Annotated in this window: 60 protein-coding genes (1 of these 60 running past the window's edge); 44 read left to right on the top strand and 16 right to left on the bottom strand. The window is 61.6% G+C overall.

Going from position 1 to position 54,395, the window contains the following annotated elements; all coding sequences use genetic code 11:
* Positions 1-177: 177 nt before the first annotated feature.
* The 4 genes from ACQZ40_RS12630 to ACQZ40_RS12615 all read left to right on the top strand — a co-directional run bounded on the left by ACQZ40_RS12630 (position 178) and on the right by ACQZ40_RS12615 (position 3,714).
* Positions 178-579: a DUF930 domain-containing protein gene (locus ACQZ40_RS12630; RefSeq protein WP_059753914.1), complete on the top strand. Its 402-nt coding sequence runs from the start codon at positions 178-180 to the stop codon at positions 577-579.
* Between the two features lie 105 nt (positions 580-684).
* Entirely contained in the window at positions 685-1,593 is a 909-nt protein-coding gene (locus ACQZ40_RS12625; protein WP_448748059.1) for a dihydrodipicolinate synthase family protein, read from the top strand.
* 51 nt (positions 1,594-1,644) lie between these two features.
* On the top strand, positions 1,645-2,370 hold the full coding sequence (locus ACQZ40_RS12620; protein ID WP_448748058.1) for a polysaccharide deacetylase family protein: 726 nt from the start codon (positions 1,645-1,647) through the stop codon (positions 2,368-2,370).
* Positions 2,371-2,622: 252 nt separating this feature from the next.
* Positions 2,623-3,714, top strand: a complete 1,092-nt coding sequence (locus tag ACQZ40_RS12615) for a bifunctional transcriptional activator/DNA repair enzyme AdaA (RefSeq protein ID WP_448748057.1) — start codon at positions 2,623-2,625, stop codon at positions 3,712-3,714.
* 246 nt (positions 3,715-3,960) lie between these two features.
* Here the strand turns inward: ACQZ40_RS12615 and ACQZ40_RS12610 are convergent, their stop codons facing one another.
* Positions 3,961-5,136, bottom strand: a complete 1,176-nt coding sequence (locus tag ACQZ40_RS12610) for an AI-2E family transporter (RefSeq protein ID WP_142846564.1) — start codon at positions 5,134-5,136, stop codon at positions 3,961-3,963.
* Between the two features lie 86 nt (positions 5,137-5,222).
* Positions 5,223-6,083, bottom strand: a complete 861-nt coding sequence (locus tag ACQZ40_RS12605) for a VOC family protein (protein ID WP_142846565.1) — start codon at positions 6,081-6,083, stop codon at positions 5,223-5,225.
* Between ACQZ40_RS12605 and ACQZ40_RS12600 the strand changes: the two genes are divergently transcribed.
* The 5 genes from ACQZ40_RS12600 (at position 6,066) to ACQZ40_RS12580 (ending at position 8,808) form a co-directional block, all read left to right on the top strand.
* Positions 6,066-6,314, top strand: coding sequence for a hypothetical protein (locus tag ACQZ40_RS12600; protein ID WP_003522283.1), 249 nt, complete (start codon positions 6,066-6,068; stop codon positions 6,312-6,314). The genes ACQZ40_RS12605 and ACQZ40_RS12600 overlap by 18 nt on opposite strands.
* A 47-nt stretch (positions 6,315-6,361) precedes the next feature.
* Complete coding sequence (locus ACQZ40_RS12595) at positions 6,362-6,772, top strand: universal stress protein (RefSeq protein WP_142846566.1); 411 nt, start codon at positions 6,362-6,364, stop codon at positions 6,770-6,772.
* Between the two features lie 120 nt (positions 6,773-6,892).
* The gene (locus ACQZ40_RS12590) at positions 6,893-7,213 is read left to right on the top strand and encodes a TraR/DksA family transcriptional regulator (RefSeq protein WP_035260908.1); all 321 of its coding nucleotides are present in this window, start codon (positions 6,893-6,895) and stop codon (positions 7,211-7,213) included.
* 311 nt (positions 7,214-7,524) lie between these two features.
* Positions 7,525-8,193 (top strand): PAQR family membrane homeostasis protein TrhA, encoded by a 669-nt coding sequence (trhA, locus tag ACQZ40_RS12585; protein WP_448748056.1) that lies wholly within the window; start codon positions 7,525-7,527, stop codon positions 8,191-8,193.
* Between the two features lie 117 nt (positions 8,194-8,310).
* Complete coding sequence (locus ACQZ40_RS12580) at positions 8,311-8,808, top strand: GNAT family N-acetyltransferase (RefSeq protein WP_065654224.1); 498 nt, start codon at positions 8,311-8,313, stop codon at positions 8,806-8,808.
* A 211-nt stretch (positions 8,809-9,019) separates the two neighbouring features.
* Here ACQZ40_RS12580 and msrB read toward each other — a convergent pair whose 3' ends face one another.
* The gene (msrB, locus tag ACQZ40_RS12575; RefSeq protein ID WP_003522288.1) at positions 9,020-9,427 is read right to left on the bottom strand and encodes a peptide-methionine (R)-S-oxide reductase MsrB; all 408 of its coding nucleotides are present in this window, start codon (positions 9,425-9,427) and stop codon (positions 9,020-9,022) included.
* 253 nt (positions 9,428-9,680) lie between these two features.
* Between msrB and ACQZ40_RS12570 the strand changes: the two genes are divergently transcribed.
* The 10 genes from ACQZ40_RS12570 (at position 9,681) to ACQZ40_RS12525 (ending at position 18,138) form a co-directional block, all read left to right on the top strand.
* Positions 9,681-12,065 (top strand): putative monovalent cation/H+ antiporter subunit A, encoded by a 2,385-nt coding sequence (locus tag ACQZ40_RS12570; protein WP_448748055.1) that lies wholly within the window; start codon positions 9,681-9,683, stop codon positions 12,063-12,065.
* Positions 12,062-12,481, top strand: coding sequence for a Na+/H+ antiporter subunit B (locus tag ACQZ40_RS12565; RefSeq protein ID WP_127758187.1), 420 nt, complete (start codon positions 12,062-12,064; stop codon positions 12,479-12,481). The genes ACQZ40_RS12570 and ACQZ40_RS12565 overlap by 4 nt, the downstream gene beginning before the upstream one ends.
* On the top strand, positions 12,481-12,858 hold the full coding sequence (locus ACQZ40_RS12560; protein WP_142846495.1) for a Na+/H+ antiporter subunit C: 378 nt from the start codon (positions 12,481-12,483) through the stop codon (positions 12,856-12,858). The genes ACQZ40_RS12565 and ACQZ40_RS12560 overlap by 1 nt, the downstream gene beginning before the upstream one ends.
* 18 nt (positions 12,859-12,876) lie before the next feature.
* Positions 12,877-14,454, top strand: coding sequence for a Na+/H+ antiporter subunit D (locus tag ACQZ40_RS12555; protein ID WP_448748054.1), 1,578 nt, complete (start codon positions 12,877-12,879; stop codon positions 14,452-14,454).
* On the top strand, positions 14,451-14,930 hold the full coding sequence (locus ACQZ40_RS12550; protein WP_003522293.1) for a Na+/H+ antiporter subunit E: 480 nt from the start codon (positions 14,451-14,453) through the stop codon (positions 14,928-14,930). The genes ACQZ40_RS12555 and ACQZ40_RS12550 overlap by 4 nt, the downstream gene beginning before the upstream one ends.
* Positions 14,927-15,310 carry a cation:proton antiporter gene (locus tag ACQZ40_RS12545; protein WP_448748053.1) on the top strand — a complete coding sequence of 128 codons (384 nt, stop codon included), beginning with the start codon at positions 14,927-14,929 and terminating at the stop codon, positions 15,308-15,310. Before ACQZ40_RS12550 ends, ACQZ40_RS12545 begins: the two co-directional genes overlap by 4 nt.
* On the top strand, positions 15,310-15,642 hold the full coding sequence (mnhG, locus tag ACQZ40_RS12540) for a monovalent cation/H(+) antiporter subunit G (RefSeq protein ID WP_003522295.1): 333 nt from the start codon (positions 15,310-15,312) through the stop codon (positions 15,640-15,642). Before ACQZ40_RS12545 ends, mnhG begins: the two co-directional genes overlap by 1 nt.
* Positions 15,643-16,075: 433 nt before the next feature.
* Positions 16,076-16,504, top strand: coding sequence for a MucR family transcriptional regulator Ros (gene ros / locus ACQZ40_RS12535; protein WP_003509257.1), 429 nt, complete (start codon positions 16,076-16,078; stop codon positions 16,502-16,504).
* A 391-nt stretch (positions 16,505-16,895) separates the two neighbouring features.
* Positions 16,896-17,318: a helix-turn-helix domain-containing protein gene (locus ACQZ40_RS12530; RefSeq protein ID WP_078051571.1), complete on the top strand. Its 423-nt coding sequence runs from the start codon at positions 16,896-16,898 to the stop codon at positions 17,316-17,318.
* The gene (locus ACQZ40_RS12525; RefSeq protein ID WP_448748052.1) at positions 17,311-18,138 is read left to right on the top strand and encodes a DUF6456 domain-containing protein; all 828 of its coding nucleotides are present in this window, start codon (positions 17,311-17,313) and stop codon (positions 18,136-18,138) included. Before ACQZ40_RS12530 ends, ACQZ40_RS12525 begins: the two co-directional genes overlap by 8 nt.
* Before the next feature lie 3 nt (positions 18,139-18,141).
* On the opposite strand, the gene ACQZ40_RS12520 is transcribed toward ACQZ40_RS12525, so the two are convergent.
* A complete protein-coding gene (locus tag ACQZ40_RS12520) occupies positions 18,142-18,558 on the bottom strand; it encodes a SufE family protein (protein WP_080817400.1) in 417 nt (138 codons plus the stop codon).
* A 182-nt stretch (positions 18,559-18,740) separates the two neighbouring features.
* The gene (locus tag ACQZ40_RS12515) at positions 18,741-19,166 is read right to left on the bottom strand and encodes a DUF5330 domain-containing protein (RefSeq protein WP_003522299.1); all 426 of its coding nucleotides are present in this window, start codon (positions 19,164-19,166) and stop codon (positions 18,741-18,743) included.
* A gap of 488 nt (positions 19,167-19,654) precedes the next feature.
* Here ACQZ40_RS12515 and ACQZ40_RS12510 point away from each other — a divergent pair, with 488 nt between their 5' ends.
* The 3 genes from ACQZ40_RS12510 (at position 19,655) to ACQZ40_RS12500 (ending at position 22,693) form a co-directional block, all read left to right on the top strand.
* Positions 19,655-21,187, top strand: a complete 1,533-nt coding sequence (locus ACQZ40_RS12510; RefSeq protein WP_448748051.1) for a sensor histidine kinase — start codon at positions 19,655-19,657, stop codon at positions 21,185-21,187.
* Positions 21,159-22,058: a peptidoglycan-binding domain-containing protein gene (locus ACQZ40_RS12505; protein WP_338810156.1), complete on the top strand. Its 900-nt coding sequence runs from the start codon at positions 21,159-21,161 to the stop codon at positions 22,056-22,058. The genes ACQZ40_RS12510 and ACQZ40_RS12505 overlap by 29 nt, the downstream gene beginning before the upstream one ends.
* 281 nt (positions 22,059-22,339) lie before the next feature.
* The gene (locus tag ACQZ40_RS12500; RefSeq protein ID WP_448748050.1) at positions 22,340-22,693 is read left to right on the top strand and encodes a DUF1491 family protein; all 354 of its coding nucleotides are present in this window, start codon (positions 22,340-22,342) and stop codon (positions 22,691-22,693) included.
* Between the two features lie 56 nt (positions 22,694-22,749).
* Here ACQZ40_RS12500 and ACQZ40_RS12495 read toward each other — a convergent pair whose 3' ends face one another.
* The gene (locus tag ACQZ40_RS12495) at positions 22,750-23,685 is read right to left on the bottom strand and encodes a DUF2336 domain-containing protein (RefSeq protein ID WP_448748070.1); all 936 of its coding nucleotides are present in this window, start codon (positions 23,683-23,685) and stop codon (positions 22,750-22,752) included.
* Positions 23,686-24,246: 561 nt separating this feature from the next.
* On the opposite strand from ACQZ40_RS12495, the gene ACQZ40_RS12490 reads away from it, so the two are divergent.
* A complete protein-coding gene (locus ACQZ40_RS12490) occupies positions 24,247-24,435 on the top strand; it encodes a hypothetical protein (protein WP_035261156.1) in 189 nt (62 codons plus the stop codon).
* A 19-nt stretch (positions 24,436-24,454) separates the two neighbouring features.
* On the opposite strand, the gene ACQZ40_RS12485 is transcribed toward ACQZ40_RS12490, so the two are convergent.
* Together ACQZ40_RS12485 and ACQZ40_RS12480 are read right to left on the bottom strand one after the other, a co-directional pair.
* Positions 24,455-25,003 carry a DUF1254 domain-containing protein gene (locus ACQZ40_RS12485; protein ID WP_035261158.1) on the bottom strand — a complete coding sequence of 183 codons (549 nt, stop codon included), beginning with the start codon at positions 25,001-25,003 and terminating at the stop codon, positions 24,455-24,457.
* The gene (locus ACQZ40_RS12480; RefSeq protein WP_003522305.1) at positions 24,996-25,583 is read right to left on the bottom strand and encodes a DUF1214 domain-containing protein; all 588 of its coding nucleotides are present in this window, start codon (positions 25,581-25,583) and stop codon (positions 24,996-24,998) included. Before ACQZ40_RS12480 ends, ACQZ40_RS12485 begins: the two co-directional genes overlap by 8 nt.
* A 111-nt stretch (positions 25,584-25,694) precedes the next feature.
* On the opposite strand from ACQZ40_RS12480, the gene ACQZ40_RS12475 reads away from it, so the two are divergent.
* Positions 25,695-27,083, top strand: coding sequence for a M20 family metallopeptidase (locus tag ACQZ40_RS12475; RefSeq protein ID WP_448748049.1), 1,389 nt, complete (start codon positions 25,695-25,697; stop codon positions 27,081-27,083).
* Here the strand turns inward: ACQZ40_RS12475 and ACQZ40_RS12470 are convergent.
* Positions 27,080-27,688 (bottom strand): LysE/ArgO family amino acid transporter, encoded by a 609-nt coding sequence (locus ACQZ40_RS12470; RefSeq protein WP_059753851.1) that lies wholly within the window; start codon positions 27,686-27,688, stop codon positions 27,080-27,082. The genes ACQZ40_RS12475 and ACQZ40_RS12470 overlap by 4 nt on opposite strands.
* A 371-nt stretch (positions 27,689-28,059) precedes the next feature.
* Here ACQZ40_RS12470 and ACQZ40_RS12465 point away from each other — a divergent pair, with 371 nt between their 5' ends.
* A complete protein-coding gene (locus ACQZ40_RS12465; protein ID WP_448748048.1) occupies positions 28,060-28,959 on the top strand; it encodes a LysR family transcriptional regulator ArgP in 900 nt (299 codons plus the stop codon).
* A gap of 241 nt (positions 28,960-29,200) precedes the next feature.
* On the opposite strand, the gene ACQZ40_RS12460 is transcribed toward ACQZ40_RS12465, so the two are convergent.
* Positions 29,201-31,393 carry a transglycosylase domain-containing protein gene (locus ACQZ40_RS12460; protein WP_433823837.1) on the bottom strand — a complete coding sequence of 731 codons (2,193 nt, stop codon included), beginning with the start codon at positions 31,391-31,393 and terminating at the stop codon, positions 29,201-29,203.
* A 267-nt stretch (positions 31,394-31,660) separates the two neighbouring features.
* On the opposite strand from ACQZ40_RS12460, the gene ACQZ40_RS12455 reads away from it, so the two are divergent.
* From ACQZ40_RS12455 to ACQZ40_RS12425, 7 genes are all read left to right on the top strand, one after another.
* Entirely contained in the window at positions 31,661-32,140 is a 480-nt protein-coding gene (locus tag ACQZ40_RS12455; RefSeq protein WP_065654208.1) for a YcgN family cysteine cluster protein, read from the top strand.
* 170 nt (positions 32,141-32,310) lie between these two features.
* Positions 32,311-33,135 (top strand): class D beta-lactamase, encoded by an 825-nt coding sequence (blaOXA, locus tag ACQZ40_RS12450; RefSeq protein ID WP_065654207.1) that lies wholly within the window; start codon positions 32,311-32,313, stop codon positions 33,133-33,135.
* Positions 33,136-33,482: 347 nt separating this feature from the next.
* Positions 33,483-36,065: a heavy metal translocating P-type ATPase gene (locus ACQZ40_RS12445; protein ID WP_448748047.1), complete on the top strand. Its 2,583-nt coding sequence runs from the start codon at positions 33,483-33,485 to the stop codon at positions 36,063-36,065.
* Entirely contained in the window at positions 36,062-36,484 is a 423-nt protein-coding gene (gene cueR, locus ACQZ40_RS12440) for a Cu(I)-responsive transcriptional regulator (RefSeq protein ID WP_080856110.1), read from the top strand. The genes ACQZ40_RS12445 and cueR overlap by 4 nt, the downstream gene beginning before the upstream one ends.
* 53 nt (positions 36,485-36,537) lie before the next feature.
* Positions 36,538-36,738, top strand: a complete 201-nt coding sequence (locus tag ACQZ40_RS12435) for a heavy-metal-associated domain-containing protein (protein ID WP_065654204.1) — start codon at positions 36,538-36,540, stop codon at positions 36,736-36,738.
* A 76-nt stretch (positions 36,739-36,814) separates the two neighbouring features.
* Positions 36,815-37,084 carry a ribbon-helix-helix domain-containing protein gene (locus tag ACQZ40_RS12430; protein WP_065654203.1) on the top strand — a complete coding sequence of 90 codons (270 nt, stop codon included), beginning with the start codon at positions 36,815-36,817 and terminating at the stop codon, positions 37,082-37,084.
* On the top strand, positions 37,074-37,439 hold the full coding sequence (locus ACQZ40_RS12425; protein ID WP_065654202.1) for a KluB: 366 nt from the start codon (positions 37,074-37,076) through the stop codon (positions 37,437-37,439). Before ACQZ40_RS12430 ends, ACQZ40_RS12425 begins: the two co-directional genes overlap by 11 nt.
* Here ACQZ40_RS12425 and ACQZ40_RS12420 read toward each other — a convergent pair.
* Positions 37,436-37,684: a hypothetical protein gene (locus tag ACQZ40_RS12420; protein ID WP_065654201.1), complete on the bottom strand. Its 249-nt coding sequence runs from the start codon at positions 37,682-37,684 to the stop codon at positions 37,436-37,438. The two genes, ACQZ40_RS12425 and ACQZ40_RS12420, sit on opposite strands and share 4 nt — an antisense overlap.
* Positions 37,685-37,875: 191 nt before the next feature.
* Here ACQZ40_RS12420 and ACQZ40_RS12415 point away from each other — a divergent pair, with 191 nt between their 5' ends.
* Complete coding sequence (locus ACQZ40_RS12415; protein WP_208616042.1) at positions 37,876-39,285, top strand: MFS transporter; 1,410 nt, start codon at positions 37,876-37,878, stop codon at positions 39,283-39,285.
* Here the strand turns inward: ACQZ40_RS12415 and ACQZ40_RS12410 are convergent.
* Both ACQZ40_RS12410 and ACQZ40_RS12405 read right to left on the bottom strand, forming a co-directional pair.
* Complete coding sequence (locus ACQZ40_RS12410) at positions 39,276-39,449, bottom strand: hypothetical protein (RefSeq protein WP_078051557.1); 174 nt, start codon at positions 39,447-39,449, stop codon at positions 39,276-39,278. The two genes, ACQZ40_RS12415 and ACQZ40_RS12410, sit on opposite strands and share 10 nt — an antisense overlap.
* Before the next feature lie 68 nt (positions 39,450-39,517).
* The gene (locus tag ACQZ40_RS12405) at positions 39,518-41,233 is read right to left on the bottom strand and encodes a glycoside hydrolase family 32 protein (RefSeq protein ID WP_220318840.1); all 1,716 of its coding nucleotides are present in this window, start codon (positions 41,231-41,233) and stop codon (positions 39,518-39,520) included.
* Between the two features lie 168 nt (positions 41,234-41,401).
* Between ACQZ40_RS12405 and ACQZ40_RS12400 the strand changes: the two genes are divergently transcribed.
* Entirely contained in the window at positions 41,402-42,862 is a 1,461-nt protein-coding gene (locus tag ACQZ40_RS12400; RefSeq protein WP_448748069.1) for a protein adenylyltransferase SelO, read from the top strand.
* Positions 42,863-43,055: 193 nt separating this feature from the next.
* Here ACQZ40_RS12400 and ACQZ40_RS12395 read toward each other — a convergent pair whose 3' ends face one another.
* Complete coding sequence (locus ACQZ40_RS12395; RefSeq protein WP_104679346.1) at positions 43,056-44,156, bottom strand: saccharopine dehydrogenase family protein; 1,101 nt, start codon at positions 44,154-44,156, stop codon at positions 43,056-43,058.
* 143 nt (positions 44,157-44,299) lie between these two features.
* Between ACQZ40_RS12395 and ACQZ40_RS12390 the strand changes: the two genes are divergently transcribed.
* Positions 44,300-44,731 carry an Lrp/AsnC family transcriptional regulator gene (locus ACQZ40_RS12390; protein WP_003522324.1) on the top strand — a complete coding sequence of 144 codons (432 nt, stop codon included), beginning with the start codon at positions 44,300-44,302 and terminating at the stop codon, positions 44,729-44,731.
* Between the two features lie 196 nt (positions 44,732-44,927).
* Here ACQZ40_RS12390 and ACQZ40_RS12385 read toward each other — a convergent pair whose 3' ends face one another.
* Positions 44,928-45,296 carry a winged helix-turn-helix transcriptional regulator gene (locus ACQZ40_RS12385; RefSeq protein ID WP_142846671.1) on the bottom strand — a complete coding sequence of 123 codons (369 nt, stop codon included), beginning with the start codon at positions 45,294-45,296 and terminating at the stop codon, positions 44,928-44,930.
* A gap of 142 nt (positions 45,297-45,438) precedes the next feature.
* On the opposite strand from ACQZ40_RS12385, the gene ACQZ40_RS12380 reads away from it, so the two are divergent.
* A complete protein-coding gene (locus ACQZ40_RS12380) occupies positions 45,439-46,278 on the top strand; it encodes an SDR family oxidoreductase (RefSeq protein ID WP_448748046.1) in 840 nt (279 codons plus the stop codon).
* Positions 46,279-46,301: 23 nt separating this feature from the next.
* On the opposite strand, the gene ACQZ40_RS12375 is transcribed toward ACQZ40_RS12380, so the two are convergent.
* Positions 46,302-47,942, bottom strand: coding sequence for an alpha/beta hydrolase (locus tag ACQZ40_RS12375; RefSeq protein WP_448748068.1), 1,641 nt, complete (start codon positions 47,940-47,942; stop codon positions 46,302-46,304).
* A 484-nt stretch (positions 47,943-48,426) separates the two neighbouring features.
* Between ACQZ40_RS12375 and ACQZ40_RS12370 the strand changes: the two genes are divergently transcribed.
* From ACQZ40_RS12370 to ACQZ40_RS12335, 8 genes are all read left to right on the top strand, one after another.
* Positions 48,427-48,954, top strand: a complete 528-nt coding sequence (locus ACQZ40_RS12370) for a hypothetical protein (protein ID WP_448748045.1) — start codon at positions 48,427-48,429, stop codon at positions 48,952-48,954.
* Positions 48,951-50,210 (top strand): DNA-packaging protein, encoded by a 1,260-nt coding sequence (locus ACQZ40_RS12365; RefSeq protein ID WP_448748044.1) that lies wholly within the window; start codon positions 48,951-48,953, stop codon positions 50,208-50,210. Before ACQZ40_RS12370 ends, ACQZ40_RS12365 begins: the two co-directional genes overlap by 4 nt.
* A gap of 448 nt (positions 50,211-50,658) precedes the next feature.
* Positions 50,659-51,297 (top strand): hypothetical protein, encoded by a 639-nt coding sequence (locus tag ACQZ40_RS12360; protein ID WP_448748043.1) that lies wholly within the window; start codon positions 50,659-50,661, stop codon positions 51,295-51,297.
* A gap of 58 nt (positions 51,298-51,355) precedes the next feature.
* Positions 51,356-51,664: a Dabb family protein gene (locus ACQZ40_RS12355; protein ID WP_003522330.1), complete on the top strand. Its 309-nt coding sequence runs from the start codon at positions 51,356-51,358 to the stop codon at positions 51,662-51,664.
* 268 nt (positions 51,665-51,932) lie between these two features.
* Positions 51,933-53,099 carry a phage portal protein gene (locus ACQZ40_RS12350; RefSeq protein ID WP_078054266.1) on the top strand — a complete coding sequence of 389 codons (1,167 nt, stop codon included), beginning with the start codon at positions 51,933-51,935 and terminating at the stop codon, positions 53,097-53,099.
* Between the two features lie 195 nt (positions 53,100-53,294).
* Positions 53,295-53,615, top strand: coding sequence for a DUF6107 family protein (locus tag ACQZ40_RS12345; RefSeq protein ID WP_003521211.1), 321 nt, complete (start codon positions 53,295-53,297; stop codon positions 53,613-53,615).
* A gap of 28 nt (positions 53,616-53,643) precedes the next feature.
* Positions 53,644-54,216, top strand: a complete 573-nt coding sequence (locus ACQZ40_RS12340) for an HK97 family phage prohead protease (protein ID WP_448748042.1) — start codon at positions 53,644-53,646, stop codon at positions 54,214-54,216.
* Positions 54,217-54,246: 30 nt separating this feature from the next.
* A protein-coding gene (locus tag ACQZ40_RS12335) for a phage major capsid protein (protein ID WP_078054265.1) crosses the window boundary here: on the top strand, positions 54,247-54,395 show its 5' portion. Its footprint extends 1,120 nt past the window's final position; 149 of the gene's 1,269 nt are visible here — the first part of the coding sequence; it begins with the start codon at positions 54,247-54,249; its stop codon lies off the right edge, out of view.

Below are 54,395 nucleotides of genomic sequence, written 5' to 3'. Positions count from 1 at the left end.
GATATTCCTCTTCCAGCCGATCAAGTTTCAAATCTCCACAGGCGGAATGCGGCTTGGGCACAATTTCGTCAGCTTTCGATCACATTTTGGCAATATCCGGCAAATCAGCGATGATGGATGCAGGCCGCCCGGCCTGCCGCCCACCACAAGAACAAACGAAAAAACTGACAGGATCCCATGCGAAAGCTTCTTCCCGCTGCCCTTTCTGCCTTTTTCCTTGGCTTGCAGACCTTCACCCCCGCCTTCGCGATCGATGCCAGCGTCATGCGGCAGTTGAACGCGCTTGCCCCCGAAGAGCGGCTGGAACAGCGCTGCGATATCGAGGCGATGGAAAGGATAGCGACCGAGCAGAAGGGCATGCGGCCGGACAAGGTCATCGCCTATACCTTCGGTGATCCGGAAGTCGGCAAGAACTCCATCAAGGCGCCGGGCGCAGTCTTCAGGAGCGCGGGCGAATGGTACAAGCTCAAATACAAGTGCCAGCTCAAGAGCGACAGCCTCAGCATCCAGTCCTTCGACTACCGTGTGGGCGATAAAATTCCCGAAGAGCAGTGGAAGAAGTTGTATCTTTATGACTGAGAGCGGAATTTTTCGATTTCAGACCGGCGTTTAGCCTCCGCTTTTCTTGCCGCTCCGCCACCGGCTCTGTAACCCTGCTTGCCGATCAAAGCGAGGGAGATGGGCATGGCGACACGATTCAAGGGACTTTCGGCTTTTCCGATCACGCCGGCCGACGAGGCCGGGCAGGTCGACACGCAGGCCTTTTCCGCCCTCATCGAGCGGCTTGATGCGGCCGAGGTGGATTCCATCGGCATTCTCGGCAGCACCGGCATCTATATGTATTTGTCGCGGGCGGAGCGGCGTCGGGCCATCGAGGCCGCCGCCGCCATCCTCAAGGGCAAGCGCACACTCATGGCCGGCGTCGGCGCATTGCGCACCGATGACGCCGTGGCGCTCGCCAGGGATGCGGAAGCGGCCGGCGCGGATGCGCTGCTGCTCGCACCCGTCTCCTATACGCCGCTGACGCAGGAAGAGGCCTATCACCATTTCGCCGCCGTGGCGGGTGCGACGGCGCTGCCGCTCGCCATCTACAATAATCCCACCACGACCCGCTTTGCCTTCAGCGACGAGCTTCTGGTGCGGCTTGCCTATATCCCCAATATCCGCGCCATCAAGATGCCGCTGCCGGCCGATTCCGATTATGCCGGTGAACTTGCGCGGCTGAGGCCCAAGCTGGGGCAAGATTTCGCCGTCGGTTACAGCGGCGACTGGGGCTGCGCTGACGCCACGCTTGCCGGCGGCGACACATGGTATAGCGTCGTCGCCGGCCTGCTGCCGGTTCCGGCCCTGCGGTTGATGCGGGCGGCTCAGGCGGGCAATGCGGAAGAGGTCAAACGGATCGATGCGGCCTTCCAGCCGCTCTGGGCGCTGTTCAAGGAATTCGGCAGCATCCGCGTGGTTTATGCCGCTGCCAACATCCTGTCGCTAACGGTAAGCGAACCGCCCCGGCCGATCCTGCCGCTCACCAGCGCCGAACGCCAGCGGGTGGAAGAGGCGCTGGAGGCCCTGTCGGCACTGGAAACCGCGCCTTAATTCGGGCGCTTTGCAGGCGGATTGCCACCTCTTCACACTCCGGAACATAAAATGCTGCGTCGTCTCTTCATCGCCACCCTATTTTTCTGCGCTTCTTCCGCCGCCTTTGCGGGGACCGGCCTTGTCGAGCCGACGCTGAAAATGTCGCCGCAGCATGACGGCAAGGTGCGGGTGGCGATGACACTGGACGCCTGCATGGGCAAGACCGACCACCGCATTCTCGATACGCTGGTGAAGGAGCGCATTCCGGCGACGATCTTCGTCACCGCCCGCTGGCTGAAACATAATAGCGAGGCGCTGGCCACGCTCATGGCGCATCCGGATCTGTTCGAGATCGAAAACCATGGCGAAAACCATGTGCCGGCAGTTGATAAGCCGGTTTCCATCTACGGCATCGCCGCCGCCGGCTCTGAAGCGGCGGTCGAGCAGGAGGTGGAGGGCGGCCGTCAGGCCATCGTCGCCGCCACCGGCCTCCAGCCGCAATGGTTCCGTGGCGCGACGGCCAAATATACGAATTCCTCCATGGCCACCATCAACCACCTCGGCATGCGGGTAGCCGGTTATTCCGTCAATGGCGATGGCGGCTCGCTGCTGGGTGCGGCCATGACGGCAAAACACATCGCCGCGGCAAAAAATGGCGATGTCATCATCTCCCACATCAACCAGCCCACCCATGAAGCGGGCGAGGGCGTGGTGAAGGGCCTTCTGGCGCTGAAGGCGCGCGGCGTGATTTTCACAAGGCTGGACGATCCGTCCTTCGCACCGCCGGGGAATTGATCCGCAAGGTTGCCGCCCGTTTCTTCTCCCCGTCGGGGAGAAGATGCCCGAAGGGCAGATGAGGGGGCAAGCTCCCCGCATCTCTCCACCGTCGCCCCCTCATCCGGCGCTGCACGCCACCTTCTCCCCGGCGGGGAGAAGAAATATGCCGCACCGGCTTGCAAATGGCGCGGACACGAGCCGACAACATCCCATACATCAACGCCCGTTTTTCGGCGGCGCGGGTAAAAATTTTGCGCTAGCATCCTCCCCATGATGCTGTTCAAACGCCCCGACACCGAAACGCTCTATTCCGCCCTTGTGAACAAGGACCCCGCCTATGAGGGCGTGGCCTATGTGTGTGTGACGTCGACGAAGATTTTCTGCCGCTTCACCTGCACGGCGCGCAAGCCGAAGATCGAAAACTGCCGGTTCCGCGAGACCATCGCCGAATGTCTGGAAGCCGGTTTCCGCCCCTGCAAGCGCTGCAAGCCGATGCTCGCCTATGGCACGGCCGATGAGACCGTGACATCGCTGCTGACGGCGCTGGAAAACGAACCGGCGCGGCGCTGGCGCGAGGAGGATGTGGTGGCGATGGGCCATGATCCTTCCACCGTGCGCCGCACCTTCAAGCGCCGTTTTGGCATGAGCTTCTTGGAAATCGCCAGATTGCGGCGGGTAGGCGGTGCGGCGGAAAGCCTCGCTTCCGGCGAAGCGGTGATCGGCGCGCAGATCGATGCCGGTTACGAATCCGGCAGCGGTTTCCGCTCCGCCATCAACCAGTTTTTCGGCTCATCGCCCGCCGCCATGAAAGGCAAGGGGTTTTTGAAGGGTGACTGGATCGATACGCCGATTGGCCCGATGCTTGCCGTGGCCGACGATCATGCCCTGCATCTCCTCGAATTCGCCGACCGGCCGGCGCTTCCAGCCGAACTGAAGCGGCTGAAGACGCGCACCGGCGCGGATATGGTGCTTGGCCGGACGGCTGTGACCGGCCAGATCGAAGCGGAACTCAAGGCCTATTTCGCCGGGCATTCGGCCGCTTTCGAAACGCGGCTCGCCGGCCACGGCACACCCTTCGAGCGCGACGTCTGGCGCAACCTGCGGGAAATACGGGCGGGTGAGATCGTCAGCTATTCCTCCCTCGCAACCGCCATGGACAGGTCATCCGCCGTGCGTGCGGTGGCCCGCGCCAATGGCGCGAACCAGATTGCGATTGTCGTTCCGTGCCACCGTGTACTGGGCGCGGATGGCAGCCTGACCGGCTATGGCGGCGGTCTGTGGCGCAAAAAATGGCTGCTCGAGCATGAGCGCCGCATGGCGAGCGCGCAGATTGAGGCGCAGGGAATGCCGCTCGCTTCCTGAGCGGTCTGACTGCTGGTTTTCATGAGATTGTCGATTGACGGCCGGCGGGTGTGGCTTACCCCCCTCTGCCCTGCCGGGCATCTCCCCCTCAAGGGGGGAGATCGGCAGGACGCGCTAACGCCGTTTCATTCTCAACGTTGAGATGGGCGAAACCTCGCCGCAGATCGATCTCCCCCCTTGAGGGGGAGATGCCCGGCAGGGCAGAGGGGGGTAAACCCCACGCGCCGGCCGCCGGAAAACCGCCGGTCAATCCGGCAGTTTGGGCACCACCCGGCGTGAGGGGAAGAGTTCCCGCGTCACCGTCATGACGATCAGCGACAGCGGCAGCGCCAGCATGGCCCCGGCCGCGCCCCACATCCACGTCCAGAAGATGATCATCACGAAGACGAGGAAGGGGTTTATCTCCATGTTGCGGCCCACCACCGCCGGAAAGGCGAGGTTTTCCATCAACAGGTGAATGGTAAAGAAGATCGCCGCCGGCAGCAGCGCCAGAATGATGTTGTCATGGGTGATGATGCCCGCCACCGTCAGCGAAATCGTCATGGCGGTGATGCCGAGAAACGGCACGAAGCTGGAGAGAAAGGCGAAGAGCCCCCACAGAAGCGGCATGGCCAGTCCGCCGAAATAGGCGATGACCACCATCGTCACGCCCAGCCCGGCATAGATCAGCGCCGCCGTGGCGAAATAGGTGCCGAGCACCTCTTCCACCGAACCGATGATACGGATGGTGCGAAGCCGCTGGTGGCGGGCCGGAAAGGCCATGATGATCGCCTTGCGCAGCCGCAGCCGGCTATAGAGGAACATCAGCAGCGCGGCGAGAAAGATCAGGCCCTGAATGACGGCGGGCGTGATGTTGGCGCCGAGCAGCGAGATGATTTCACCGCTGCGCGAAATCAAAGATTCCATCGACATCGAGCCCAGACTGAAGCTCGCCGCCGAAATATTCAGCCATCTGAGGCTTTGCAGATAGGGCAGGAAACGGTCGATGCTGCGCTCCACCAGCGCCGGCCCTTCCGAAGCGAGAAGCGAGAGCGGCTCGGTCAGCGAATTGACCACGAAGAACATCACCGCCGCCACGAGGCTCGATAGAATGAGCGCGACGCCGAAGCCGGGAATGCCGTAGGAACCGAGCTTTTCGGCGGCGATGCCGAGAATCATGCCCACCACGATGGCCATCACCACCGGAATAAGGATGAGCGACAATTCGTGGATGACCGCCATCAGCATGATAAGGAAGATGCCGATCACCGACCAGGCGACGACCACATCCAGCGCTTCGCGGCCAAGCGGCTGCTGGCTGCGCACATCGTCACGCCGTGAGCCGGAAGCTGGCACCTCCAGCGGGTCCGCTCTTGTTGCCGCAGCGTTTGCCGCGGTGTTGACCAAGCTGCCGGTCTTGTCCGGCCTGGCATTTTCATTCATCGAACGGTCCCCCAATAAGGTGACAAACGTTCGAAAAATGTGGCGGTTCCGGGGCGGCGAAAATTTCCGCGGCCCCTTTTTTGCGTTTAGGCGGAAAGCTTTAGGCCGATGCCCCACGGATCTTTGAGGACAATGCCGTCACTTTGCCGCTCTGTGGCGATTTCCAGCCGGTCGAGTGCGGCAATCGCCGTCTCAAGCGCGGCCGGCTCGTTGAATGTCAGCGAATAGCCGGAAAGGCCGGTCATGTTGTCCTTGCGGGCCATGGCTCCACGGCTGTTCCAGATATTGGCGGCCACATGGTGGTGATAGGCCCCGGAGCCGAAGAAGCTCGCGCCGGGATAACGCGCCATGATCTTCAGCCCCAGCACATCCTGATAAAATTCATCCGCCTGCGGAATATTGCCCACCTGCAGATGGATGTGGCCGATGGCTGTTCCTTCCGCCGCCCCGGTAAAGGCCGTCTTCGGCGCGCTGTCGTAAAGCGCCTGAAGGTTGAGGCCGAGGGTGGCCATCTCCACCGTGCCGTCCTGCTGGTAGGTCCATTCATCCGGCGAACGGTCGCGATAGACTTCGATGCCGTTGCCTTCCGGGTCGGCAAGATAGATCGCCTCGCTGACCAGATGGTCGGACGCGCCCTGAAACTGGACATTGTTATGGGCGGCATGCGCCAGCCAATGGGCCAGATCGTTCCGGCTCGGCATCAGGAAGGCGGTGTGGAACAGGCCTGCGGCGTTGCGCGGCGCGCGTTCCGCCGTGCTGGAGGTTGAAAGCGTGAGCAGCGGCTGGCCGCCGACACCCAGCACTTCACCGCTCGGGTTCTTTTCAAGAACGGAAAGGCCGATGATCTTCTGGTAGAAATCCGAAACGCGCGGCAGATCGTGAACGACGAGATGCGCCTGGCCGACATAGGCCGGCCGCGTCAGGGCGAATTGTTTGATTTCACTCATCATGATCTCCATATTGAATCCGAAGCGCCCTGGGGCGGATCGGTCGCCGAAACCATCGGCCGACGCCGCTTTGCGGCGTTTGTCGAAGGCGAATATGGGCTGGTTTCGTCGTTCAGCAAAGATCGTCGTCTGGCGATTGACCGTCCACTATTCGTTGACAATGCCCCGTTCCGGCCCGGCTCCGGCTTTGACTTCGATCAAGGTGAAGGCCCTGCCGAAGGGGAAATATAAGCCTAGCCCGACACGCTAAACGGCGGATCAAGCCAAAGGAGACAGCCATGTACAAGAAGATCATCGTACCGGTAGACCTCAGCGCCACCGACAAGGGGGAAAAGATTCTCGAAAAGGCCAAGGCGCTTCTGGACCCGGACGGCGAGATCGTTCTCATCAATGTTGTCGAGGAACTGCCGGGCTATATGGCGATCGACCTGCCTGTCGACCTGATCGAAAACGCCATCAAGGACGCCAGGACCAAGCTTTCGGACATTAAGACCAGAGCCGGTTTCAAGGGCAGCCAGGAAATCAGAAGCGGCGCGCCCGCGCGTGAAATCATCGCCGCCGCCGAGGAGCACAAGGCCGACCTCATCATCATCGCGTCGCACACGCCGGATTTCAGCAATTATTTCATCGGCGCCACCGCCGACCGCGTGGTGCGCCACGCCAAATGCTCGGTGCTGGTGGACCGATAAAAGCCTGACGTTTTAGCGTTGTGGGCGGGTTTTCCGCCCCCAAGCATTCCAAGGAAAACTGGAATCCGGTTTTCCGTCTGGAAATGCGACGATACAAGAAGATCGGCTGGAGGAAAAAACATGAATGTCGAAAGTTACGAGAAAATCCTGCGTGACCGCCAGCGCGAGCTTTATCGCCGCCTGCACAAAATCGAAGCCGATTTCGAAGAGCCTCGCAATCCCGATGACGAGGATCGCGCCACCGAACGCAGCAATGACGAGGTGCTGGACGAGCTGGGGCAGGTGGGTCAGGACGAGCTGCGCGCCATCGACGCAGCCCTCGACCGTATCGCCAGCGGCACCTTCGGCACCTGCGTCAAATGCGGCAAGCGGATTTCGGAGGATCGGCTGAAGGCGGTGCCCTATACGCCGTTTTGCCAGGAATGCGCTGCGGCGTTGTGAGGGGTGAACGACCTTTCCTCCGTCATGCCGGACCTGATCCGGCATCCAGCCGACGCGCGTCTGCGCGGCGAGAGAGTTCTTTCAGCCCAAGGACTTGGGCTGGCTGGATACCGGCTCAGGGCCGGTATGACGGTGTGTAGGTACGACAACCTGAAAAACTCGTCCTTATCGCCAGGGAACGTCGCCTGCCCCCAACCTCTCCTTTCGCAACAGCCTCGAACGCAATTTGATTGCCGTTAACCGGGCGCTGTCTTGTTCCTGTCTAATATTGTCTCCATGCTTTGAGGAAAGCACGCAGACGGGATTGGACTATGAGCGATTTGTGGCGGTTCGGGCGCCAGTATGATTTTCACGAGATTGTCGCCGATGGCATCGTCCATGGTGTCGGCATCGTGTTTGCGCTTATCGGTGCCACGGCGCTGATTTTCTACGCGACCGCGTGGGGGACGCTCAGCGCGATCGCCGCTGCATGGATTTACGGTCTCGGCCTCGTCGCCTGTCTTTCCGTGTCTTTCACCTACAATATCTGGCCGCACTCGAACGTAAAATGGTTCCTGCGCCGGCTGGATCATTCGGCGATCTTCATTCTCATCGCCGCCACCTATACGCCCTTTCTGATGCGCGGCATCCAAGATCCGCTGATTGCCGTCATGCTGGGGCTGATCTGGCTTGCGGCGCTGTGCGGCATCCTTCTCAAATGCCTGTTTCCCGGCCGTTACGACCGGGTCGCCATCGGCCTTTATCTCGCCATGGGCTGGAGCGGCGTCATGGTGGTCGGGCCGCTGTCGTCGCATCTGGCACCCGTCACGCTCTGGCTGATCGTCGCCGGCGGCGTCATCTATTCGCTCGGCGTCATCTTCCATGTCTGGGAAAAGCTGCGCTTCCAGAATGCCATCTGGCACGCTTTCGTGGTCGCCGCCGCCGCCGTTCATTATTTCGCCGTGGTCACCTCCTTCAGCCTCGTGCCGCTGGCATCCTGAAGAATGCGCCCCGATGGCGGGATGGGTACTGGACAGCCATTCGCATCATCGCCTAATCCTCGTGCAGATGGCGGCCGAAAATACCGCCGCTGCGAGCAGGAAAAAGGGTGAACGACAATGAGCGTGCAACTGCGCGACGCGACCGTGGACGATCTCTCCGGCATCATGGAGATTTACAATGATGCGGTGCTGAATACGACCGCGATCTGGAACGACGTGCTGGTCGATCTGGAAAACCGCAGGGATTGGTTCGCCGCCCGCAAGTCACGCGGCTTTCCGGTCATCGTCGCAATCCTCGACGGCAAGGTCGCAGGTTATGCTTCCTATGGCGACTGGCGCGCTTTCGACGGTTATCGCCACACCCGCGAACATTCGGTCTATGTGCATAAGGATGCGCGCGGCCACGGCATCGGCAAGAAGCTGATGCAGGCGTTGATCGATCATGCCTCCGGCAACGACGTGCATGTGCTGATCGCCGCCATTGAGGCGGAAAACACCGCCTCCATCCGCCTGCATGAAAGCCTCGGCTTCAGGGTCGTCGGCCGGTTTTCGGAAGTCGGCACCAAGTTCGGCCGCTGGCTGGATTTGACGTGTATGGAACTGAAGCTGAACTAGTTCCCGGGCGGGTTGCCTAGAGAAAGCGGCCCCGGCGCGGGCGTTCAACCTCTCCTCCGTCATCCTTGGGCTTGTCCCAAGGATCTAACCACGTCGAATTAAATCAACCGGTTGCAGATCCTCGGGACAAGCCCGAGGATGACGCTGAGTGTTTGGGGTGGACGTCCGCAAACCGACGTCGCATGCCGCATAGGCGTTACCCATTGCCCAATCAAACCGGCTCGAACACCATCGAATGGCCGTTGATGCAATAACGCAGGCCGGTGGGCTTCGGGCCGTCGGGGAAGACGTGGCCGAGATGGCCGCCGCAATTGGCGCAGCGGATTTCCGTGCGCACCATGCCGTAGCTGGCGTCGCGATGTTCCGTCACGGCGCCCGGTTTTACCGGCTCGAAATAGCTCGGCCATCCGCAGCCGGCATCGAATTTCGTATCGGAGAGGAACAGCGGCTCGTCGCAGGCCGCACAGCGATAGAGGCCTTTCTGGAATGTATCCCAATAGGGCCCGGTGAAGGCGCGCTCGGTGCCGTGTTCGCGCAGGATGCGATATTGCTCCGGCGTCAGCTGCTCACGCCATTCGGCATCGCTTTTTTTGATTTTTGGGGATGTCAGATCGCTCATGGAATGATCCTTTCTGTTCCCGCCTCAAATAGTCATCGCGAAGGCGGATTGAAAGGGGATGGGCGTCATAACGCGTTCGTTATGGGCCGGGAGTACCGATTTGGGTTGAGATGGCTTTGTCTATGCCTTAGAGCATTTCCAGGAAAAGTGGAGCCCGGTTTTCCGTCCGGAAATGCGCTCTAACTGAAAAAACGATTTGAAGAAGAACGCCATTATTGGCGCGCAGGGATGGGGGACATCCCGGGAGATGTGAATGACATCAGATGTCACGCCGTTGACATTCCTGTCGCTATTTCTGCCGTTTCTGGCAGCGCTTGCCGCACCCGTCCTGGTTAAAAGGTTCGGTCACAATGCGGCGTGGGTCCTGGCGATTGCGCCTGCTCTCGCCTTTGCGCATTTTGCGCTGATGCTGCCGCAGATCGCGGCAGGCGGGGTGGTGACAGGCGGTTATGCCTGGGTGCCGAGCTTCAATCTCAGCTTCTCCTGGTTCATCGATGGCCTGTCGCTGACCTTTGCGTTGCTGATCACCGGCATCGGCCTGCTGATCGTGCTTTATGCGGGCGGTTATATGAAAGGCCATCCGCAGCAGGGCCGGTTCCTGTCCTTCCTGCTGCTTTTCATGGGGGCGATGCTGGGCGTCGTGGTTTCCGACAGCCTGCTGATGCTGTTCGTTTTCTGGGAACTCACCTCCATCACTTCCTTCCTGCTGATCGGCTTCGACCATGAGCGCGCCGCCTCGCGCCGCGCCGCGCTGCAGGCGCTGGTGGTGACGGGCGGCGGCGGTCTGCTGCTGCTCGCCGGGCTGATTTTCATCTGGGATATCAGCGGCTTGACGCAGCTGTCGATGCTGGTGCGCGGCGGCGATGTCCTGCGCGACAGCCCGTTTTATCTGGCCGCGCTGCTTCTTGTTCTCGGCGGCGCCTTCACCAAGTCGGCGCAGTTTCCCTTCCATTTCTGGCTGCCCAACGCCATGGAAGCGCCAACGCCGGTCTCCGCCTATCTGCATTCGGCAACCATGGTGAAGGCCGGCGTCTATCTGCTGATGCGCCTCAACCCGGTTCTCGGCGATACCGCCGCCTGGCAGATCCTGCTGCCCTTCTTTGGTGGGCTGACCATGCTCACCGGCGCGCTGCTGGCCGTGCGCCAGACCGATCTCAAGCTGATGCTCGCCTATACGACGGTGTCGTCGCTCGGCCTGCTGGTCATGCTGACGGGTTTCGGCTCCGACCATGCCATCGAAGCGGCGGTGCTTTATCTGGTGGCGCATTCGCTGTTCAAGGGCGCGCTCTTCATGGTCGCCGGCATTATCGACCACGAGACCGGCACCCGCGACGTGACGAAGCTCGGCGGCCTGCGAAAAGCCATGCCGATCACTTTTGCGGCGGCGCTGGCGGCTGCGATTTCCATGGCGGGCCTGCCGCCTTTCTTCGGTTTTCTCGCCAAGGAAGAGATTTATTACGCGCTGGCGCATGGCAATCCGCGCGCCGTGCTGTTCACCGGCATCGCCATCCTCGGCAACGGGCTGATGTTCGCCATCGCCTTTGCGGTAGCGCTGAAACCCTTCCTCGGCAAGCCGGTGAAGACCCCGAAACACGCGCATGAAGGCCCGCTGCTGCTCTGGCTCGGCCCGGCGCTTCTGGCGCTGAAGGGGCTGACGATTGCGCTCTTTTCCGGCATCGCGCATTTCTACATCTCCACCCCGATGGCGAGCGCCATTGCCGGTGAGGCGCGCCCGGTGGAAATCTCGCTCATTCCCCATATCGGCGTGCCGCTCGGCCTGTCGCTGCTCACCATCGCGCTCGGCATCGTCCTTTATACGCAGCTTTCCGCCGTCCGTGGACTGATCGACCGCACGTTCAAGGCGCTGGGGGCGGGGCCGGACAGGGGCTTTGACGTCTTCATCGACATGCTGGTGAAAGTCTCGTTCCACATCACCCGGCTCATTCAGCCGGGCAGGCTGGAATTTTACGTCACCGCCACCTTCGCCGTCATCGCCGCCGTGCTGCTGGTGCCGCTGTTCCTTTATGGCGAATTGCCGTCCACGCCGTCATGGCCGCGCGATATGCCGATCCATGAGTTGACCTTCATTGCCATTGCCGTGGCGGGGCTCATCGCAGTGCTGACGGCGTCGAGCCGGCTCACCGCCATCATCGCGCTCGGCATTCAGGGCTTTGCGGTGGCGGTCATCTTCCTGCTCTTCGGCGCGCCCGATCTGTCCTTCACGCAATTCATGGTCGAGACGCTGTCGGTGGTCATTCTGACGCTGGTGATGACGCGGCTTCGCCTGTCGCCGTCAGACCATCGCGGCCTTGGCCAGAAGCTGCTGGACAGCACCATCGCCATCGCCTGCGGAACGGGCTTTGCCCTGTTCCTGATGCGCGCGACCGAGGCGAGCTTCGACAACCGCCTGACGGATTTCTACAACACCTATTCCAAGGTCATCGCCCACGGCGCCAATGTGGTCAACGTCATCATCGTCGACTTCCGTGGCACGGATACGCTCGGTGAAATCGCGGTGGTGATGATAACGGGTCTTGCCATTCTCGCGCTGATCCGCATCCGCCCGGCTGCTGCCATCAAGGGAGTCGCTGTCAAGGGATCGGCCAAAACCGCGAAGAAGAAAGGAGCGCGCGCATGAACACGCTCATTCTGCGCACCGTCGCCCCTGTCGTCACCAGCCTCATGGTGCTGTTTTCCATCTTCGTGCTGCTGCGCGGCCATAATGAGCCGGGCGGCGGTTTCATCGGCGGTCTGATCGCGGTCTCGGCGCTGGCGATCTATGGCATCGCTTATGGCGTCACCGCAGTCAGGCGCGCCATCATGTTTCATCCGCTGTCAATTGCGGGGGCGGGGCTGCTGCTGTCCATGCTTTCCGGCCTCGTTTCCATCGCCGCCGGCGTGCCCTTCATGACCGGGCTGTGGGTTTATCCGAACCTGTTCGGTGTCGAAATACCGCTCTCCACCGTCATGTCCTTCGATATCGGTGTCTATCTCGTCGTGGTCGGCGCCATCACCTCCATTGCGCTGGCGCTGGAAGAAAGGGAAAGCGACTGATGGAAGCGGTCTTCTCCATTCTCGTCGGCATCTTCTTTTCGGTGGCGATTTATCTCATGCTATCGCGCCACAGCATCCGCATGCTGCTCGGCATCGCCATTCTCGGCAATGCGGTGAACCTTCTGCTGTTCACGGCAGGAAGGCTGACGCGCGAAGTGCCGCCGATCATTCCGCCCGGCATCGATACGCTGCCCGCGGGTGCGGCCAATCCGCTGCCGCAGGCGCTCATCCTCACGGCAATCGTCATTTCCTTTTCCTTCTTCTGTTTCCTTCTGGTGCTGACCTGGCGTGCGTTTCAGGAACTGCAGACCGACGATACGGACGAAATGCGCACCGCAGAACCCGCAGGCGAGCCCTTGCCGCCGCTCGGTTATTGAGCGGCGAGGCTGAGACACATGGCATCCTCCACCACATCCGCAGTCACTGATCTTTCCGCAGCGCTCGTCACGACGCCCGTGCCGCTCACCGACTGGCTGATCATTCTCCCCATCGCGCTCTGCATTGGCGCAGGCGCGGTGCTGATGATGATGCGCCACGCTATCCGCCACCACGCGACCGTCGCCATCGCGGCGCTGTTCCTGCTGGTGCTGCTCAATGCCGCGCTTTTGTGGAAGGTTGCCACTCATGGCCCCTTCACCATGGTCATGGGCCGCTGGCTGCCGCCCTTCGGCATTGCCTTTACCGCCGATCTGACGGGCGCGCTGTTGTCGCTTGCCGCGGCCATCGTTGCACTTGCGGGCGCCATCCATGCCGGCGCGGATATCGACGCCAGCGGCAGGCGATACGGTTTTTATCCCTTCCTGATGCTTTTGATGGCCGGTGTCACCGGCGCTTTCCTGACCGGCGACATCTTCAACCTCTATGTCTGGTTCGAGGTGCTGCTGATCTCGTCCTTCGGCCTGATCGTGCTCGGCTCGACGCGCGAGCAGATCGATGGCGCGCTGAAATACGCCATTCTGAACCTCATCGGCACAACGCTGTTCCTGATAACGGTCGGTTATCTCTACGCCATCTTCGGCACGCTCAACATGGCCGATATCGCGCAGAAGGCGACCGGGCTGCGCGGCTCGGCGCCGTTGATGACGCTTGCGAGCCTGTTCGCGCTCGCCTTCGCCATGAAAGCCGCCGCCTTCCCGGTGAACTTCTGGCTGCCCGCTTCCTATCACACGCCGCGCATCGTCGTTTCCGCCCTGTTCGGCGGCTTGCTCACCAAGGTCGGCATCTATTCGCTGCTGCGCGTCATGGTGATGCTGTTTCCGGTCGAGCGGGAAGAACTCAGCATCGTCATCGCCATCTCGGCGGCCTTGACCATGGTGCTCGGGGCCATGGGCGCGCTCGCCCAGAACGATATCCGCCGCATGCTCGGCTATATCGTCATATCGGGTATCGGCTACATGATGGCCGGCATCGCCATCGGCACGCCTTCCGGTGTCACCGGCGCCATTTTTTACGCGCTGCATTCGATGGTGCTGATGACGGCGCTTTATCTCGCCGCCGGCCATGCGGCCCGCCTCGGCGGCGGTTTCAGCCTCACCTCACTTAGAGGCCTTTACCAGCAGGCTCCGTGGTTTTCGGCGCTGGCGCTGGCGCTGTTTTTCGCCGGTTCCGGCCTGCCGCCCTTTTCCGGCTTCTGGCCGAAGGCGGTGCTGGTCAAGTCGGCGATCGATATCGGCGCCTGGTGGCTGGCCGGCGCCATTCTCGCCTCCGGCTTCATCGCCACCATCGCTTTCGGGCGGATATTCCTTTTGTGTTTCTGGCGTCCCGTTGCGGCATCCACCGGTCAGCCTTCCGTGCCGCAGGCCTCGCCCTCGGCAGCGCCGTCTTTCGCGCCGCTGGTGGGGCTGACGTTGCTGGTGGTATTTTTCGGCCTGTTTCCGGAAAGCCTGCTCAATCTCAGCCAGCAGGCGGCCGCAGGCCTCGGTAATCCGCAGGCCTATATCCAGTCGGTCTTTACCGAAGGGGGCAAACCATGAGCCTCTATCTCGTACAATTGCTTTTCGTTGCCGTATGGCTCGCCGTCACAGGCAGCGTCACGCTCGCGAACATCATTTTCGCCCTTGTCGTTTCGACGCTGGCGCTCGGCATCATCCGCCACCAGCTTCCCGGCGGGCGCAACCACTGGCTCAGGCTTGTCCGCGTGCTCTCGCTGGTGCTGCTGTTCTTCAAGGAGCTGGCGCTCTCGGCATGGAAGGTCGCCGTGCTGGTGACCCGGCCGAAGCTCGACGTGCAGCCCGGCATTTTTGCCTATCCGCTGACGGTGACGACCGATTTCGAGATCACGCTGCTCGCCAATCTCATCACGCTCACGCCGGGCACGCTGTCGGTCGATGTTTCGGCGGACAGGAAAACGCTTTACGTGCACGCGATCGACTGCAGCGATATCGAGGCCACGAAAAACGACATCCGCAACGGCTTTGAAAGAAAGATCATGGAGGCGTTTCAGATATGACGCCGGAACAAATAGTTTCATTTGCAACTATACTTGCATCGGTTGTTCTGTCGGCCGCGTTTTTGCTGACAGTATATCGTGTCGTCGTCGGCCCCACCTTGCCGGACCGTATCGTTGCGCTCGACATGCTGGTGGGCATCGCCATCGGCTTCATCGCGGTCATCGCCATCCGCACCGGCTTCAATCTTTACGTCGATATTGCGATTGCGCTCGGGCTTGTCGGTTTTCTGGCAACGGTTGCCTTCGCTCGCTTCGTGCTGTCGCGCGGCCCAGACGGCCGGCGCAGGCCGGCGGCGGTTCTCGATGGCGAAAGGGCATCTGAAGTCATTGAAAAAAATATGGAAAAAGGTGTCGCTAACAGAAAAGGAAAGGGCAGGTGATGATGGCTTGGATCGTGGCTATTCTGGTTGCGGCGCTGTTGGTCTCAGGCGCCATCTTCTCGCTGATCGCGGCAATCGGCCTCAATCGGCTGCCGGATGTCTATACCCGCATGCATGCGGCTTCCAAGGCGGGAACGGTGGGGTCTGGCCTGCTGCTTCTGGCTGTCGGCATCCATTCCATGGAAATATCGACGCTGGCGCGGGCGCTCGCCGGTTTTTTCTTCTTTGTCCTTACCGCGCCGGTCTCGGCACATCTTCTTGCCATGGCCGCTCACAAGGCAGGTTATCCGCTTGCCGTTAAATCGGTAGTTGATGACATCAAGAAAATTTGAAGTTGAAAATCCCCCTAATAATCGGGGGTATTCATTTTCAATTGCTACTTGGCATAGTATTTTATTACCCGTAATTTTTTGTATTCCGATTAGACTGTTTTGAACTGAAAAATTCACAATAGGAATTTGACTTTTGCTGTTTTGCTGTTATCCAAATTAAGTGTAAAGTTGCTAATCGCGATTTGCATCTAGCCTCTTCATAGTCGGCATAGGCATTTTATTAATGTCTAATCTATGGCCCATCGGACCATTGCTGCCCATGTCGCGGGCCATAAGTTGAATCTCGGACCAATTCGTTTCCGGTTTTCGCTCGAAATCTAGGGGTAGGTTTCATGTTGGTTTCAACAAGGCGAAGGTGGGGCACCGGGTAACTTCACATCGCTCGATGCGGCGTTCGCCCGCGTCAGGGGATTAATAAACAGGAGATACTTAAATGACGGAAACTGCATACGGTAACGCCCAGGATCTGCTGGTCGAACTGACTGCGGATATTGTGGCTGCCTATGTTAGCAACCACGTCGTTCCGGTAACTGAGCTTCCCGGCCTTATTTCGGATGTTCACACGGCACTCAGCGGAACATCGGCACCGGCATCGGTGGCGGTCAATGTCGAAAAGCAGAAGCCTGCCGTCTCCGTCCGCAAGTCGGTTCAGGATGACCACATCGTCTGTTTGGAATGTGGCGGCTCTTTCAAGTCGCTCAAGCGGCATCTCACGACGCATCACAGCATGACGCCGGAAGAATATCGCGAAAAATGGGACCTGCCGGTCGACTATCCGATGGTTGCGCCCGCCTATGCCGAAGCCCGCTCGCGGCTCGCCAAGGAAATGGGTCTCGGTCAGCGCCGCAAGGCCAGCCGTTGATTTTAAAGACGGTCCGGCTGCTGTCCTGACAGATAGCCGGAAGTCGCAAGGCAATACGGCCGGTCTTTTGACCGGCCGATTTCGTTTCTGGGGTTCGAAGACCTCACCGCCGTCCTGCCGGCCCATATCCCGCATCCAGCTTTGGCGCGCCTGCGCCGTGAGAGGGGTCTTTCGCGATCGAGAACTGCATCGCACCAGACCCGGGAACCGGTTCTCGACCGACTTTTTATGTCGCTCAAAATTTCGATTGAGGAAAAAAATCCTTTATTGCGCATATCAATTCTGCAAAAATAAAGCCGTATCAATCGCATAATCCCCCATGCCAAATTTGCGCTTCCCCATGCTTGCTCTAGGGTGTATGAATTAATTCCTATTCGTAGAGGAGTTGCATATGCCGTCGGATACAATGTTTCTGCCTGCCGCCGCGCGGCCTTGTGCGCGGGTCGGTGATCGTCCCTTTCGTCATTGGCCGTCTGCGGCCGGGCGGGATGAGATTTCCCGTCTTTGCCGTCTGGTACGGCAGCTCACCGGCGAGATGGTGCAATTGACGGGCGACCGAACGCTGGTTCGCCGCGACAGCCGGCGCACGGAATGCCACATCCGCCAGATCGCCATGTATGTTTGCCATGTGCAGCTCGGCATTCCCATGTCGGATATCGGGCCGTGTTTCGGCCGGGACAGGACGACGGTTGGCCATGCCTGCCAGGTGGTGGAGGACCGGCGTGACGAACCGGCATTCGATGAGTTCGTCGCCGCGCTGGAGCGGCTCACCGGCAGTATCTTTAACGCGATGAAAGGCGCCCGGGATGAGTGAGGAAAAAAGCACCCCCGTTGCCTCCCCGAACCCTCATCTCCTGCGGCTGCTGCGTTGCATCGCTGCGGGCGCGGCCGAGATGTCGCAGGAGGGCGGCGATATCGTCCTGCGCCGGGCGCGGGCAGGCCACACGGCGCTGCGGTTTCCGGCCGCGACGGTGCGGTTTGCCATTTCCTCCGGGCTGGTCGAGCAGCGGGAAAACACCCTTTCCGCCGCGCCACCGCTCGCCTCCTGCCTGAAACGGGCAATGGTGAAAGACCGGGACGAGGTTTTTCAGGAACAGCACCGGCATGTGCAGACGGTTATTGTGGATGTCGGCGATGCGAAGCAGCAGGCCCGGCGCAATCTCAACACCTCTCCCCTGACCAGCCTTGCAAGGCTGAAGGAACGGGACGGTGCGGCGTTTTTCCCGGCGGATGCTCTGGAGGCGGGCGAGCGCCTCGCCGCCGATTTTCATCGTGGCCATCTCAACCCGAAGGTAACGGCGACATGGGAGCCGAGAATAGCGAACCGCACGAAAGGGGAGGCGGGAGTCGCGCTCGATCTCACCGAGGCGGCAATGGCCGCAAGAACGCGGTTTTCCCGCGCGGCCGATGCGATGGGGCCTGAACTGTCGGGCGTCGCCATCGATATCTGCTGCTTCGAAAAGGGGCTGGAGACGGTGGAGCGCGAAAGGCAATGGCCGGCGCGGTCGGCAAAACTGCTGCTGCGCGCCGCACTGCTGGCGCTTGCCCGCCATTATGCGCCGCCCGCGGCCCGCGCCGGCAGGAAGGAACACCATTGGGGCGATGCAGATTATCGCCCGCCGATGACGAGATGAAGGTCAGGCGGCCAGCAGCCGGGCTTCCTCACGGATGCGCTTGATCATGGAGCGCAGGCCGTTGGCGCGCTGCGAAGACAGATGCTCCACCAGCCCGATCCTGTCGAATACCTCGATGGCGTCGAGACCGGCGATTTCGGAGGCTCTCTTGCCGGAATAAACGGCGAGCACGATGGCGACGAGGCCGCGCACGATATGCGCATCCGAATCGCCTTCGAAGGTCAGGAGAGGGTCTTCCGCACCATCGCTATGGCTGACGAGCCAGACCTGGCTTGCGCAGCCATGCACCTTGTTTTCGGCCGTGCGCTTGTCTTCCGGCAGATCGGGAAGCGCCTTGCCGAGTTCGATGACATAACGATAACGATCCTCCCAGTCGTCTAGGAAGGCAAAGTCGTCAAGGATCGTTTCGAGAGAGGCCATTTGCGCGCCGTATCATCCATTATTGCAGGTCTTTGTTAGGATATAGGCGAAGTGCGGCCGGTTTTGAACCATGGACCATGAAAAAGCCCACGGAAAACAGGTTTCCGTGGGCAAGTCAGGCAGGCAGTCGGCGGGCGGAAATCTCCGCTCGCAAAAAAGTGCGGCGCGGTGGCCGGCATAGATCAGGGCGCAGGGCGCTTCTGCGGCAGGGGAATGACGGTGCCGGTCTTCAGCATGTCGGCATCCTTCGGAAATTCGACGCTGACGACCGGGGCTTCGGCCAGTTTTTCGGTCTCGGCCGCGAGTTCAGCGGCGGGGGCGGGCTTGTCACCGGAAGCAAGCTGCTTGTCCAGCAGCTCATAGGCCACCTTTGCGCCTTCCTTTGCCCGCTCACCGAGCGCATGGAAGGTTTCGGCGCCCTTGACGCAGACATCGGGCTTTTCGATGCAGATGGCGCTGACATAACGATAGGCTTCACCGGCGGCCGAAACGGCGCTGGGAATATCGAAGGCCGAAGGTTCCTTGGCCGGATCATTGCTGCTGCCGAAATAGGACAGCGCCACCAGCACCAGCGAAAACCAGAATGTTCCCTTGATCAGAAACCACATTGTCAGACTACCCTGCCAGACGATCTTTGTTTTCTAAAGCCCCGCCCGGTTTCGGGTCATCGGCCTTTGTCCCGTTTTTCGGGCTTGTGAAGAAGCTACACGCGACCGGCGAACAGCCGATTGCAAAAAGCGACGCAATTTAATTCAAATTGTATCTATTCTCCTCGCATCGGGACGCCTGGCATCAATTCATTCGCATTTTAACAGTCCATGTTAAGCATAATTGCGACAGAGGCCGCGCGTTCCGGGGCAAAGCGGTGGAAAGCTTTGCCACAAAAGTTAACGCGATGGCAAAAATGAAGCGAAATCCGTCGCTTACCCGTCATTAACCATGATTGGCAAAGCTTCGAAGAAATGCCCCGTAATGGGACTGCGGGGCATTTGACGGGCCTTTGAGGCCATTCTTTTTATCCATTCCTTAAGCCGCCGCCTTCTATTGTCGGAGCCGTTAGAACCGCCTCAGGGATTCGGTGTTGGTATTGCGTAATATGAGAGAAAAAGCGGTCGCATGGGTCGACCGTGCCGCAGGCAGATGGCTTGCGCGCATGGAAGAGGACGCCGAAAGGCGCGCCGGAACCGTTGCGCGCCTGCGCCGGCTTATCGCCTTCAGCGTCGTCGGACTTCTGGTGGTGCCAGCCCTCTTCAGCCTCGTTTTCAGTCCCGCCATCGCGCTGCCCATCGGCGCTGCCCTGGTGCTGGCGCTGTTTCTGGCCGCCGCAGCATTGCTGATTGCCTTTTCGCGTCCCGCGCGCGGTGCGTCCTCCTTTTCCGCCGCGTTTGGCGATAACGACTTGATCGCCGCTACGCAGGTGCCGGGCCTCGTGCTCATGATCGGTGATACCGGCTTCGTCGAACACGTCTCCGGCCGCGATCTTACGACCTTCCCGGCCGCTCTGCAGGCCAGCAAGGACCATTCCCTCGTTGAATATGTCTATGTCTCGGACCGTATCGAGCTGATGCAGGCCTTCGACCTGCTGCGGCAGGGCGAGGACAGGGCAACCGCCAAACTCCGCTTCGAGACCGGTGCAAAGTCTCGTCAGGCGCAGTTCATGCATGCGCGTATCGAGATGACGGCAATCCGCAGCGCCAGCGGCCGGCTACGCCGCATCGTCGCCCAGCTTTCCGATGTCACGGAGATGGAGCTTCTGCGCCGCGATGTCGCCCGCAAGGCAGCCGAGGCGGAATCGGCCAATGATGCGAAATCCCGCTTTCTCGCTGCCGTCAGCCACGAATTGCGCACGCCGCTCAACGCCGTCCTCGGTTTTTCCGATATTCTGGCGGGCGAATATTTTGGCCGGCTGGAGAACGACCGCCAGCGGGAATATGTCGGCCTGATCCGCCAGTCCGGCGCGCATCTTCTCTCTGTCGTGAACACCATGCTCGATATGAGCAAGCTGGAGGCCGGCCGTTACGAGCTGATGATGGAAAGCTTCCCGATTGCCGAGACCATCTCGTCCTGCGAGGCCATGCTGGGCCTGCAGGCGAAGGAAAAAGGCCTGACTTTGACCAGCCGTATCCAGCGCGGTATCGGCGAAATCTCGGCCGATCAGCGCGCCATACGGCAGGTTCTGATCAATCTTGCCGGCAACGCCATAAAATTCACCGATGCCGGTGGTGTGGTGTCGATCGACGCCGCGCGTGAGGGTGCGATGCTGAAGCTGACGGTGAGCGATACCGGCATCGGCATCGCTTCCGACAAGATCGAGCTCCTGGGCCAGCCTTTCATGCAGGTTCAGAATGAATATACCCGTCGCTATGAGGGCACGGGTCTGGGATTGTCCCTGGTCAAGGGGCTTGTGGCACTGCATGGCGGCACTTTCGCCATCGCCAGCAAGCCCGGCGAGGGCACGGTCGTAACGATCACCCTGCCTGCCGACGGTTCGGGCATGGCGGGTGGCGGCGAAAGCGCCGAAGCCGAAAGCATGGTGGAATTTCCGCCGCGCATCCGGCAGCTCGGCGATATGGCCGCAATGATGAAAAAGGATGGTGACGATGGCCCCGCGAAAGCGAAAATCGCCTAAGAAAACAACGGCCCAGATTGGCGCCGGGATTGTTTCCTTGGTGGTTTCGGCCATCGGGCGCGAAATCCTGCGCCATCCGAAACTGGTCGGCAGCTGCGGCGCCTTCGCGGTCGTCTTCGGTTTTATCGCCGCCAATGCGCTCTGGTATCAGCCGGGCGTGCACCCGTCGCCTTTCCTGCGCACGCGCGATGCGGAAAACCCGAACGGCATTGCCGGTTATCGCCCGGCCGAACCGCTCGGCACGCAGGGCAACGTCACCACTTTCCGCATAGAACGACCGGCGGAGACGCAAAACGCGCAGCAGCCGGCGGCCGAAACGCCGGCGCAACCTGTCGCTGAAAACCAGAAGCCGCAGCAGATCGTTGCCGATATTCAGGCCGAACTGAAGAAACGCGGGCTTTACGAAGGCGAGGCGGATGGCCGCATGGGCCCACGCACCGCCGCCGCCATCATGTTCTTCGAAGAAACGCTCGGCATGGAACAGACCGGCGAACCGACGACCCGCGTGCTGGCGGCGCTCAGGATCGATGGTGCGACGGTTGCGGCGATCCCCAGGGACCGGCCTGCCGATAGCAGCGGCGGCGTCGAGATCGACCCCGTGGCTGCCGCCATCCGCAAGGCGGAAGCGCCGCGCCCGAAGGCCGAACCAGCCTCTCTCAACAGCGCGGCCAAACCGGCAAGCCGCGATCTGATCGCCAAGATCCAGCAGGGGTTGATCAATATCGCCTATGCCGACGTGAAGGTGGACGGCGTGGCCGGCCAGCAGACCCGCAACGCCATCCGCGCGTTTGAGAAACACTATCGCCTGCCGGAAACCGGTGAGCCGAGCGAGGCCGTGCTGAAGAAGCTGAAGTCGATCGGGGCGCTTTGAGGCTTGATTTTCAGTAGGTTGTCGATTGACAGCGGCTGAGGTGCGTGGGGCTTTACCCCCCTCTGCCCTGCCGGGCATCTCCCCCTCAAGGGGGGAGATCGACTCGCGGTTGGGTCTCGCCCATCGCAGCGTTTGCGAATGAAGTGGCGATAGCGCTTCCTGCCGATCTCCCCCCTTGAGGGGGAGATGCCCGGCAGGGCAGAGGGGGGTAAGCCCCGCGCACCTTCACCCGCCCAAAATCAACAACAACAGCCCCCCACCGTTTCCATCGAAAGCACCCCATGCGCCTCAAATCCGAAATGTTCGTCTCAGCCCTCATCCGCCGCGTTTTCGCCGCCGGCGGATTCGCGGCTGTCGAAAAAAAGGGGGCGGAGGAGGCGGGGGCGATTTTCATTCGTCAGCGCCTGCGCGATGGCCGCGAAAATCTCTACGGACCCGCGCCGCAGAGCTTTGCCGATGACGAGGAAATCCGCGCCGAGCGCCGTTTCGAAACGCGCCTTGCCGGTGCGGATGGCGAGGAAAGCGCCGCTCTTCTTGAGAGGGAACGACGCTTCGACAGCGACCTGTGGGTGGTGGAGATCGAAACCGATGAGATCGGGACTCTGCTGACGCTGGTGGATCAGCCCAAGGCCTAGAATCGTCCGGCAATGGCCCGCTTCTTCAACCCGTGAAGACGCAAGGCCAGCCGCTCTTACCCTTGCGTCCCGGTTCTCTGCGCAGCCGGTGCGCTGCGGCCCGTCCGTTCGCGGCCATGCGTATAACTGTCGGCCCGCCGCCAGCTTTCCAGCCGGTCTTCGCATTCCACGATGTCGAGACGGTCGAGCAGGGCTTCGGCACGGCTCATATCGCCTTCGGCGGCGGAAAGATGCGGATAAAAGCATTGCAGCACGAAAGCCGCCTCGGAAAATTCCATGCCAAGGCCGGTCAGCGTCGTTGCCAGCTGTGCGCCTGATATATCGAGCATGATGCGCTCCGACAGCCAGTAGCTGGAGGAGAGAGAATCCGCCAGCGCCACGGCGAATTGCCGGGCATTGCGCTCGCGGGCGAAACGCACCAGCAGCGCTTCCTGCACCTCGCTCAACCGGCGAAGGCCGAGAACGTCGCTTTCCGGGCGGTTGAGGTGATGCGCCATCTGCTTGATCCGCTGGCGCATTTCTTCTTCGAGTGCGGAAGCGGCGGCGATGTTGTCAGTCTTTTCTTCCGCTTTCGGCTCTTCAGGGCTTTCCGTCGCCTGCGGTTCGGCAGCCGCCGTTTCTCCGTCCGGCCGCTTCAGATCTTCGGCGTGACGCAGCCCGACAAGCGCATCGATGACGGTGGGGGAGAGGTCTTCACGGCGCACGATGGCGCGCGCATGCGCCGCTCCTTGCGTGCGGGCAATGGTGATCAGCGTGTCGTCATCAAGGCATTTGGAGGAAATGAGGAAGGGCGCTGCAAGCGAAATCGGCTGGCAGGCGATGAAGAAAGCGACAGCCGAAGGCACGCTCGGATGCTGGGAGAGCGCGGCGATGGCCTCCCGCTTGGCTTCGTCGGTGGAGGCGTTAAAAAGCGGCATGAAAAGTTCGGCGAACTGCCGAAGGTCCGTTTTTGACGGATGGGAGACATTCTCGAAATTCGTCACGGTGGCCATCAGCACCACATCTTTCTTCCTCACGGCTCTTGGCCTCTCAAGTTCTCGAAACCGGTCGGTCAACGCACTACCCAACAAACGCAAACACAATATCGGCTCAAATTAGAGCAAATGCGTTGACGTCCTGTTAACTATGGGGGGTGGCAAGAGAGAATCTGCCTCTATCAACAAGGAAATTTTAAAACCTTGATGACGGATGAAATGTCGTGGAACTTTACCGCATCGCCTTTGTTTTCAAGGGGTGCGGCTCCGGCCGGAATAAGTTGGGGTCCGGCAATTAAGGTTAACGGATCATTAACCTCTGTCTGTTTGTAATTTCATGGGCAGTATTAGGATTCCATGTTATTCTTATCGACGGAATAAATACAAAAATGGCATGCGAAGCCTGAATCTGCGCACGATCCCCTTATAAGAATCGCTTTGGATTTTTGGATCGTGCGAAAACCAGTCTGTGGACTGGCCTATGCGCAATGTGATGGTGATGAAATTCCCGACGCAAGACGAGGCTTGCGCGGTTCCCATGGGCAACATTGACAATCATGTCCCGAAGAGGAGATGAGCATGGCAGAGATTATTCCAATCGGCGACGCCCGACGAAGCCTGCGCCCCGCCGGCGCGGTGGCAACGGTGATCGGCCCGGCGAAGGTCGTGCTGTTTACCGGCGTGCGCTATGAAAAACGCGATACCGAGCCGACCGGCAAAGTCGCGCGCAAGGGCAAATCCGCAGCGGAAACCGCCCTCAAATCCTGACTAAAGAGAATAACCGACGTTATTTCCACGCCGTCGGCTGGCATTTCGCCTCGTTCAGAAACCGTTCCGCCTCTTCGCCGAAACTCGGCTGCGGCACCATGGTCCGCAACACCACATATCCTTCCGTCTGATCCGATTCCGCCAGAATGGCCTGCGAAAGCGCAGGTGGCTGCGCCTTGCGGATGGCGGCGATCTGCACCGCATCCGCCACCAGAATATCCATCACCCCGCCGGCGGACGTGCGGTCATTCATGCTGAACACCTCATTCGAGGCCTTGTCGTAAACCGCGACCGACCAGAAGGGCACGGCCCCGATGGCGGTGAGCCTGACCGGCTTGTCCTCGATATCGAAGGTGCAGACCGCGACCCGCATGAAGGGATCGCCGCTGCCAAGCGTCTTTTTCTCCGTCGTCTCTTCGAGCAGATGAAACTGATGCGGCTTTCCTTCCGCCACCGCGCGCGTATAGGCGTCGCGATTGCTGAAATGCGGTATCGCCAGAAGAATGATGACATGCAGCACGGCTGCGCCGACGAGACCGGTGAGGATGGCGAGCAGGACCCTAAGCATTGCCACACCCCAACTTGCGGATTTGCGGCATGGAGATGTCGATCAGGCCGGAACTGCCCGCGACGGGCGTGTCGAGAAGGGTCATGACCAGCCTGAAAGTCTGGCCCTGCGGCACCGACAGCCAGTTATAGGTCTGGGCGTCAGCGGCGATGGTAATGTCGATGCCGCCATCGGCGCTGCGCAAAAGCGTGCGGGAATTCAGCGCGAAGGGCCGCCCCGCATCCTCCGCCAGCACATTGCCCTGCTGATCGGCGGTGTAGATCGTCCAGAAACGTGCGGGCGGCACGGCGCCCGCCAGCCGGTAGCGGCATTCGCCGCTCAGACGTTGCCCATCGCTGTCGACGGAGGCGGTAAAAGCCAGCCCTTCCGCGGTTCCGTAAAGCAGCTTGCCGGCGTCGGCGCGGTGCGATTTGGCGTAAGGGTCGGCCTCGATCGTCTGCGCTTCGGGAAAGGCATCCCAGGAGCCGATGCGGATCGATCCAAAGCCCGATGTCGCCTCAAGGGCTGCCAGCGTCGCGGCAATGCCGCCGCCAAAGGCGATCAGAAGGGCGATGCCGACAAGGAATGGAACTCGGAACACGCTGTTTTCCCGTTTATGAACAGGTCGAGGACTATCACTGATTCCCTGTTTGGAAAATGGCGCGGCTTGTTTACTCTCCGTGAAAATAATCACAACCGGGGATATTCCATCATGTCGCGACAATCCGCAATCGACCGTGCCGCCGCCTGTTTCGACGATGGCAGCTTCGAGCGGGATTTGACGCGACGCGTTTTACGACGGACCGAAAGCCAGAATGAGGAGCAGGGCGAGGAGCTGACGCTTTATCTGGAACAGGAAATGCTGCCCGCTTTCGCCGCCATGGGTTTCTCCTGCACCATCCTGCGTGACCCGACAGCGGATTTGCCGTTTCTGATCGCCGAGCGTTTCGAAGGCGACACGCTGCCGACCGTGCTGGGATACGGCCACGGGGATGTGGTGCGCGGTCAGGACGAGGGCTGGGCCGAGGGGCTTTCGCCCTTTGTGATGTCCGAGCGCAATGGCAGGTGGTATGGGCGCGGCACCGCCGACAACAAGGGGCAGCATTCGGTCAATATGGCGGCGTTGAAGGCCGTGCTCGAGACACGCGGCAGGCTTGGTTTCAACGCCAAATATCTGATCGAGATGGGCGAGGAGAGGGGCTCCCCCGGCCTGAGGGAGATTTGCCGGAACCATGGCGAGCGGCTGAAAGCCGATCTTCTGATCGCCTCCGACGGCCCGCGCCTGAATGCGGAACGGCCGACGGTTTTTCTCGGCGCGCGCGGCGGCATCACCTTCGATCTGGTGATCGAGGCCCGTGAGGGCGGCCATCATTCCGGCAATTGGGGCGGGGCGCTTTCCAATCCCGGCGTACAGCTGGCCCATGCCGTCGCAAGCCTTGTCGGCCCGGCCGGCCAGATCCGCGTGCCGGAACTGGTGCCGGAGGAATTGCCGAAAGCGGTGCGTGAGGCCCTTGCCGATTGCGAAATCGATGGCGGGCCGGACGGCCCGAAGATCGATCCGGACTGGGGCGAGCCTGGCCTTTCCACCGCCGAGCGGGTTTTCGGCTGGTGTGCGCTGGAAGTGCTGGCTTTCGAGACCGGCAATCCGCGTGCGCCCGTCAACGCCATTCCGCCACGGGCATGGGCGCGGCTGCAATTGCGCTTCGTCGTCGGTATCGATCCGCAAGCGGTTCTGCCCGCCGTGCGGCGTCACCTCGACCGGCAGGGTTTCGCCATGGTGGAAATCTCGCCTGCCGGCGACGAGATTTTCCGCGCCACCCGGCTCGATCCGCAGGATCCATGGGTGGATTTCACGCTGCGCTCCATTGCCCGCACAACGGGCAGAAAACCGGCGCTTCTGCCCAATCTCGGCGGTTCGCTGCCCAACGATATCTTTGCCGATATCCTCAAACTGCGCACCATCTGGGTGCCGCATTCCTATCCCGGCTGCTCGCAGCATGCGCCGAACGAACATTTGCCGAAGGAGATCGCCCGCGAGGCGCTTACCCTTATGGCCGGGCTCTATTGGGATATCGGAGAGGAGGATACGCCGCCGCTTTAGGCGCCCATGACGAGCTTGAAGGCGATGGCCCACATGGTGACGGCGATGACGCCTTCGAGAATGCGCCAGGCGGAGGGTTTTTCGAAGATCGGCCGCAGCCAGCGCGCGCCGTAACCCAGTGAAAAGAAGAACACCAGCGAGCCGGTGGCCGCGCCCGCCGCGAAGGTTTTTTCGAAGCCCGGAAACTGCGTGGAAATGGTGCCGAGCAGCACGACGGTATCGAGATAGACATGCGGATTGAGAAAGGTCAGCGCAAGGCAGATGGCCAGCGTCTGCCACAGGCTCGCCTCCTGCCGCTCCGCTACCGAAAGCGCCTCGGAGGAGCGCAGCGCCGAATGCAGGCTTTTCGCCCCATACCAGATGAGGAAGGCAGCCCCCGCATAACGCATGATGGGATCGAGCGCCGGCATGATGGCGCTGATCCGCTGAAAACCGAAAACCCCGACGGTAATCAACAGCGCATCGGCAATGGCGCAGGTGGCGCAGACGGCAAACACATGCGAGCGCGCCAGACCCTGCTTCAGAACGAAGGCGTTCTGCGCGCCGATGGCAACGATGAGGCTGAGGCCCATCGTCAGGCCGGTGAAGAAGATCTGGATGTCCATGCGCGTCGCGGCCCCTGCCTCTGTCCATTGTGGAATGGCCGAAGGCGTTGCTTCCGGACCGAGTGCTTGGATATTTCCGCCTGATAGTTTAATCCAGTTAAATAAACTCAATCCAGATAAGCTGAGCTAATGGCGCACTTCTCTCTTCAACCTCTCGGTTTTCCACAACGTTGCCATCTCTCCACCCTCATTCCTGTGCTTGTCACAGGAATCCAGCCAGCCCAAGTCCTTGGGCTGAAAAGGCTCTTCCGCCGCACAGACGTACGTCGACTGGATTCCTGTGACAAGCACAGGAATGAGGGAGGGAGAGACCGTCACCTATGGCTTCCAAGGCCCTCCCGCCACCTCCAAACCCTGCATGAGGTGCCGTAATGCTCGACTATCCCTCCATGCGGGCCGTGGCGCTCGTGGCCCAGACCGGCAGTTTCGAAAAGGCCGCGCAGGTGCTGTGCGTCACGCCGTCGGCCGTCTCCCAGCGCATCAAGCAACTGGAGGAGCGGCTGGGCGTGGTGCTGATCGTGCGCGGCAACCCCTGCGTGGCGACGGAAAAGGGCGAATGGCTCTGCCGTCACATGGATCATGTCGGCATGCTGGAAAGCGAATTGTTCCGACAGCTTCCGGCGCTGGCGGAAGCGGGCGCAGCGCAGGAGCGCGTGACGCTCAACATCGCCACAAACGCCGACAGTCTCGGCACATGGTTTCTGGATGCGGTTTCGAAATTCACCGGCGGCAGCGATTATCTCGTCAATATTGCGGTGGACGATCAGGACCACACGGTGGAATGGCTGCGCGGCGGCAGGGTGCTTGCCGCCGTCACCGCCCATGCCAAGCCCGTGCAGGGCTGCCGGGTCCTGGCCCTCGGCGTGCTGCGCTATCATGCGACCGCCAGCCCGGATTTCATGGCCCGCCATTTCGCCGGGGGTGTCACACCCGCCGCCCTTGCCCGCGCGCCGGGGCTGACGTTCAATCAGAAGGACAGGCTGCAGGCGAGCTGGGTCAGGAAGGTGCTGGGCGAGGATATCGCCTATCCCACCCATTGGCTGCCCTCGACCGACGGTTTCGTGAAGGCGAGCCTTTCCGGCATGGGCTGGGGGCTCAACCCGGTGCAGCTTGTGGGGGATCACCTCAAGACGGGCAGGCTGGTGGAGGTCGTTCCCGGCACGCCGCTCGATATTCCGCTTTACTGGCAGGTCAACCGGCTTGCGGCGGAGCGGCTGGGGGTGTTGACGTCGCATGTGGTGGAGACGGCGAGGGCGGTGTTGTTGCGATAAGTTGCGGATTTGGAGAAACGGTGGCGACGGAGTGAGCGGCTTACCCCCCCTCTGCCCTGCCGGGCATCTCCCCCTCAAGGGGGGAGAGCGGCTGGTGGCCCTACCGCCACTTCATTCTCTAACCTTGAGATGGGCGAAACTTCGCCGCAGATCGATCTCCCCCCTTGAGGGGGAGATGTCCGGCAGGACAGAGGGGGGTGAGCCACACTCTCCGACAGAATCATCAGGCATGCGCCACACCTCACCGCCGCGCCGCATCCTCCGCGCCCTCGCGCAACGACGCATCCGCCACCTTCTGCGTCGTCACACTCAAGGCCGAAGCCTCCTTCATCTTCTTGGCGATGGAGCGGATCACACGCGTTGTCTCGGCCGAGAGCGAGCGCGGGCGGGTGAGCGCCGGCAAGGCGGGGGTGCTGGTGGCAGCGGCCGCCACTTCCGCAGAAGGCTGCGGGCGTGCGCCTGTCGGCAGCGGGTTCTGGATGCCGGGGATCGGTCGCAGTTCCATGCCCTGATGGGCGTAGTCCATCAGCCGCTTGAAGGCCATGGCCGGAAGCGCGCCGCCTGTCATGTTGTTCATGGGCGTGAAATCGTCGTTCCCGAACCAGACGGCCGTGGTGTAATTGCCGGTGAAACCCACATACCAGGCATCGCGATAGGCCTGCGAGGTGCCGGTCTTGCCGCCGGAAACGATGCCGTTATCCAGCGCGCCGCGCCGGGCCGTGCCCATGACCGGGATGGTCACCAGCATCTGGTTCATCTTCGAATTGGCGTCTTCGGAAAGCACCCGTTTGGCGGGCGCTTCGTTGTGGCTGAAATCGTAGAGAACATTGCCCTCATAATCCAGCACCTGCTCGATGCCGTGGCGGCGCGACTGCATGCCGCCGGCCGGGAAAACGGCATAGGCGGTGGCCTGGTCGAGAACCGTCACTTCCGATGTGCCGAGCGGAATGGTCTTGTCGCTGCGCAGCGGCGTGGCGACACCCATGGCCTTGGCGGTATCGACGATGACCTGCGTGCCGAGCACGTCCTTGGCAAGACGCACGGGCACGGTGTTGTAGGATTTGGCGAGCGCCATCTGCAGCGTCACCTTGCCGGCATAGGAGCGGCCATAATTCTGCGGCGACCAGCCGCGCCAGGTCACCGGCGCATCCGAGATCAGCGTCTCCGGCTTCATGCCCTTTTCCATGGCGGCCGAGTAGGTATAGACCTTGAAGGAGGAGCCCGGCTGGCGCAGCGCCGCCGTGGCGCGGTTGAACTGGCTTTCGCCATAGTCGCGTCCGCCGACCATGGCGCGCACGCCGCCGCCGTTCTCGATCATCACCATCGCGCCCTGCTTGACGCGGTAACCTTCGCCGAATTCGCGCAGGCCCATTTCCATCGCCTGTTCGGCCGCCTGCTGCAGGCCGGTATCGATGGTGGTGCGCACGACCACGGTGTGGTCCTTGAACTTGCCCTCGGCGGCCAGCCGCTGCACTTCGTCGAAAGCCCAGTCGAGGAAATAATCCGGCGCCTTCACATCGGCGCGGTCGATGACGGTGGCCGGGTTGCGCCGCGCGCCGATGACCTGACCCTCGGTCATCAACCCGCTCTGCACCAGGTTGGAAAGCACGGTGTTGGCGCGCGCACGCGCGGCCGGCAGGTTGACATGCGGCGCATATTTGGCCGGCGCCTTGAACAGGCCGGCCAGAATGGCGGATTCGGCCAATGTCACATCGGTCAGGTTCTTGCCGAAATAAAATTGCGCCGCCGCCGCCGCCCCGAAGGTGCCGCCGCCCATATAGGCGCGGTCGAGATAAAGGCTGAGGATTTCCTTCTTCGACATGTTGGTCTCGAGCCACAGCGCGAGGAAGGCTTCCTTGATCTTGCGCTCCAGCGAGCGCTCATTGGTGAGGAACAGGTTCTTGGCGAGCTGCTGCGTCAGCGTCGAGCCGCCCTGCACCACGCCGCCGGCGCGGGCGTTTTCGCTCATGGCGCGGGCAAGGCCGATGAAATCAATGCCGAAGTGGTCGAAGAAACGCCGGTCCTCGGTCGCCAGCACCGCCTTGATGAAATGATCCGGCATCTGGTCGATCGGAACGGAATCCTCATGAATGATGCCGCGATGGCCGATGGTGTTGCCGTAACGATCAAGGAAGGTGACGGCGAAATCGCCGCGATAACGCCAGTCCTTCTTGGTTTCCTCGAAGGCCGGCATGGCGAGCGCCAGAAGCACGACGGACCCCGCCGTTCCGAAGGTCAGCGCGTCGCAGGTGAGGTTGACGAGAAGCTTCTTCCAGCCACGCACATGCAGCTTGCGCGAGGCGATGGTGACGTCTTCCCAGAAATCCACCAGCCTTGCGGCAGCCGTCCACAGGCCGGAGTCGATGAAGCTATCGATCCGGAGCAGGATGTGCCGTTTTTTACGGCCTTTTTTATCGTCTTTTTCTTCCTGCACCTGGCGATGTTTTCCTGTTCAACGCAACGCTGCCATCGATATGTCTGCGTGATATTCTACGCTTCAACCCATTCCCGACGCAAAACCGTGGCATGGTTATGTCGGAAGTGCTTGACGCGGCGGCCTTTCGCGGGCCAATGACCCCTCTGCCGCCTGCCAATATGCTAAAATATCGTACAAACCAGCCCTTGGCGATACGATATAAAGGATTAGGGACCGGTTAAACACTCCCGTCCAAGAGATCAAAATGAAACGGAAATGTTAACGATGAATGACGCGCCGTTCTGGAAAACCAAATCACTCACGGAGATGACGGGTGAGGAATGGGAAAGCCTGTGCGACGGCTGCGGCCTGTGCTGTCTGAACAAGCTGGAGGACTGGGACACCGGCGAAGTGGTGTTCACCTCGGTTCGCTGTGTGCTGCTCGACGGCGAGAGCTGTCGATGCTCCGATTACGAAAATCGCCGCGCCACCGTGCCGGACTGTATTCAGCTGGACCTGAAGAAGGTGCATGAGATCGGCTGGCTGCCGCCCACATGCGCCTATGCGCTGGTGCGCGACGGCAAGGATCTCTACTGGTGGCACTATCTCGTTTCCGGCGATACGGAAACGGTGCATCAGGCCGGCATTTCCGCCCGCGGCCGCACCGTCAGCGAGGCCGATGTGGATGTTGACGACTTCGAGGATTATGTGGTCGACTGGCCCCTGACAGTGGGTGAGAGGGCAGGCGAAAAGGAACGGATGTGACGGAAAACGTCAATTTTCGTTTTGGTCCTATTCCTGCCCCATCGTTCCCTTAAGGCAGTGTCGCCCGAAAGCGTGTCGCGGTTTCGGGGTACGACTTGTCTGAAATCAAAGACAGCTTCCGGCCATTCCGGCAAATGATCCGCAAAAGCGGACGAGGGACATCAAAACGCATGCGCTATCGGCTGCCCGCCATCGTTCTTTCATGCCTCGCCCTTCCGGGGCTCCTGCCGTTTTCCGCTGACGCCCAGCAACAGCCCCAGGCCTTCGAATGCACGCTGGTCACCTCCATCGAGACCGGCGCCATCATCAACCAGCAGGGCGCCTGCGATCAGCGCGTGGCGCCGGCCTCCACCTTCAAGGTGCCGCTTGCGCTGATCGGTTACGACGCCGGCATTCTTCAGGATGAAAAGACGCCCGCCTGGGACTGGAAACCCGGCACGGAGGCGCGCGCCTCCGACCGCAAGACGGTCGATCCCTCGATATGGGAGCAGGATTCCGTGCTGTGGTATTCGCGTGAAATCACCCGCCGCCTCGGCCCGGAAAAATTCGCCGCTTATGTGAAGCGACTCGGTTACGGCAATGCCGATGTTTCCGGCGAGCCGGGCAAGAATAACGGCCTGACCCATTCCTGGCTCGGATCGTCGCTGACGGTCTCGCCGGTGGAACAGGTCGGCTTCCTCCGCCGCCTTCTGGCCGGCAATCTGCCCGTCTCGCGCGATGCGCAGGCCAAGACCAGGGCAATCGTGCCGGTCTTCGATGCGCCGGAAAGTTGGGCGGTGCACGGTAAGACCGGCACGGGCTACATGCGCGACGAAAAGGGCAATCCCGACCGCAACCGCCCCTTCGGCTGGTTCGTCGGCTGGGCAGAGCGCGAAGGCCAGCACATCGTCTTCGCGAGACTGCGCGTTTCCGACAAACCGTCCGACGAGCCGCTCGGCCCCGCCGTGCGCGATGCCTTCCTGCGCGATATTCCCCGGCTGGCCGTGCATCGGTAGCTGCACGCATCTCATAAAAGCATAGTTTTTGTGACGTGCTCCTTCCCTCATCCCTGTGCTTGTCACAGGATCCAGCCAGCCCAAGTCCTTGGGCTGAAAGGACTCTTCCCGTCGCGCCGACGCGCGTCGACTGGATTCCTGTGACAAGCACAGGAATGAGGGTGATATCTTGGCGCATGGAAATGTGAACGTTATGGACCGAGATAGCGTGGTTATTAGGTGTCCGTCAGCGGGCGGCAACAAGAAGCCCGCTGCACTCACGATTGTGTGTTCAACAAAAAGTTTCCGCTTCCCTTGACCTTCCCATCATGGGAATCTCTACATAGGGTCTCGAAAGGGGATTTCCCATGAACGAGACAGTCAAACACGCCCATCGACATGAACCGGTTTCCATTCCCGTGGAAGGCATGACCTGCGCTTCCTGCGTGCGCCGGGTGGAAACGGCCGCGGCCAAGGTGCCGGGTGTCATGTCGAGTTCCGTGAACTTCGCCACGAAGAAGCTCACCGTCGAGCCGGCCGAAGGTTTTTCTGCCAGAACGCTTGGCGCCGCCATCAAGAAGGTCGGTTACGATATCGCGCCGGAACGTCACGAATTTGCGGTGGAAGGCTTGCGGGGCGAGGCTGGGGCCGAGCGGCTGAAGGCCGTTCTGGAAGCGGTCGCCACCACAGTCGCCGTCAAGGTCGATGCGGCCTCCGGCAAGGCCTCCGTGGAAACGATTGGCGGCCGGCGTGAACGGGATGCGCTTGTGGAAACGGCAAAGCTTGCCGGGTTCGTGCTGAAGACGCCGGCGCCGCACGACCATTCCGCCCACAACGGTCACGGCCAGCACCACGGACATCATCAGGGCCACGGCCAGATGGCGGCGGGCGAGGCCGGCGGCCACGACCATATGCAGCATGCCGGCGAAGAGGGCGCGCTGAAACGCGACCTGACGATTGCCGCGATCCTGACCGCACCGCTTTTCGTGCTGGAAATGGGCGGCCATCTTTATGAGCCGATGCATCACTGGCTGATGGGCATCATCGACACGCAGAACCTCTATTACATCTATTTCGCGCTGGCGACGGCGGTGATTTTCGGACCGGGCCTGCGTTTCCTGAAGACCGGTTTCCCGGCTCTGCTGCGCGGCGCGCCGGAAATGAACTCGCTGGTGGCGCTGGGTGTGACGGCGGCCTATCTCTATTCGGTCGTCGTCACCTTCGCGCCCGACCTGCTGCCGGAAGAGGCGCAGTTCGTCTATTATGAAGCGGCAACCGTCATCGCCACGCTGATCCTGACCGGACGGCTTCTAGAAGCCCGTGCCAGCGGCCGCACGGGAGACGCCATCCGCAAGCTGATGAGCCTGCAGGCGAAGACCGCCCGGGTGGAGCGCGACGGCGCTACCATCGATATTTCCCCCGAAGACCTCGTGGCCGGCGATATCGTCGTCATCCGCCCCGGCGAAAGGCTGGCGGTGGATGGCGAAGTCGTCGAAGGCTCCTCCTATGTCGATGAATCCATGATCTCCGGCGAACCGGTGCCGGTGGAAAAGACGGTCGGCGCAACGGTCGTCGGCGGCACCATCAACAAGACCGGCGCCTTCAAGTTCAAGGCAACCAAGGTGGGCGCGGATACCATGCTGTCGCAGATCATCCGCATGGTGGAGGAGGCGCAAGGGTCAAAGCTGCCGATCCAGCTAATGGTCGACCGCGTTACCGCGCTGTTCGTGCCCGTTGTCATTGCGATTGCGGTGCTGACGTTCATCGTCTGGGCGATCTTCGGTCCCGAACCTGCCTATACTTCCGCGCTGGTCAATGCGGTCGCGGTGCTCATCATTGCCTGCCCCTGCGCCATGGGTCTCGCCACGCCGACATCCATCATGGTTGGCACCGGCCGGGCGGCGGAGCTGGGTGTGCTGTTCCGCAAGGGACAGGCGCTGCAGGAGCTGCGCTCGGCTGAGATCGTCGTGGTCGACAAGACCGGCACTGTCACCAAGGGTCGCCCGGAACTGACCGATCTGGTGGTTGCGGAAGGGTTTGCCGATGACGAGGTGCTGGCGCTCGTCGCCGCCGTCGAGGGCCGCTCGGAACATCCGATTGCCGAAGCCATCGTCCGGGCTGCGGAAGAAAAGAATGTGGCGACCCCGGAGGGACTCGAACCCATGACCGTCGAAAACTTCGAAAGCGTCACGGGTTATGGCATCGCCGCCACCGTCAATGGCCGCAGGGTCGAAGTCGGCGCGGATCGGTTCATGGCGAAACTCGGCCATTCCGTGGATGTCTTCGCTGAGGCCGCCGCAAGGCTGGGTGACGAGGGCAAGACGCCGCTTTATGCCGCCATCGACGGCAGGCTGGCGGCCGCGATTGCGGTTGCCGATCCGCTGAAACCCTCGAGTGTGACTGCCATCAGGGCGTTGCAGGAGATGGGCATCGAAGTGGCCATGGTGACGGGCGACAATGAACGTACGGCGAATGCAATAGCCCGGCAGGTCGGCATTTCCCGCGTGGTGGCCGAAGTGCTGCCCGAGGGCAAGGTGAAGGCGATCCACGAGATGCGCGCAGGCGGCAAGGTGCTGGCCTTCGTGGGTGACGGCATCAACGATGCGCCGGCGCTGGCCGAGGCCGATATCGGCATCGCCGTCGGCACCGGCACGGATGTCGCCATTGAAAGCGCCGATGTGGTGCTGGTCGGCGGCGATATTCTCGGCGCAGTCAACGCCATCGAGATGAGCCGTGCGACCATCCGCAACATCAAGGAAAACCTGTTCTGGGCTTTCGGTTATAATGTGGCGCTGATACCGGTTGCGGCGGGCGTGCTTTATCCGGCCTTCGGCATCACGCTATCGCCGATGATCGGCGCGGGCGCCATGGCGCTCTCCAGCGTCTTCGTTCTCGCCAATGCGCTGCGGTTGAAACGGGCGAAGGTGGCCCATCGGGAGGTGACGTCATGAATATCGGCCAGGCATCGGAAGCATCGGGCGTTTCCGCCAAGATGATCCGTTATTACGAGCAGATCGGCCTCATCACGCCGGCCGCCCGCACCGGCAATAATTACCGGGTTTATGGCGAGCAGGACGTGCACAATCTGCGCTTCATCAAGCGGGCGCGCACGCTCGGTTTTTCGCTGGAAGAAACCGAGACGCTGCTGAAACTCTGGCAGGACAAGACCCGCGAAAGTTCGGCGGTCAAGGAAATCGCGCTCGTCCATATCGCCGATCTCGAACAGAAGATCGCCGAGATGAAAAGCATGGTGAAGACGCTTTCCCATCTCGCCCATTGCTGTGGCGGCGACCACCGGCCCGATTGTCCCATTCTCGACGATCTCGCGGGCGCGGATAAGACTGACGCCAGGCACGCGCGAACCCACTGACCTTTAATGACGGCCGGTGCGACAACATCGCGCCCGGCGATAAGGAGAAAACCATGAGTGCAACCACTTTCCTCATTCCGGACATGACCTGCGGCCATTGCGAAAAGACGCTGCGCGGCGCTCTCACGGAAGCGCTTCCCGGCGCCTCCGTCAGCATCGACCTCGATGCCCACAGACTGACGGTTATGGGCGATGCCGCAACCGCGGAAGCGGCGATCCGCGAAGCCGGTTATTCGCCGGAACGGGCGGGCTGAAGCGTCTCGTTGCTGGAATGAGCAGGAAACATGTGCTACTGAGTAGCATCATCTTTCCTGTCGAGGGAGTGCCACAGTGTCCGTCAAGGCGTCAGTTTCCATCTCCGATCAACAGGATAGCTTCGCCCGCAGGCTGGTGGAGGAAGGGCGTTATGCCAGCCTCAGTGCCGTCGTCCAGCGAGGGCTGGAACTGCTTCGGCAGGAAACGGAACTGAAGGACGCCGAACTTGCCGCGCTTCGTGATTTGCTGGTCGAGCGACGGCAGGGCGACTTCGTCTCCGTGGAAGAGGGCAAGCAAAGAACGGCAGCGATGATCGCAGCCAAGAAGGCCGGTTATGGCCTTTAAGGTCCTGCGCTCGACACAGACGGATCAGGACCTCGGCCTCATTCTCGATCATCTCATCCAGTCCTATCTCGACCTTGGCGACGCCTTGCCGGGGGCTTTTGCGGGCGCTGCGCGACGCGTGGGGTCAATTGAAGCGGATATGGAAGCGCTTCACAAAGCGCCTTTTCAAGGGACATTATTGCCTGAAATATTGCCCGGCCTTCGCCGGGTAACGAAAAATCAGGCTGTCTTTTATTTCGATGTCGATGAGGGTGAAAAGACCGTGCATATTCTCGCGGTTTTTTTCGGCGGCCAGGATCATCTGCGCCATATGCTCACGCGCCTTTCGTCCCGTCGCGCCCTGAATCTTCCCTAAACCTCGTCGAAGGCCCCGCCCTCCCGCGAGGGGTTGCGGTCGATCACCCGTTCCTCGGCATCGTCGGGCAGGGCCTCGTCGCTTTCCTGATAGGGATCGTCCTCGCTCTCTGCTTCTTCTTCCTCGATTTCCTGTTCTATGGATTGCGGAATTTCTCCCTTGGCGGGAAGGGCGTCGATATCGAGATCGAGCAGGTCCTCATTCATGGCGTCTTCGTTGCGGGGCAGGATTTTCTCGCGGTCCATGACGGTATCCTTTCTGTCCGTTCATTCCACAAACGGCCCGGAGGCGCGAAGGGTTCCTGCCGCCGTTGAATTCCGTCACTGAATTCCGTCAGGCCGGATCGCGTGAAAAAGCCGTCTTGACCTCAATGGCGCTTGAGGTTCTAGTTTGCCCGCCGTACCGAAAAAATGGAAAGGATACGGCTTTGTCGAGTATGGAAATGACGGAAAAAAACGGTTGGAGCGAATTGCTGAGCGGGGCGAATCTCTCGCTTCTGACCGTCATTTCCTCCGGTATCGGCCTGCACGCTTTCAATCAGTTCGCGGTGGTGACGGCCTTGCCCGTGGCCGTCAACGAAATCGGCGGCGCTGCCTTTTATAGCTGGGCCTATAGTCTCTATTTCGTCGGCTCCGTCGCGGGCGGCGTCACCGCCGTCCTGTTTCGCGAGCGTTTTGGCGCACGCGTCGTTTTGCTTCTCTGCTGCCTGATTTTTTCTTTCGGTTCTGTCCTCTCGGCAATCGCCGGTGACTTTTTGTGGGTGGTCGTCGGACGTGCCCTGCAGGGACTGGCGGACGGGCTGATCGTCGCCGTGTGCTACAGCCTCATTCCCGCCGGTTTCCGTTCCGGCCTGCTACCGAAGGTCTTCGCCATCGAGGCGGCGATCTGGGCGGTCGCCTCCTTCATCGGCCCGCTGACCGGCGGTTTCGCCACTGAACACATCTCCTGGCGCGCCACTTTCCTGCTGTCGGCACCGCTGATCCTGCTGCTTCTGGCCTATACCGCCATTGCCGTGTCCGCCGAGCGGCCGGTGGCGGCGACGCGCAAACCGCTGGTGCCGCTGTTTCTGTGCCTTGTAGGCGCCCTGGCGTTTTCCGCGCCTTCCGCCTTCGAGGATGCGAGCCTGCGCGCCCTTTCCCTGCTGGTGGGGGCGGCGCTGCTGTGGGCCTCGCTGCGTGCGGGCATCCGGCCTTCAATCGGTCTTTTCCCGAAGGATTCCTTTCGGCTGAAGACGGTGCTCGGCAGCGGTTTCTGGGTGCTGTTCCTGATGTCCTACGCCCATGCGCTGGGCAGCGTCTATCTCGCTTATGTCGCCATCAATCTCTGGCAGCATGAACCGACCTTTGCCGGTTTCATCGTTGTGACGATGCCGCTTGCCTGGAGCTTCGTGGCGATGCTGATCGGCAGTCTGCGTTCTGCCTGCCTTCGGGAGATTTGCCTGCATTACGGCCCTTACCAGATGGTGCCGGGCTGCGCGCTGCTGGGGCTCGGGCTCGCGACCGGCAACTGGGGAGAAATGCTCGTCGGGCAAATTCTGATAGGCTCTGCCTTCGGCATGTCGTGGGCCGGCATCAGCCAGGCCGCCATGGAGGCCGCGCCGGAAGAGGAACGCAAGATGACGGGCGCGCTGCTGCCGACTGTCGCGACGCTGGGCGCCGCCGCCGGTGCGGGCGCCAGCGGCACCGTCGCCGCTGCGACCGATCTGGTGGGGCAGATCGAGCGGGCGGATGTGACGATGCCGATGGTTTATCTCTATGGGCTGGGTGTAGTCGTATCGCTGCTGGCGATCATGACCGCCAGCGGGTTGCGGGGCGAACGGCGGCTCCTCCGCCGCCGTCAGGACTGAGTGGTGGCGATGGTGATCGCCGCCAGATAGACGACGAAGGCCATGATCGCGATCGCGCCGATGATGACGACGATGCCCTTGCCGGCACGTTTTTTCTCGGCCTTGTTTTCATTGGCTTCGGTCGGAAACAGGATCGGATCGCTGGTGTCGCGGATTTTGGTCATGCCGTTTCTCCTTATCCGTGGAATGGGCGGTTTCGGTCTATCAACCGCCCAATCCGTCAAAAGGTTCCTCACGGTTTCAGCGCCCAGCTGGTGGCATGCACCACCGCACCGGGGGCAGCCTTCAGCAGCGCCGAGCGTACCGGTTCGAAACCCTCGAGGCGCTTGGTGCCCACATATCGGCCGCGATTGGCGAAGACTTCGATGGAGCCGTAATCGAGAAAGATGCGGATGCGGGATGCCCTCGCTCCTTTGGCGATATAATGCGGCGAGGGGCCGTCGCGCCCGTCCTCGTGGCGGATCCACAGGCCCGTTTCATCGGAAACGACGCCCAGCCTCACCGCCGGATGATCGAGCTCCAGTTCGAAGGGCGCGCCGGGTGAGGCAAGCTCGAACAATATTTCCACCGCCCCGTTGATGAAGGTAATGCGTTCGCCGGCGGCCAGCCGCGTGCGGTCGAGAATATGGCTGCGAAGGCTTTCCGCCGCACCGATGGGCGGGGTCAGAAGCTCGCCGTTTGCATAGTGAATCCGGCGCGGCAGCGTCATGGAGGTGGGAAAATCGATCTCCGGATTGGCATCCGCCCAATTGGCCAGCCAGCCCATGCCGATGATGCTGTCGCCATCCAGAAAGGCCTGGAAGGCGTAATTGTCGGTGCCGAAATCCAGTTCCTGCCCGGATTCCTTGGTGAAGACCTTGCCGTCGAACCAGCCGACATCGGCCATGGTGAGGTTCTTGCGGCCGGTTTCCGGGTCTTCCGAATGCATCAGCCCATAGATCAGCACCCAGCGGGTGGAACGGGCATTGGCAGGACCATCGAGCGGCAGCAGGCAGGGGCATTCGATGGCTGTGGTTTTATAACGCGTTTCCACCCACAGCTTGCCCACATAGGTCCAGCCCGATGCGGCGGTGGGGTCCAGCGTCTCGTAAAGCAGGATGACGCCGCCGCCATCGCTCTGGCTGCCGAGCACCATTTTCCAAAGACCATCAGGGCCGCGGAAAACATAGGGGTCACGGAAATCCGGCGTCAGCCCCTGTCCGTCCGGACGAGTGCCAAGAATGACTTCGGCCTGCCCGGCCATGATGAGATCGGAGGAGGTGGCTGTGAGCTGTATCTGCTGTTCGGGAATGCGGTCCTGCACCTGCTCGGTGAAGAAGACGCGGATGCCCGTCCCTTCCACCAGCGGAATGGTGGAGCCGGAATAGGCGCCGCCGCGCTTGTCTGGCCGGGTTGTCAGGTCCTCGGAAGGGAAAAGGAAGATCGGCAAGTGCCGCCAGCGCAGATAATCCGACGAGACGGCATGGCCCCAATGCATGGTGTTCCAGCGCAGCCCGTGCGAATAATGCTGATAAAACAGATGCGGCCGCCCCTCGAAGCGACCGAAACCGTTCGGGTCGTTCATCCATCCGAAAGGCGGGCGGAAGTGATAGCTGCCGGGAAGCTCCGGTGCGGCATTGTCCGGCTTGGTATGGACGACGGTGATGCCGGTTTCCAGCACATCCGACGCCGTGAACCAGTAGATGACGGAAACGGCGGTCGTGACCGTGTCGTAACTCAGCTCCACATGGCCGCCGCCGAAAACCTGATAGATTCGAAAACCGAACTCTTCCGTGTTGACGCTTGAAACCTCAGCGAATTTTCCATTCTGATTGGAAAAGGAGACGGCACCCGGCTCGGCATCTTTCTTCGCTTTCAGCCAGACATGGAAGGTGGCGTTGACGGGCAGATCGGTGTGAATGGTGCGGATGGCGCTTTCCGGCTCGGCTACGGCTTCAACGACGCTCATTGCTTTTCCTTTCCTTGGGCATTCTGCGGGTCAAGCATAGGAACGATGATGGCGCGGGAAAGTTCATTGCGCAAAATTGAATGAGGCGATCGCGCAGGTTGGGCATTTATCGCTCGCATCCGTCGCCTTCCGGCCCCATATAGGGGCAAAGCAGGGAGTTTACCCGTGATGAAATTCGACAATTCCTATGCCCGCCTGCCGGAACGGTTCAGCGCCGCCGTGCTGCCGACGCCGGTGAAGGCGCCGCGGCTCATCGCCTTCAATCGTGGGCTGGCCGATGAACTCCTTCTCGATTTGGCCCGCCTTGACGATGAAAGGCTGGCGGCGATCTTTTCCGGCAATGTCGTGCCGCAGGGGGCCGAACCGCTGGCCATGGTCTATGCCGGCCACCAGTTCGGTGGTTTCGTGCCGCAGCTCGGCGATGGCCGTGCCATTCTGCTCGGCGAGGTGATCGACAGGAACGGCAAGCGCCGCGATATCCAGCTCAAGGGCTCCGGCCCGACGCCGTTTTCGCGCCGGGGCGACGGGCGCGCGGCCCTTGGCCCGGTGCTGCGCGAATATATCGTGTCGGAGGCGATGTTTGCGCTCGGCATTCCTGCCACGCGGGCGCTGGCGGCTGTCCTCTCCGGCGAAAGGGTGCAGCGCGAAGTCGGCCTGCCGGGCGGTGTTTTCACCCGCGTTGCGGCAAGCCATATCCGTGTCGGCACGTTCCAGTTCTTCGCCGCGCGCGAGGATGAGGAAGGGATCAGAAACCTCGCTGACTATGTGATCGACCGTCATTATCCCGAGGCGAAAGAGGCAGACAATCCCTATCTCGCCCTGCTGCAAGGCATAGCGCAACGGCAATGCGACCTCATCGCCCGCTGGATGATGGTGGGCTTCATCCATGGCGTGATGAATACCGACAATATGGCGGTGTCAGGCGAAACCATCGATTTCGGCCCCTGCGCCTTCCTCGATGAATATCACCCCAACAAGGTCTTTTCCTCCATCGATGCGCAGGGCCGTTACGCCTTCAACAACCAGCCGGGCATTGCGCAATGGAACATTGCAAGGCTGGCGGAATGCCTGTTATCGCTGCTCGATCCGCAGGTGGAAAAAGCCGCCGAACTCGCCAATGCCGTTCTCGCCGATTTCGCCGCCGCCTTTCCCAAACGCTGGCTTACCGGCATGCGCGAAAAGCTTGGCCTGACGCTGGAGGAAGAGGGCGACATCGATCTGGTGCAGGCGCTTCTGGCGCTGATGCAGGCATCGGAAGCGGATTATACGCTGACCTTCCGTCGTCTTTCCCATGCGGCCAATGGCGATGCCGAACCGTTTCGTGGCATGTTCATCGATATTGCCGGGGCGGACGAATTTCTGGCGCGCTGGCGGGAAAGAGCCGGCCGCGAGGGGATTTTCGATTCCGAACGATCAGCGGCGATGCTCTCCGTCAATCCCGCCATCATCCCGCGCAACCACCGCATCGAGGAACTGATAGAGGCAGCGGTGGGAGAGGGGGATTTCGAGCCCTTCCACGCCATGCTGAGGGCAATCGCGACGCCTTTCGAGGAGCGGCCGGACAATTTCGTCTATATGCAGCCGCCGATGAGCCATGAGCGGGTGTTCAGGACGTTTTGCGGGACGTAAGCGTAGCGCTGATCCGCAACGCCGGAGCGAGCGAGTGCCTGTTTCGCCTTCTCCCCGAGGGGGAGAAGGTCGCGGCAGCGGGATGAGGGGGCAAGGGTGCGATCCATCGCTGGCGTCGCCCCCTCATCCGACCCTTCGGGCCACCTTCTCCCCGGCGGGGAGAAGAAACCGGCGGCGATGCTGTGCCCTCAAGTCACCCAACCCGGGCCAGCGGCTCATGCGCGCCATAATAGTGGCCGAACCGGTTTTCGAGGAATTTCGATAGCGCCACTTCCTCCTGTCGCACGAAGCCCTTCTGCGGCAGGGCGCCTTCGGCGAGCAGATCGAGAACCGTGCAGATGCCGGCGGCGGTGGTGATCTGGATGGCGCTCATCATCCGGCCGGAAACCGGGCCGGCATAGACCTTGTTGGCATAGGTTTCCTGCAGGAAACGGCCGTTGCGGGTGCCGCAGACGGTGACGAAGACTATGACCACATCCTGCATGGTGCCGGGCAGGGCGTTTTCGAACAGGTCCTTCAGCACATCGCGGCGATTGCGCAGGTTGAGGTCGTTCAAGAGCGCCTTCATGATCGCCACATGGCCGGGATAACGGATGGTGCGGTAATTCATCGTCCGCACCTTGCCTTCCAGCGTGGCGCAGAGCGTGCCGAGACCGCCCGAGGTGTTGAACGCCTCGTAGGTAACGCCGTCGAGCGAAAATTCCTCACGTTCCTCCAGCGCCGGAACGGCGGTAAGGCGGCCTTCGACGATCGCTTCGCAGGGCTCGATATATTCGTTGATCAGCCCGTCCGTGCTCCAGGTGAGGTTGTAATTGAGCGCATTGGACGGATATTGCGGCAGAGCGCCGACGCGCATCCTCACGCTGTCCAGCTTGTCGAACTTGGCGGCGAGATCGGCAGCGACGATGGAGATGAAGCCGGGCGCGAGGCCGCATTGCGGAATGAGCGCCGTCTCGGCCGTTTCTGCCAAGGCCTTGACCTTGCGGGTGGATTCGACGTCTTCGGTGAGATCGAGATAATGCGTGCCGACGGTAACGGCCGCTTCGGCAATGCCCGCCGTCAGGTGGAAGGGGGCGGCGGATAGAACGGCGAATTTGCCTTTCAGCAGTGCTTCCAGAGCGGGACGGTCGGTAATGTCGACGATTTCGGTATCGACCCGTTCATGCGCCGGCACATTGGCCAGCTGATCGGCCGAACGGTCTGCGACGGTGATGCGATAATCGCCGGTGGCGGCCAGCATCCAGGCGATGGCCGAACCGATATTGCCCGCGCCGATGACGACAATGTTTTTCATGTTTTGTTCCCCGCAGTGAATGCAAATGTGTCAGCGCGGATGCGCTTCAAAAACAGAATGCCAGTTTTCATTGACGATTCGCAGCTTCACGATGTGCGGATAGCGGGTTAATATTAGGCAATAAGACGACAGGATTGGTCACTATGACGATTGCCGACAAGGACCGGGCGCTGCTCGCCCTGCTTTCCGAAAATGCCCGCATGCCGGTGGCGGAGCTGGCGCGCAAACTCGGCCTCTCGCGCACCACGGTGCAGGCCCGCATCGAGCGGCTGGAGGCGGACGGGGTGATCGCGGGTTATGGCCTCAGGCTTTCGGAAAGCTATCTTTCCGGGCTGGTGCGCGCCCATGTGCTTATTACCATCGGGCCGAAGGCGCTGCCCGGTGTCACGGCGGCCCTTGCCGCCATCAAGGAGGTGACGACGCTGCATTCGGTGAGCGGCACCTTCGACCTCATCGCCATTCTGGCCGCACCTTCGATCCTCGATCTCGACCGGTTGATCGACAGGATCGGCGCGCTTGACGGCGTGGAGCGCACACTGTCGTCGATCATTCTATCGACGCGGATTTCGCGGTAGGGGATGCCGCGCGCAGCATGCGCAGCGCGGACTGTTATTCCGGACGCTCTCTCCCTCATCCCTGTGCTTGCCACAGGGATCCAGCCGACGCGCGTCTGCGCGGCGAGGAAAGTCCTTTCAGCCCAAGAACTTGGGCTGGCTGGATTCCTGTGACGAGCACAGGAATGAGGGGCGCATGGCTATGCCGCGCCTCGATCTAAACCACCGCCCTCTCATCATAAGCTCTCTGCGCCGCCATCACCGCGTCGATATTTCCCTCCGCCCAATGGGCAAGCGCCGCCACCGTGTCCGTCAGCGTGCGTCCCAGCGGCGTCAGCGAATATTCGACGGTGACAGGAACCGTCGGAAAGGCCTGGCGGGAAATCAGCCCGTCACGCTCGAGCTTCTTCAGCGTCTGCGACAGGACTTTCTGCGAAATGCCCTTGATCTCCCGCCGCAGCAGATTGAAGCGCACCGCTTCCACCCGCAGCCGGTCGAGGATCAGCAGCGCCCATTTGTCGGCAATCCTGTCCAGCACCATGCGGGTGGGGCAGCGGTCTTCATAGACGTCATAGATACGTTCCATGGGTTTGTTCCGTCGTTTCAGGGCCATACCGGTTTCCGAAAGGAAACCAGATAACCGAAAAGTGCTCTCTTTTCATGATTTCGCAAACGCAGTACCTGTGTTTTCGAAACATGGTTTCCATTAGATACTACGGAGATTTGAGATGACAGGCAAGATACTCGTAATCGGTTCCACCGGCACCATCGGCACGCCGCTGGTGAAAACGCTGCTTTCCAGGGGGGAAAGCGTGAAGGCCGCGTCGCGTAGCGGCAAGGCCACGGGCGGCGTGGAAGGGGTGCGTTTCGATTATACCGACGCAGCGACTTATGCGGATGCCTTCGACGGCGTTGACCGTCTGTTCCTTCTCCTTGCGGGCGGGCGTCTGGATGCCATCGACGCGCTGACGCCTGTGGTCGAGGAGGCGGTGCGCCGCAAGGTGAAGATCGTGTTCCTCAGCGTCCTCGGCGTCGATGCCGACGATTCCATTCCCTATCGCCAGATCGAGCTGAAGATCATCGCTTCGGGCACGCCTTACGTCATCCTGCGCCCCAACTGGTTTGCCGATAATTTCCACAGCTACTGGAAGGCCGGCATCGACCACGGTCAGATCGCCGTGCCGGCCGGCGAGGGCAAGTCGAGCTTCATCGACGTCCGCGATATTGCCGACAGCGCCGCCGCCGCCCTGACCTCTGACGCCTTTAACGGCAAGGCTTTCAACCTGACAGGTCCGAAGGCCTTCGGTTACGGCGAAGCGGCCGCGCTGATATCGCAGGCGATCGGCAAGCCGGTGTCCTACGCCGCCGTTTCGGATGAGGTCTTCATCGGCATCCTCACCGGTGCGGGCGTGCCGCAGGACTACGCCTCCTTCCTCGCTTCGATCTTTTATCCCGTGCGTGAAGGCTGGACAGCGGTGGTGACCGGCGATGTCGAAACGCTCACCGGCTATGCGCCGCGTTCACTCGAGACCTATATCGCCGACAATCTGGACCGGCTGAAGGGCTGAGGCTCAAAGCGAGCCCGCTGCGTTTACGCCGGATCGGTGGAGCCGCGGCGGGCCTTGAAGAACATCTTCAGCCGCTGGATCTCCTCGGGGTTCCAGCCGCCTGGCGCGGTTACTTCCGTCCATGCATCGATGTAATGTTCCGGCGCATAGACATGGCCATAACCGATGGGCGCGGTGGTTGCGGCGGCGACATCGAGGCCGAGCTGCAGCAGGGTGACGACCGGGAACCAGCGGAAGAATGTGGAAACGTCAGGCCCGTGATGCGCCATCCATTGCGGCCGCCGGTAAAGCGAGGCGGCCTCGAAGAAGGTAATCGGGTCGCTGGCATATTGCAGATAGACGATCCGCATTGGTCCCCATTTCGCATCGGGCATATGCGCGGTCGTATATTGGTTGGCGAAGCGGATGACGGACGAATCACGGAAACGCGGCAGCCATTCCGGCGTGCCCTTCACCCGGCCATTGGTGGCCATGCGCCATGTCGGGCTGGAAAAGGGCGGTCCGCTCCACAGCGCACCCTGAAACGGATCGGAGAGCACATCGTAGAGATCCGAGGATTTTTGCGAGTTGAGCGAACCGAGGCTGAGGCCATGCAGATAAAGCTTCGGCCGCGTTTCCTTCGGCAGCGTGGTCCAGTAACCGTAGACGGCCTCGAACAACGCGCGCGCCGTCTCGACACCGTAATCCGGCTCCGTCAGCAGCGCGATCCAGCTCGAGAGATAGGAATATTGCACGGCGACGCTGGCGATATCGCCGTCATGCAGATATTCGACCGTATCGAGCGCTTCCGGGTCGATCCACCCGGTGCCGGTGGGAATGACCACCAGAAGCACCTTGCGCTCGAAACCGCCGACCCGTTTCAGCTCCTCCAGCGCCAAGGCCGCTCTTTCTTCCGGCGTCGACGCCGAGTTGAGGCCCGCATAGACCCTGAGCGGCTCCTTTGCCGGGCGATGGGTGAAGGCGGATATTTCTGTGGCCGCCGGGCCTTCGGCGACGAATTCACGCCCGCGTCGCCCGAGCGATTCCCATGTCATCAGCGAGGCGCTGCTGCCGGTCTTGAGCGCATCTGACGGGCGCGGGACGTCGGGTTCGATCAGCGCATCCACCTGTTTCAGCGAGGAATCGGCAAATCTGAGGCCGATATCGAAGATCAGCCCATTGAGCAGCATCCAGGAGATGATGATCGCCACCGCGATACCGAGCACATTGGCAAGGCGGCGCGGCAGGAAATGGCGGCTGCGCGCAGCAAAGAACCGGCGGATAAGCTGGAACAGCCGGCCGGCGCCGATGAGGATGGCGGCGACCAGCACCGCAAGGCCGCCGGTCTTGGTGGGGTGGGCGCTCGGCAGCGGATCGAGCTCCATCAAGACGCGGATGGAATTCTGCCAGTCCTTCGCCTGCCATAAAAACGCGATGGCCGTGATGGCGGCGGCGAGCGCAATGAGAAAACGAATGCCGCGCGCATTGTGGCGTGAAGGTTCAGGCAGCTCCAGATAGGCCCAGATGGCGTGCAAAGCGACACCGATCAGATAACCGATGGCGAAGGAAAAGCCGCACAGCACCCCCTGCATCAGCCATGTGCGCGGCAGGAGCGAGGGCGTGAGCGAAGCACAGAACAGGATAGTGCCGAAGACGATGCCGGTTGCCGAAAGACCTGCAAACAACCGCTCAACCCATTGTTTCACCAACTTGACTTGCCCCTTGTACTCACCGCGTGGTGCGGAGTGTAATATGTGACGGACGAGGGTGCAAATCCTGCGGGCAGGATAAAAATCATAAAGATAGGAAAATAATCCTTTACAGCGTGACGGTGGTTTGATAGTGTTTGGCTACGGTCGGAGATTTGCGGCTGAAGACGGCGCACGGTCCAAAGGGTTGTCTCCGGTTTGATGGCAAGCTTCCCTCATAGTCGGTGCCATATTGTTGCCCATCCAACCGCCGTCCAGTTTTGCTCTCTGGGCCAGAGCCCTTCTCCTCGTCATGCCGGGCTTGACCCGGCATCCAGCCGGCGCGCGTCTGCGCGGCGAAAAGACTTTTTCAGCCCAATGACTTGGGCTGGCTGGATTCCGGCTCAGGGCCGGAATGACGGGAAAAAGATGTTCCGTCGCATAACCGTAATCGCTGCCATTTCTCTCGCAGGCCAATCCCATGACAATGTCCAGCAATTGCGATCCGGCGCTCTACGGCGTCTGGCCGGAAACGCCCGCCTATGCGGCTGAGGACGCGCTTGAAGCCGCACCGGAGACGAAGTCGCGGGCCGACAGGCTGGCCGCCGAAGATGCGGCGCGCAACGGCAGCCTGCGGCAATTGCTGAACGAGCTGACGGAGGAGATGCGCGAGCAGTTCTGTCTGTACCGCAATCTCCGCCAGGCGAGCGAAGCCGCCTTTCTGGCGACGGCGGAGGATGCTTCGGGCAAGCTGGCGCGCGCCGATGTGAAGGCTGCGACGGACCAGCTTTCGCTGATCGTCCGCACGCTGGAGCGGATCGACGCTTTGCAACGGGTGCTGGCGGAAGAAAGGGAAGCTCTTTTCAGCGAAGACGAAACCGGGGCCGGGGACTACGAAGCGGCGGTGGCGCATTTCCTCAACCGCATCGACGAACTGGCTGAACAGAAATGCCGCGCGAAGATGGAGGCCGATCTCGCCCGCAGCCCATCCGCAGAAGCCGACACATGACGGATATGCCAACCGGACCCCATCTGCCGGCGCAGGTCTTCAACCTCCTGCGTGACTGGCGTTTCATCGGCAACCTGCCGCAGCAGCCGCCGGAGGGCGACTGGCGAACATGGTTGCTGATCGGGGGGCGCGGTTCCGGCAAGACCCGCGCCGGGGCGGAATGGGTGCATCGTGTCGCATCCGCCGGCAAGCAGTCGGATTTGCGCATCGCGCTCGTGGCAGAAACGCTGGGTGACGCCCGGGAGGTGATGATCGACGGCATTTCCGGCATCTGCCGCATCGCCCGCCGCCATCGCCCCGCCTTCGAGGTATCGCGCCGGCGGCTCCTCTGGCCGAATGGCGCGATGGCGCAGGTGTTTTCTTCGGAAGACCCGGAAAGTCTGCGTGGCCCGCAATTCCACATGGCCTGGGCGGATGAGCTGGGCAAATGGAAGTATCCGCAGGAAACCTGGGACATGCTGCAATTCGGCCTGCGTCTGGGTGAAACGCCCCGGCAACTGGTGACCACCACGCCACGGCCCATTCCTTTGCTGAAGGCGCTTCTCGCCGATCCCGCGACACGGGTGGCGCGGATGCCGACGGCCATGAATGCGCGCAATCTCTCGCCCGGTTTTCTCAAAGCCATGCAGGACCGTTACGGTGGCACGCGGCTGGGGCGTCAGGAAATCGGCGGTGAATTGATCGACGAGCGGGAGGGCGCGCTGTGGAAACGCGCCGATCTGGAAGCGATTATCGAAGCGGCGCATGAACCGCTGGCGCGGATCGTGGTGGCGGTAGACCCGCCCGTCGGCGTCGGTGAACATTCCTGCTGCGGCATCGTCGTGGCGGGGCTTGGCATGTCCGGGCGTCTTAACGTGCTGGCGGATTGTTCGGTGGAAGGCGAAACGCCGGCCGGCTGGGCCCGCGCCGTGGTCGCCGCCTTTCGTCGCCACGAGGCGGACCGGGTGGTGGCGGAGGTCAATCAGGGCGGCGAGATGGTGCGCGCCATGCTGCAGAGCATCGATGCCAACCTGCCGCTGACACTGGTGCGGGCGAGCCGCGGCAAGTTCACCCGCGCTGAGCCGGTTGCGGCACTCTACGAACAGGGCAGGGTGCGCCACGCCGCGCGGTTTGAAAAGCTGGAAGACCAGATGACGGATTTCGGGCCTGACGGCCTATCCTCCGGGCGTTCGCCGGACAGGCTGGATGCGCTCGTCTGGGCGATCACGGCGCTGACGACGATGGTGGTGAGTGAACCGAAAGTCCGGGGGATGTGAGTTGGCTGATTATTGGCTCCCACGAAGGAGAGCCAATTACCCGTCGAGCGGATGCCCGCGGTTTCTTCTCCCCGCCGGGGAGAAGAAAAGTGAGGCGCCGTCAACGCCCGTTTCGGGCGTCTGACGGATATTATTTCTTCGGGGATTGAGCCGGTTTCGGCTGGGAGCCGGTTTCACGCATCTGGCGCCACTCGTTTTCGAGACGGTCATAAACGGTCTGGGGGATTGTCGCTGTCATGGTGGCATTCCTCCTTGAATGGTTAACGCTGCAGGATTGCGCGGTGAATGGAGTTAGCGCGCTAAGGTTCCGAAATTCAAGGAATTTTTTACCCCAAAACCCCGGGGCGCGGATTAAAATCGATTAAGGTTTTTTCAAATCGATTTAGTTCCGGCGGCCTGCATGTGGAAAAACCGGGCGTCGCATTGCCCATCATTTTCAGGAGCCATCATGGCCTATGACGAGGCGCGATTCTTCGCGTCGGCGCGGATTTCCATTTTCGGCGGTCGCCTGCGCGCGGCCCAGCTTGCCGGCACGAAAACGATGCTGGCAGGATTTGAAAAGTCGATGCCGGGCGGCGATCCGCGCTGGCTCGCCTATATGCTGGCGACGGCCTTTCACGAGACGGCGGCGACCATGCAGCCGGTGCGCGAGACATTGGCGGCGAGCGATGCCGAGGCGATGGCAAGGCTCGACCGCGCCTTTGCGGCGGGCAGGCTGCCCATGGTGCGCAAGCCCTATTGGCGGCCGGACACGGAGGGTAAGAGCTGGCTGGGGCGCGGCTTCGTGCAGCTGACGCATCGGCGCAATTACGAGGCCATGATGGCGCTGACCGGCGTCGATCTCTTGGAACGGCCGGAACGGGCCATGGAGGCGGAGGTGGCCACCGCGATCCTGATCCACGGCATGGCGGGCGGCGGTTTTACCGGCCGCAGGCTCGCCGATTTCTTCAGCGACAGGCGCGAGGATTGGGACGGCGCCCGCGCCATCATCAATGGCAGCGACCGGGCGCGGTTGGTGGGCGGTTACGGACGCGCATTTCATCACGCGCTTGTCGCCGCGCGGATTGAACCCGGGCGGGCCAGATGATAACCCGTTACCCGGTGCCGAAAAGGCTGCCTCCGAATTCTGCATGACAGGTGACACCGTGATCCGCCATATCGTCTTTTTCACCGTTCCCGAGGAAAACCGCGACGCCGTGCGCAGGGGGCTTTCCGGCCTGACCGCGATACCGCATTCCCTGAAGCTGGAAATCGGCGAGAACGTGAAGAAGGACCAATGGGGCAATTCGGTCGATTTCATCGTCTATGGCGAGTTCGAAAACGAGGCGGCGCTCGCCGCTTATAAGGCCGATCCGGCTTATGACCTCTCGACCCGCACGGTAAAGCCGCTGCGCGAAACCCGCGTTGCCGCCGATTTCGACAGCGATACGGCGGTGAAAGCGCCGATCCGGTAAACGTCCGGTTTCGCCGAAGTTGGCGCGAGATATTGCCGCTGTGCGGACAGGGTGCCTCACGCGCGACGTCATCCTTGGGCTTGTCCCAAGGATCTGATCACGTCCAATAAAATCGAGACGTTGCAGATGCTCGGGACAGGCCCGAGCATGACGAAAGAGAGCTTTCAGGACGTCGTCAGAAATTTCAGCGTCTACCCTTCGGTGAAAGCCCCACGCGGGCGACGCCGCAGGACTCGACGCCGCGCGCCATCAAAACAAGGACAACTCCATGCGATTTCCCTTTTCCCTGCCGTGGCTGCGCCCGGCGGATGGCAGAGCCGTGCCTGAAAGCCGGAAAATGGCCGATGGCTTCATGGCGGTTGCCGTGCAGGGCGGGCAGGCCTTCTGGTCGGGCCGGTCCTATGCCGCACTTGCTCGCGAGGGTTTCATGAAAAACCCGGTGGCGCACCGGGCCGCCCGCATGGTGGCGGAGACCTCGGCTTCCGTCAGCTGGCTGCTTTATGATGGCGAAGAGGAACTCGCCGATCATCCGCTCCTGGCGCTGCTTTTAAAACCGGGCGCCCATATGGGCGGGCCGGATTTCTTCGAGGCGCTTTATGGCCACCTCATGCTCGCCGGAAATGCCTATATCGAGCCGCTGATGGTGGGCGGGCGGCTGCGCGAGCTGCATCTTCTGCGGCCCGACCGGGTCAGCATCGTCGAGGGGCCGGATGGGTGGCCGGTGGCCTATGATTACCGAGCCGAGGGCCGCGCCTCCCGGCGCATCGCCGCCGAGCGCGACGGGCTGGGGCTGCTGCATCTGAAACTTTTCCATCCGCTGGATGACCGGGCGGGTTTTGCGCCGCTCGCCTCCGCAGGGGCCGCGCTCGATCTGCACAATGCCGCAAGCCAGTGGAACAAGCGCCTGCTCGACAATTCCGCCCGGCCGTCCGGCGCACTGGTCTACCAGCCGAAGGAGGGCGGCAATCTCTCCACCGAACAATATGAGCGGCTGAAGCGTGAGCTGGAGGAAGGCTATCAGGGGGCGATGAATGCCGGCCGGCCTTTGCTTCTGGAAGGCGGGCTGGACTGGAAGGCCATGGGTCTTTCGCCGCGCGACATGGATTTTCTCGAGGCCCGCAACGGGGCGGCGCGCGATATCGCGCTTTCGCTCGGCGTGCCGCCGATGCTGATCGGCATTCCCGGCGACAATACCTATGCCAATTACCAGGAGGCGAACCGCGCCTTTTATCGCCTGACCGTCCTGCCGCTCGTTTATCGCACGGCGGCGAGGCTCTGCGGCTGGCTTTCTCCGGTCTTCGGCTCTGGGCTGAGGCTCGAACCCGATCTCGACAGGATTGCCGGGCTTGCCGGCGAGCGGGATGCGCTCTGGGCACGCATCGGCGCGGCCTCGTTCCTGAGCGACGAGGAAAAGCGCGAAGCCGTCGGTTATTGATCGCCGCCCCGGCGGGATCGAAACCCCGGTTTCCTGTTCAATCATTTTCTGAAGAAGCGGACTCTCTTTGTGAGCTCTTCCGCCCAAGCGATTCCGAAGACTCGCAAAATCGCCCGGCGCAGGCGCGCAAAAAGCGCCTGCGTGCTACGCGGCGCGTCCGCCCGATAACCACATCCTAGAACGGAATGATTACCCATGTCTGAATTCGCCAATGAGGCCGGCATCTGGGCCGCCCGCATCACCGGCGCCGTGGCGGGCGCGGGTGTGTCGCTCGTTTATCTCCTGCCGAAAAGCAGACGCGAGGCCGCGAGCCGTTTCATCACCGGCGTTTCCTGCGGCATGATCTTCGGCGGGCCTATTGGCCTGTGGATCGTGCAGCAGCTCGATATCGCCGGCGCGCTTTCGGGCCGGGAAATCATGGTGGCGGGTTCCGCCGCCGCCAGCATGGGCGCGTGGTGGGGGCTGGGCGTGCTGGTGCGCATTGCCGACCGTTACGGTGCGCGCCCGCGCGCCTGACACTTCCTTCACATCGCAGGAGTTTTCCATGCACGTTTATCGCGGGCCGCGTCCCGCCACGCGCAAATTCGCCAATCTGGAACTGCGCGGCATTACCAGCGATGGCACCTTTTCCGGTTATGCCAGCGTCTTCGGCGAGGTCGATCTCGGTCAGGATGTCATCGAGCGCGGCGCTTTCCGCCGCTCCATCGAAGAGCGTGGCGCACCCGGCATCCGCATGCTCTACCAGCACGATCCGGCCGAGCCCATCGGCGCCTGGCGCACCATCCGCGAGGACGAGCGCGGCCTTTATGTCGAGGGCGTTCTCGCCCCCGGCGTCGCCCGCTCCCGCGAGGTGCATTCGCTGATGAAGACCGGGGCGCTGGACGGGCTGTCCATCGGCTTTCGCACCGTCCGTTCCGGCAAGGCGGCGAGCCACGGCGTCCGGCGCATCCTGGAAGCCGACCTCTGGGAAATCTCGGTCGTGACCTTCCCGATGCTGCCCTCGGCGCGCGTTTCCGACGTCAAGCATGCCCGCTTCTTCCGCGACCGCGAGACCGAGCTGGTGCGCACCATGCGCCGGGCCGCCCGCGCGCTGTTCGACACGACACCCAAACGCTGACTTCCGGACAATCACCAACAAGGAAACGACATGACAGACCAGATGACGAAACCGGCCCCGATGACCGTCGCGCCGCAGGTGAAGGCCGTGCCCGATACGGTGACGGCGGCCTTCGATGAGTTCATGGAGGCCTTCGAGGCCTTTCGCGAGACCAACGACCAGCGGCTTGCCGATATCGA

The sequence above is a fragment of the Agrobacterium sp. 16-172Ci genome, assembly GCF_053522725.1.
This window is presented reverse-complemented; position numbering and strand designations above follow the sequence as displayed.

Coding starts and splice junctions, on each gene's coding strand:
- ACQZ40_RS12505 (WP_338810156.1), top strand. CDS start 21,159: ATGGCCCCGCGAAAGCGAAAATCGCCTAAGAAAACAACGGCCCAGATT.
- ACQZ40_RS12390 (WP_003522324.1), top strand. CDS start 44,300: ATGACGATTGCCGACAAGGACCGGGCGCTGCTCGCCCTGCTTTCCGAA.
- ACQZ40_RS12530 (WP_078051571.1), top strand. CDS start 16,896: ATGCCGTCGGATACAATGTTTCTGCCTGCCGCCGCGCGGCCTTGTGCG.
- ACQZ40_RS12475 (WP_448748049.1), top strand. CDS start 25,695: ATGTCGCGACAATCCGCAATCGACCGTGCCGCCGCCTGTTTCGACGAT.
- ACQZ40_RS12405 (WP_220318840.1), bottom strand. CDS start 41,233: ATGAGCGTCGTTGAAGCCGTAGCCGAGCCGGAAAGCGCCATCCGCACC.
- cueR (WP_080856110.1), top strand. CDS start 36,062: ATGAATATCGGCCAGGCATCGGAAGCATCGGGCGTTTCCGCCAAGATG.
- ACQZ40_RS12340 (WP_448748042.1), top strand. CDS start 53,644: ATGCACGTTTATCGCGGGCCGCGTCCCGCCACGCGCAAATTCGCCAAT.
- msrB (WP_003522288.1), bottom strand. CDS start 9,427: ATGAGCGATCTGACATCCCCAAAAATCAAAAAAAGCGATGCCGAATGG.
- ACQZ40_RS12420 (WP_065654201.1), bottom strand. CDS start 37,684: ATGGACCGCGAGAAAATCCTGCCCCGCAACGAAGACGCCATGAATGAG.
- ACQZ40_RS12385 (WP_142846671.1), bottom strand. CDS start 45,296: ATGGAACGTATCTATGACGTCTATGAAGACCGCTGCCCCACCCGCATG.
- ACQZ40_RS12370 (WP_448748045.1), top strand. CDS start 48,427: ATGACAATGTCCAGCAATTGCGATCCGGCGCTCTACGGCGTCTGGCCG.
- ACQZ40_RS12350 (WP_078054266.1), top strand. CDS start 51,933: ATGCGATTTCCCTTTTCCCTGCCGTGGCTGCGCCCGGCGGATGGCAGA.
- ACQZ40_RS12465 (WP_448748048.1), top strand. CDS start 28,060: ATGCTCGACTATCCCTCCATGCGGGCCGTGGCGCTCGTGGCCCAGACC.
- ACQZ40_RS12565 (WP_127758187.1), top strand. CDS start 12,062: ATGAACACGCTCATTCTGCGCACCGTCGCCCCTGTCGTCACCAGCCTC.
- ACQZ40_RS12580 (WP_065654224.1), top strand. CDS start 8,311: ATGAGCGTGCAACTGCGCGACGCGACCGTGGACGATCTCTCCGGCATC.
- ACQZ40_RS12590 (WP_035260908.1), top strand. CDS start 6,893: ATGAATGTCGAAAGTTACGAGAAAATCCTGCGTGACCGCCAGCGCGAG.
- ACQZ40_RS12625 (WP_448748059.1), top strand. CDS start 685: ATGGCGACACGATTCAAGGGACTTTCGGCTTTTCCGATCACGCCGGCC.
- ACQZ40_RS12495 (WP_448748070.1), bottom strand. CDS start 23,685: ATGGCCACCGTGACGAATTTCGAGAATGTCTCCCATCCGTCAAAAACG.
- ACQZ40_RS12455 (WP_065654208.1), top strand. CDS start 31,661: ATGAATGACGCGCCGTTCTGGAAAACCAAATCACTCACGGAGATGACG.
- ACQZ40_RS12490 (WP_035261156.1), top strand. CDS start 24,247: ATGGCAGAGATTATTCCAATCGGCGACGCCCGACGAAGCCTGCGCCCC.
- mnhG (WP_003522295.1), top strand. CDS start 15,310: ATGATGGCTTGGATCGTGGCTATTCTGGTTGCGGCGCTGTTGGTCTCA.
- trhA (WP_448748056.1), top strand. CDS start 7,525: ATGAGCGATTTGTGGCGGTTCGGGCGCCAGTATGATTTTCACGAGATT.
- ACQZ40_RS12410 (WP_078051557.1), bottom strand. CDS start 39,449: ATGACCAAAATCCGCGACACCAGCGATCCGATCCTGTTTCCGACCGAA.
- ACQZ40_RS12615 (WP_448748057.1), top strand. CDS start 2,623: ATGATGCTGTTCAAACGCCCCGACACCGAAACGCTCTATTCCGCCCTT.
- blaOXA (WP_065654207.1), top strand. CDS start 32,311: ATGCGCTATCGGCTGCCCGCCATCGTTCTTTCATGCCTCGCCCTTCCG.
- ACQZ40_RS12485 (WP_035261158.1), bottom strand. CDS start 25,003: ATGCTTAGGGTCCTGCTCGCCATCCTCACCGGTCTCGTCGGCGCAGCC.
- ACQZ40_RS12630 (WP_059753914.1), top strand. CDS start 178: ATGCGAAAGCTTCTTCCCGCTGCCCTTTCTGCCTTTTTCCTTGGCTTG.
- ACQZ40_RS12395 (WP_104679346.1), bottom strand. CDS start 44,156: ATGAAAAACATTGTCGTCATCGGCGCGGGCAATATCGGTTCGGCCATC.
- ACQZ40_RS12435 (WP_065654204.1), top strand. CDS start 36,538: ATGAGTGCAACCACTTTCCTCATTCCGGACATGACCTGCGGCCATTGC.
- ACQZ40_RS12445 (WP_448748047.1), top strand. CDS start 33,483: ATGAACGAGACAGTCAAACACGCCCATCGACATGAACCGGTTTCCATT.
- ACQZ40_RS12560 (WP_142846495.1), top strand. CDS start 12,481: ATGGAAGCGGTCTTCTCCATTCTCGTCGGCATCTTCTTTTCGGTGGCG.
- ACQZ40_RS12595 (WP_142846566.1), top strand. CDS start 6,362: ATGTACAAGAAGATCATCGTACCGGTAGACCTCAGCGCCACCGACAAG.
- ACQZ40_RS12500 (WP_448748050.1), top strand. CDS start 22,340: ATGCGCCTCAAATCCGAAATGTTCGTCTCAGCCCTCATCCGCCGCGTT.
- ACQZ40_RS12360 (WP_448748043.1), top strand. CDS start 50,659: ATGGCCTATGACGAGGCGCGATTCTTCGCGTCGGCGCGGATTTCCATT.
- ACQZ40_RS12415 (WP_208616042.1), top strand. CDS start 37,876: ATGGAAATGACGGAAAAAAACGGTTGGAGCGAATTGCTGAGCGGGGCG.
- ACQZ40_RS12550 (WP_003522293.1), top strand. CDS start 14,451: ATGAGCCTCTATCTCGTACAATTGCTTTTCGTTGCCGTATGGCTCGCC.
- ACQZ40_RS12380 (WP_448748046.1), top strand. CDS start 45,439: ATGACAGGCAAGATACTCGTAATCGGTTCCACCGGCACCATCGGCACG.
- ACQZ40_RS12365 (WP_448748044.1), top strand. CDS start 48,951: ATGACGGATATGCCAACCGGACCCCATCTGCCGGCGCAGGTCTTCAAC.
- ACQZ40_RS12510 (WP_448748051.1), top strand. CDS start 19,655: ATGAGAGAAAAAGCGGTCGCATGGGTCGACCGTGCCGCAGGCAGATGG.
- ACQZ40_RS12545 (WP_448748053.1), top strand. CDS start 14,927: ATGACGCCGGAACAAATAGTTTCATTTGCAACTATACTTGCATCGGTT.
- ACQZ40_RS12525 (WP_448748052.1), top strand. CDS start 17,311: ATGAGTGAGGAAAAAAGCACCCCCGTTGCCTCCCCGAACCCTCATCTC.
- ACQZ40_RS12345 (WP_003521211.1), top strand. CDS start 53,295: ATGTCTGAATTCGCCAATGAGGCCGGCATCTGGGCCGCCCGCATCACC.
- ACQZ40_RS12610 (WP_142846564.1), bottom strand. CDS start 5,136: ATGAATGAAAATGCCAGGCCGGACAAGACCGGCAGCTTGGTCAACACC.
- ACQZ40_RS12515 (WP_003522299.1), bottom strand. CDS start 19,166: ATGTGGTTTCTGATCAAGGGAACATTCTGGTTTTCGCTGGTGCTGGTG.
- ACQZ40_RS12620 (WP_448748058.1), top strand. CDS start 1,645: ATGCTGCGTCGTCTCTTCATCGCCACCCTATTTTTCTGCGCTTCTTCC.
- ACQZ40_RS12520 (WP_080817400.1), bottom strand. CDS start 18,558: ATGGCCTCTCTCGAAACGATCCTTGACGACTTTGCCTTCCTAGACGAC.
- ACQZ40_RS12400 (WP_448748069.1), top strand. CDS start 41,402: ATGAAATTCGACAATTCCTATGCCCGCCTGCCGGAACGGTTCAGCGCC.
- ACQZ40_RS12425 (WP_065654202.1), top strand. CDS start 37,074: ATGGCCTTTAAGGTCCTGCGCTCGACACAGACGGATCAGGACCTCGGC.
- ros (WP_003509257.1), top strand. CDS start 16,076: ATGACGGAAACTGCATACGGTAACGCCCAGGATCTGCTGGTCGAACTG.
- ACQZ40_RS12570 (WP_448748055.1), top strand. CDS start 9,681: ATGACATCAGATGTCACGCCGTTGACATTCCTGTCGCTATTTCTGCCG.
- ACQZ40_RS12470 (WP_059753851.1), bottom strand. CDS start 27,688: ATGGACATCCAGATCTTCTTCACCGGCCTGACGATGGGCCTCAGCCTC.
- ACQZ40_RS12605 (WP_142846565.1), bottom strand. CDS start 6,083: ATGAGTGAAATCAAACAATTCGCCCTGACGCGGCCGGCCTATGTCGGC.
- ACQZ40_RS12555 (WP_448748054.1), top strand. CDS start 12,877: ATGGCATCCTCCACCACATCCGCAGTCACTGATCTTTCCGCAGCGCTC.